The 42,250-nt window shown below is 40.3% G+C and carries 33 protein-coding genes and 1 tRNA gene; 20 read left to right on the top strand and 14 right to left on the bottom strand.

Annotated features, from left to right (window positions below; translation table 11 throughout):
* The 3 genes from V7L07_RS24140 to V7L07_RS24150 form a co-directional block, all read left to right on the top strand.
* A partial coding sequence (locus tag V7L07_RS24140; protein WP_335061370.1) for an AAA domain-containing protein occupies positions 1–3,371 on the top strand: 3,371 nt, incomplete at its 5' end.
* 57 nt (positions 3,372–3,428) lie between these two features.
* Complete coding sequence (locus tag V7L07_RS24145; protein ID WP_335061371.1) at positions 3,429–5,330, top strand: trypsin-like peptidase domain-containing protein; 1,902 nt, start codon at positions 3,429–3,431, stop codon at positions 5,328–5,330.
* Positions 5,331–5,350: 20 nt separating this feature from the next.
* Positions 5,351–6,451 (top strand): hypothetical protein, encoded by a 1,101-nt coding sequence (locus tag V7L07_RS24150; RefSeq protein WP_335061372.1) that lies wholly within the window; start codon positions 5,351–5,353, stop codon positions 6,449–6,451.
* A gap of 128 nt (positions 6,452–6,579) precedes the next feature.
* Here V7L07_RS24150 and cysH read toward each other — a convergent pair whose 3' ends face one another.
* Together cysH and V7L07_RS24160 are read right to left on the bottom strand one after the other, a co-directional pair.
* The gene (cysH, locus tag V7L07_RS24155; protein ID WP_335061373.1) at positions 6,580–7,305 is read right to left on the bottom strand and encodes a phosphoadenosine phosphosulfate reductase; all 726 of its coding nucleotides are present in this window, start codon (positions 7,303–7,305) and stop codon (positions 6,580–6,582) included.
* A gap of 637 nt (positions 7,306–7,942) precedes the next feature.
* The gene (locus V7L07_RS24160) at positions 7,943–9,532 is read right to left on the bottom strand and encodes a DHA2 family efflux MFS transporter permease subunit (RefSeq protein ID WP_335061374.1); all 1,590 of its coding nucleotides are present in this window, start codon (positions 9,530–9,532) and stop codon (positions 7,943–7,945) included.
* Between the two features lie 298 nt (positions 9,533–9,830).
* Here V7L07_RS24160 and V7L07_RS24165 point away from each other — a divergent pair, with 298 nt between their 5' ends.
* Positions 9,831–10,463 (top strand): TetR/AcrR family transcriptional regulator, encoded by a 633-nt coding sequence (locus tag V7L07_RS24165; protein WP_335061375.1) that lies wholly within the window; start codon positions 9,831–9,833, stop codon positions 10,461–10,463.
* 110 nt (positions 10,464–10,573) lie between these two features.
* On the opposite strand, the gene patD is transcribed toward V7L07_RS24165, so the two are convergent.
* Entirely contained in the window at positions 10,574–10,927 is a 354-nt protein-coding gene (gene patD, locus V7L07_RS24170) for a heterocyst frequency control protein PatD (protein ID WP_335061376.1), read from the bottom strand.
* A gap of 299 nt (positions 10,928–11,226) precedes the next feature.
* On the opposite strand from patD, the gene V7L07_RS24175 reads away from it, so the two are divergent.
* On the top strand, positions 11,227–13,494 hold the full coding sequence (locus V7L07_RS24175; RefSeq protein ID WP_335061377.1) for a RelA/SpoT family protein: 2,268 nt from the start codon (positions 11,227–11,229) through the stop codon (positions 13,492–13,494).
* A 225-nt stretch (positions 13,495–13,719) separates the two neighbouring features.
* Here the strand turns inward: V7L07_RS24175 and V7L07_RS24180 are convergent, their stop codons facing one another.
* Entirely contained in the window at positions 13,720–14,103 is a 384-nt protein-coding gene (locus V7L07_RS24180) for a nuclear transport factor 2 family protein (RefSeq protein WP_335061378.1), read from the bottom strand.
* Positions 14,104–14,391: 288 nt separating this feature from the next.
* On the opposite strand from V7L07_RS24180, the gene V7L07_RS24185 reads away from it, so the two are divergent.
* From V7L07_RS24185 to V7L07_RS24200, 4 genes are all read left to right on the top strand, one after another.
* Positions 14,392–15,108 (top strand): class I SAM-dependent methyltransferase, encoded by a 717-nt coding sequence (locus V7L07_RS24185; protein WP_335061379.1) that lies wholly within the window; start codon positions 14,392–14,394, stop codon positions 15,106–15,108.
* A gap of 594 nt (positions 15,109–15,702) precedes the next feature.
* On the top strand, positions 15,703–16,782 hold the full coding sequence (locus V7L07_RS24190; RefSeq protein ID WP_335061380.1) for a M4 family metallopeptidase: 1,080 nt from the start codon (positions 15,703–15,705) through the stop codon (positions 16,780–16,782).
* A 153-nt stretch (positions 16,783–16,935) separates the two neighbouring features.
* Entirely contained in the window at positions 16,936–17,235 is a 300-nt protein-coding gene (locus V7L07_RS24195) for a protealysin inhibitor emfourin (protein WP_335061381.1), read from the top strand.
* Positions 17,236–17,313: 78 nt separating this feature from the next.
* Positions 17,314–18,222, top strand: a complete 909-nt coding sequence (locus V7L07_RS24200) for a DUF4437 domain-containing protein (RefSeq protein ID WP_335061382.1) — start codon at positions 17,314–17,316, stop codon at positions 18,220–18,222.
* Between the two features lie 263 nt (positions 18,223–18,485).
* Here the strand turns inward: V7L07_RS24200 and V7L07_RS24205 are convergent, their stop codons facing one another.
* Positions 18,486–19,970 (bottom strand): amidohydrolase family protein, encoded by a 1,485-nt coding sequence (locus V7L07_RS24205; protein ID WP_335061383.1) that lies wholly within the window; start codon positions 19,968–19,970, stop codon positions 18,486–18,488.
* A gap of 116 nt (positions 19,971–20,086) precedes the next feature.
* On the opposite strand from V7L07_RS24205, the gene V7L07_RS24210 reads away from it, so the two are divergent.
* From V7L07_RS24210 to V7L07_RS24220, 3 genes are all read left to right on the top strand, one after another.
* The gene (locus V7L07_RS24210; RefSeq protein ID WP_335061400.1) at positions 20,087–20,881 is read left to right on the top strand and encodes an aspartyl/asparaginyl beta-hydroxylase domain-containing protein; all 795 of its coding nucleotides are present in this window, start codon (positions 20,087–20,089) and stop codon (positions 20,879–20,881) included.
* Positions 20,882–20,995: 114 nt separating this feature from the next.
* Positions 20,996–22,003, top strand: a complete 1,008-nt coding sequence (locus V7L07_RS24215) for a zinc-binding dehydrogenase (RefSeq protein ID WP_335061384.1) — start codon at positions 20,996–20,998, stop codon at positions 22,001–22,003.
* 38 nt (positions 22,004–22,041) lie between these two features.
* Positions 22,042–22,440: a nuclear transport factor 2 family protein gene (locus V7L07_RS24220; protein WP_334731730.1), complete on the top strand. Its 399-nt coding sequence runs from the start codon at positions 22,042–22,044 to the stop codon at positions 22,438–22,440.
* Between the two features lie 219 nt (positions 22,441–22,659).
* Here V7L07_RS24220 and V7L07_RS24225 read toward each other — a convergent pair whose 3' ends face one another.
* The 6 genes from V7L07_RS24225 to V7L07_RS24250 form a co-directional block, all read right to left on the bottom strand.
* Positions 22,660–23,136: a hypothetical protein gene (locus V7L07_RS24225; RefSeq protein WP_335061385.1), complete on the bottom strand. Its 477-nt coding sequence runs from the start codon at positions 23,134–23,136 to the stop codon at positions 22,660–22,662.
* A 147-nt stretch (positions 23,137–23,283) separates the two neighbouring features.
* Positions 23,284–25,680 (bottom strand): response regulator, encoded by a 2,397-nt coding sequence (locus tag V7L07_RS24230; RefSeq protein WP_335061386.1) that lies wholly within the window; start codon positions 25,678–25,680, stop codon positions 23,284–23,286.
* A gap of 471 nt (positions 25,681–26,151) precedes the next feature.
* Positions 26,152–26,733 (bottom strand): hormogonium polysaccharide biosynthesis acetyltransferase HpsU, encoded by a 582-nt coding sequence (hpsU, locus tag V7L07_RS24235; RefSeq protein ID WP_335061387.1) that lies wholly within the window; start codon positions 26,731–26,733, stop codon positions 26,152–26,154.
* An 88-nt stretch (positions 26,734–26,821) separates the two neighbouring features.
* Positions 26,822–27,778, bottom strand: a complete 957-nt coding sequence (locus tag V7L07_RS24240) for a glycosyltransferase family 2 protein (protein ID WP_335061388.1) — start codon at positions 27,776–27,778, stop codon at positions 26,822–26,824.
* A gap of 23 nt (positions 27,779–27,801) precedes the next feature.
* Positions 27,802–28,734, bottom strand: a complete 933-nt coding sequence (locus V7L07_RS24245) for a glycosyltransferase (protein ID WP_335061389.1) — start codon at positions 28,732–28,734, stop codon at positions 27,802–27,804.
* Positions 28,735–28,868: 134 nt separating this feature from the next.
* Entirely contained in the window at positions 28,869–29,696 is an 828-nt protein-coding gene (locus V7L07_RS24250) for a hypothetical protein (RefSeq protein ID WP_335061390.1), read from the bottom strand.
* A 221-nt stretch (positions 29,697–29,917) separates the two neighbouring features.
* Here V7L07_RS24250 and cobU point away from each other — a divergent pair, with 221 nt between their 5' ends.
* The 6 genes from cobU to V7L07_RS24280 all read left to right on the top strand — a co-directional run bounded on the left by cobU (position 29,918) and on the right by V7L07_RS24280 (position 36,982).
* Positions 29,918–30,493, top strand: coding sequence for a bifunctional adenosylcobinamide kinase/adenosylcobinamide-phosphate guanylyltransferase (gene cobU, locus V7L07_RS24255; protein WP_335061391.1), 576 nt, complete (start codon positions 29,918–29,920; stop codon positions 30,491–30,493).
* A 45-nt stretch (positions 30,494–30,538) separates the two neighbouring features.
* Entirely contained in the window at positions 30,539–30,958 is a 420-nt protein-coding gene (locus tag V7L07_RS24260; RefSeq protein ID WP_335061392.1) for a hypothetical protein, read from the top strand.
* A gap of 267 nt (positions 30,959–31,225) precedes the next feature.
* On the top strand, positions 31,226–32,185 hold the full coding sequence (locus tag V7L07_RS24265; protein WP_335061393.1) for a ribonuclease Z: 960 nt from the start codon (positions 31,226–31,228) through the stop codon (positions 32,183–32,185).
* Positions 32,186–32,746: 561 nt separating this feature from the next.
* Positions 32,747–32,914: a hypothetical protein gene (locus V7L07_RS24270; protein WP_335061394.1), complete on the top strand. Its 168-nt coding sequence runs from the start codon at positions 32,747–32,749 to the stop codon at positions 32,912–32,914.
* A 310-nt stretch (positions 32,915–33,224) separates the two neighbouring features.
* Entirely contained in the window at positions 33,225–35,438 is a 2,214-nt protein-coding gene (locus tag V7L07_RS24275; RefSeq protein WP_335061395.1) for a GumC family protein, read from the top strand.
* A gap of 398 nt (positions 35,439–35,836) precedes the next feature.
* Complete coding sequence (locus tag V7L07_RS24280) at positions 35,837–36,982, top strand: SpoIID/LytB domain-containing protein (protein WP_335061396.1); 1,146 nt, start codon at positions 35,837–35,839, stop codon at positions 36,980–36,982.
* Positions 36,983–37,077: 95 nt separating this feature from the next.
* Here V7L07_RS24280 and V7L07_RS24285 read toward each other — a convergent pair whose 3' ends face one another.
* On the bottom strand, positions 37,078–38,376 hold the full coding sequence (locus V7L07_RS24285) for a hypothetical protein (RefSeq protein WP_335061397.1): 1,299 nt from the start codon (positions 38,374–38,376) through the stop codon (positions 37,078–37,080).
* 211 nt (positions 38,377–38,587) lie between these two features.
* Between V7L07_RS24285 and V7L07_RS24290 the strand changes: the two genes are divergently transcribed.
* Complete coding sequence (locus tag V7L07_RS24290; RefSeq protein ID WP_179064185.1) at positions 38,588–39,067, top strand: hypothetical protein; 480 nt, start codon at positions 38,588–38,590, stop codon at positions 39,065–39,067.
* Between the two features lie 90 nt (positions 39,068–39,157).
* Here V7L07_RS24290 and V7L07_RS24295 read toward each other — a convergent pair.
* A tRNA-Gln gene (locus tag V7L07_RS24295) sits at positions 39,158–39,229 on the bottom strand.
* Between the two features lie 349 nt (positions 39,230–39,578).
* Here V7L07_RS24295 and V7L07_RS24300 point away from each other — a divergent pair.
* On the top strand, positions 39,579–40,217 hold the full coding sequence (locus tag V7L07_RS24300; RefSeq protein WP_335061398.1) for a histidine phosphatase family protein: 639 nt from the start codon (positions 39,579–39,581) through the stop codon (positions 40,215–40,217).
* Positions 40,218–40,343: 126 nt separating this feature from the next.
* Here the strand turns inward: V7L07_RS24300 and V7L07_RS24305 are convergent, their stop codons facing one another.
* Positions 40,344–41,729 carry a hypothetical protein gene (locus tag V7L07_RS24305; RefSeq protein ID WP_335061399.1) on the bottom strand — a complete coding sequence of 462 codons (1,386 nt, stop codon included), beginning with the start codon at positions 41,727–41,729 and terminating at the stop codon, positions 40,344–40,346.
* Positions 41,730–42,250: the final 521 nt, after the last annotated feature.

The raw sequence follows: 42,250 nt of genomic DNA on the forward strand, positions 1-42,250 counted from the left end.
TCGATTCATCGGTTAAAACTGCTGAAATGCTTGCTATGTATACATTTTATCAGTTTTACGCTCCGGTTTTTTCTGAGTTTGTGAGAAATCCGGGTAAAACTATCACAGATAAAGAACTGGATACAATCAATCCTGAATTGATATATCAGATATGTAATGCTGATTCTAGCCAGCAAGTAGTAATTGAAGCTGCAAAAGCAGGGCTTAGTTTTGTAGTCCAGGGGCCTCCAGGGACAGGAAAAAGCCAAACGATTGCCAATATAATTACTGAACTGATAGGCAAAAACAAAACAGTTCTGCTAGTCGCAGAAAAGGAGACTGCCTTAGATGCTGTATACAAGACACTACGAGATTCTGAGCCTAGCCTTGAAGACTTATGTTTAAAACTACACCATAAAGGTACAACTACCAAGGATTTGGTAAAAGAATTAAATCAAACTAAAAGTCATTTGTCACAAATAAATGAAAGTGAGTCACAACAGGGAAAGCGAGATATATTTTTTCAACAATTGCGTGATTGTCGGCAAAGCCTCAATAGCTACACTGCAAGTTTACATTATAAACACCAGCCAATAAACAAATCTATTTTTGAACTTTATGGTGAATTACTCAAACTGGAAAGAGAGTTAGATACAACACTTGAATTTAATACTTATAATCTTGAAGATTGGTCAGAACAAAGATTATTATTGCAAGCTAAAAATTTACTGAATGACCTCGGACAATTTGAGCCATTTTTTCGAGGAATACAGAAAACTGTATGGTCAAGTAGTCCCATAAGGAGATGGAATTCTGATGTTAGTAGGGACTTACGTCAGAATATTGACAACTTGCAACAAGGAATTAAACTTGCCACAATAACTACTACTCGTTTGCGGCAGTTATTAAATATAGAACCTGCTAACACTTTATTAGCTTTAGACAAGCTTCAGCCAGCGATAGCTTATCTTATTGAAGTACCTCCACGTTTTCCAAAGAATTGGTTGCGAGGAACAATATTAAATACTTTGCAAGGAAATTTTGATGAACTTAAAGATGATATTGGTCAACTTCAACGTATAGGCTCAGATTTTAGTAATAAATACATCAATGAGTTTTTAAGCTGGAATTTACCAGAACTGAGGAAATTTAAGCAACGCTTTCAGAATTATAGAGGATTTTTTCGTCGGCTAAGATGTGGTTACTGGCATACTCGTAGAAGCCTTGTTAGCCTCCAAAAAGTAAAAAATCGAGTCACTGACCAAGAATTAATTAAAGATATTGATAATGCAATTCAGCAACGTGAAGTTTGGAATAAATTGAAAGACATAACACATCAATATCATCGAGCGTTTGGTTCATTCTTTGAAGCACAAATGCCAGACTTAGATGCTATTGAGCAAGCATTAAATTGGTTGAAAGGTCTACAAAGTTATTCACTGCCTTCAAAGGAAGTTGCAGTAGTTATTTCTTCATCCGAAAATTTGCAAGAAATTAGGACTTTATTAACAAATTTAGAGACTTCACGAAACTTGATAACGGAAGGCTTTAAATTCCTCAAACAACATTTTCACCAGGAACCAATGACAAAACCTGATGAATTGGAAAGAAAATCTTTATATGAAGTAGAAAATTTCCTTAATAAAGCCCAACAAGAGCTAGTTTTGTTTCAACAATGCTTAGACTGCAAACAGCTAGTAGAGAAACTAGAAGATATTGGAGCTAAAGATTTTTTGTTAAAACTAAGAGAGTCTAATATTCAACCAGATTTTTGGTTTTTAATTTTGCAAAAAGGCATTTATAAGGAATGGTTGCGATATATCTTAGATAATACTGAATTGCGGAATTTTAACCAAAAAAGGCATGAGCAGAAATTAGAGGAATTTTCTCAGCTTGATAATGAACAGTATCAAGTAGCAATACAGCGTTTGAGACAACTCCATGCTGAATGCTGGAAAATGTGGTCTGTACAACCAGAAGCCAGGAACCAAATACAATTACTCGAACAACAAAACACATTAAAAAAAGGGCATAAAAAAATCCGTCAATTCATCAAAGAGGCTTCTAAACTTGTGACTACCTTAAAACCTTTTTGGCTAATGAGTCCACTTGCTGTTAGTCAATACATAGAACCGGAAGCTGTAGAGTTCGATGTAGTAATTTTCGATGAAGCTTCCCAAGTTTGTACTGAAGATGCAGTACCTTCCATTATGCGAGCAAAGCAGGTAATAGTCGTTGGTGACAGTAAGCAACTACCGCCAACTTATTTCTTTAAAAGTAATGCTTCAGGTGGTGAAGATGAGGAGCAAGAAATATATGACAGCTTGCTCGATGAATCTTCAATATTCCTAGATAAAATTTGGCTGAAGTGGCACTATCGCAGTAAACACGAGAGTTTAATTGCCTTCTCAAATCAAAATTTTTATGATTCAGAACTTTTGACTTTTCCAAATCCAGCAAAAAATCCTAATCTAGGCGTTCATTTTGAGTACGTTCCAGATGGAATCTACACCCCCGGTGATAGTGGACAATATAATATCCGCGAAGCACAAACAGTAGTAGAACTGACAATACAGCATTGTCTGGAACATTGTCGCGAACATCAGGATCTTTCTGAACTTTCTTTAGGAATTATTACGTTAAATGAATCTCAAGCAGAAACGATTCGAGACAAACTACAGCAACTCAGTTCAAAATATTCAGACATACAAGAATTTTGTCAAGAAGATTCGCGTAATTTCTTTATCAAACCATTAGAAAGAGTTCAAGGAGACCAGCGAGAAGTAATTATTTTTAGCTTTGGGTTTGGGTTTTATGAAAATAAAGACGATCTAAATCACAACTTTGGGCCTCTAAGTAAATCAGGAGGAAGGCGGCGGCTAAATGTGGCAATAACTCGCGCTAAAACTAAGTTTGTGTTAGTAGCTTCCATTAAAGCAGAAGATTTTAAGCCTAAAAAACCAAACGAAGAGATAACACTGTTGAAAAAGTATTTTGCCTATGCCGAAAATGGTGGTGAAAAATTAGAAACGCACTTTGATAATAATTTTTCTGAATCTGATTTTCTTTTTGAAGAGGATGTATATCAAGCTCTAACACAGCAAGGATACAGGGTGAAAAAACGGGTAGGTCGTTCAGCCTATCCCATAGACCTAGCAATAATAGATGATCGACGGCAAGAAACAGAAGAGTTTTTGTTGGGTATTGTTTGTGATGGGACTATTTATCATAAATATCCTACCGCACGGGAGCGCGATCGCCTCCGCCACGAAATTCTGAAAAGCTTGGGTTGGAACATTTACAGAATTTGGTCTAGTGAGTGGTATAGGGATAGAAACACTCAGATCAAGCTACTAGTAGAACACATAAAAAATTTGCTGAATCAGGAATAGACAAAGGTGCTAGTGTAGTCTTTCAAGATGACATTGGCAGCATCCTGTAATTTTTGTATGCAATTAACAGAACTTGAAGAATTATTAACAAATATTCAAAAACTGCAATCGATAATGATTGCAGTTGCTACTAATTCCCAAGAGTATCGAATTCAGGATAAAGAAGACGAGTACACTGAACTTTATCAAGAAATAACATCACAAATAGAAGACCTTCAATACCAAGGATTTTCTATACAAAATCCAAACAATTTTCACTCACTATGGGACTGGTATAGGCACTGGAAATCTAAGTTAAGTAAATCTGCTTTTCGGGGAGGTTATATTCATAACCTTTATCAAAATTTCTGCAATCAAATTGATATTGCTTTATGCAAAAATTATGTCAAATTTACCTCACAAGAAGTCTTAAATAATGAGTTAGAACCAATACAAATTGAGGAATTAAAAGCCAAAATAGAAAAACTACAAGAAATCATGATAGAGGTAGCTACTGAAAGTAATACTATTTCTTTAATTCAGTATAATGATGAAAATTACAGAAAGCTATATCAAGAAGTTTGGTTTAAAATAGAGATTTTTAGAGAAACAGGAATATCAGTCTCAAACACCAATCAGTTTCGCTCACTTTGGCAATGGTACAGTTTCTATTCAGAGCAGATAGAGAATACAAAGACTGCACGACGTGAATATATTTATAATCTTTATGTAAATGTTGTCAAACCGATAGAAAAAGCATTAAGACAATACCGATCTAACCCAAGTTATTCTATACAAGAATTTATTCAACTTTTGAAGGATAGATTTCATCAGTCCACTTATATCCAGGTTAATACAGATTCTATAATCCTAACCCCAATTTTAAGCAAAAACGTGCAAACATCTAATCTAAAATTAGATGAGAGATTTCAGCAACAAACATCAGAACCTATAGCTGATTCATTTTCTGTCCCAGCTACTCAATCTTTTGAAAATTCGTTATTTACAACTGAAAACTATAGTTTAATTCTGACAAATGAGAACGTCATGAAGCCGGAAATATTTTTAGAGCAAAATGATGTTGTATGTTTAGAGTATAGTCTAGAAAAATTCTTTGCTACGAAGTTTGATAATGTAAGTAGTTGGAGAAGCGTATTTAGCTCATCAGGTGTTGAAGATTCGTTTATTAGACCTCTAATTTTTATTAACAATCCTGTAGAATTCAGCAACAGAGTAGTAGCAAAATTTAAAGATTATAAAGTCTCTAATCAGCGAATAGATCATCACCCAATGGTGAAATTGTTACAGTATCTACTAAATCGAAAAGAAAGTTATGAGTTTGAAGACCAAGATATAGAATTATTCACTAAATTAGCTGAACGAGGTCAGGAAAATCTCAACGCTTTAAAGGCTTGTAACACTGTTTGCAGAATCGAATCACCCAAAGGAGTGGGTATTGGGACAGGAGTATTGATAGGTAAAAATTTATTACTAACCTGCAATCACATTTTTAGCAAAACTCAAGTTAGACAAGCTTGGGTACGTTTTAACTACAATGCTGACAGCCGTAAGTTAGAAAATGATTTATTTGAACTAGATATGGCTTTTATCAGCTATCATAATCGCCCTGACTACGCTTTAGTCAAAATCAAAAATAATCCTCAACAACAAAAAGCTATTTTTATTAATGAAACATCTATATTAGATAGCGGTCAAGATGTTCGTATTATCCATCATCCACAAGGAAACCCGGTGATAATTTCCGACTTTGGACAAATTACACAAGTAGGAGAAGATTACATTGACCATAATGTGAAAACTGATGATGGTTCCTCTGGCGCACCAATTTTTAATCGCCAATGGGAATTGATTGCAATTCATCAAGGAAATCCCGGTATAGGACGTTTTGTGACTCCAGGTTCAACGGGAGGTATTCCCATTCGTGCTATTTGGAATCAGATTTCACCGCATTTAGGCTGATGTAGCAGAGGAATAATTTCATGAGCTTTTTCCAGAGTTTATCTGAAACTTTCAGCCGTGAGGCTCCAAAATATAAAACACTTTCTCTACCGAAGCATCGAGTTGATGTAGACTATGATGAAAAACCCATTATTGCAGGTGAAGCCTATTGTCGTATCTGGCTAGTGGAGATGCGCTTGGCTAAAGATGTAGAATGGTTCAAGCAAAGATATCCGGTAGTTCATGCTGCTGTCCGCTTCAATCACGGTGGGAAATCCGTAATAATTCCTTATCTAGCTGCACCTGGGCAATTAGAAAAATCAATAGCAGATAATTTGGATAAAGTCATTCAATGTAACTATCCTCTCACATCTTTATTTCCCTTCAATGATGGATTAGTCGAGTTACAAGCAGGCTTATTTAGCATAGCTAATAATGACTCTATCGGTAAATTTATTAAGACGATGGGCAGATTTTCTGAATTGCTACCTGTGCCGGAACTTTCAAGTGTTATAAAGCTAGCAGAACCAATATATCGGGGTATTGAAGATTTACTCGATATTGGTGAGCGTCGCTTAGAACTAGGCTACCAGCAAACATTTTCTGAAGCTAATGGAGGTGGTAGCAATTCCTTGAAAGCAGGTTATTTTGCCGCAATTTTGGCGCAGGATAACAAGATAAACAGCGATAACCTTTGTATTGTCAATGATAGTCTTTGTTTTGGTTCACCTGGTACAACGAAAACTTTTAAACATGATGGCAAACCCCTAGAAGGCTACAGCTATATGCTGTTTCGTATAGAAAAGCGCAAACAGCAAGATTGGGAGTCATTAGAAACTATAAAAGAGCTAGTTACTCAAGCTCAAAATGCTATTTATTCAGGAGAATATGACAAAGTAAAGAAATTTATTTTACCTGCTATTGAAATAGCTATTCTTCAAAGTCCTGATGTAGCTAAAGCTGACCGACGCAATATGATCTTAAAAATTGGACAGGAATTGAAGGAACTTGGTTTGCAATCTACAAAAGTGCAAAAGCGATCGCTTTATTCAATTATGCAGCGACCTTTGCCACATATTGATGCAGTGAGAGAAGCTGAATTAGCTTCTCTAGAGCAACTTTTCCAGCAAAATGGTCAATAGACTAGCCTCTAAATTTGTTGTGTAACACTGTTATCTAACCGCAGAGGCGCAGAGTAAGCAGAGAAGGGGAGAGTTGGGGGAAATATCTTCTTTTCTTATATTCCCCACTCCCTAATCCCCACTCATGTTTAAATATGGATTCCGCATTCTGTTTTATCACTTCCGCGCCAGCGTCCGGCGCGTTCGTCTTCGCCTTCGCCTACTTTGGTGGTAATGGGTTGGTCGCCGATGCTGGGATAACCTTGGTCGTGGAGGGGGTTATAGATTACTCCATGTTCAGCCACATAAACCCAACTATCTTGACGTGTCCAGGTAGCGATAGGATTTACTTTCAGCCGACCTTTACCGTCGAATTCAAATATGGGCATATTCGCACGGGTTACTGCTTGGTCGCGGCGGCGTCCGGTAATCCAAGCGACGCTGTTGAGTTCGTCTAGACCCCGTAGTAGTGGTTCAATTTTTGTAATGTGGTGGAATTTGGCAATATCCTTGTCCCAGAGTTTGTCGCCGTATTTGGCTTCAAAGGCTTCGCGGGTGTCTACATCTGGAGTTTTGAAAGTTTGCAAATCCAGGTTGTAGATTTGTATGGCTTTGTCTACCAATTCTAGGCTTTCAGGGAAGTGGTGCAAGGTGTCGAGAAAGATTACAGGAACGGGATGTTTCAGTTCACTGTAAAGAATATGGGTAATTATCATGTCATCCACGTTAAAGGCGCTTGTTTGCACCAGTCCCGTTGGGATATTTTCTATAGACCATGCCAGTATTTCTTTAGGTGTGGCAGTTTCAAATTGCTCGTTTAATTTGTCTAAGTCAAAAGCGATCGCTTGGTTTCTAGATGCCGTGGATGCTGTCATGATAATCTTCTATTCAAATATTTCTACCTTGATTAAGATCGATCTTACCCCATTAAGACGCGTATTCCGCTCGGATATAAGGTAATTATTTTGTGTGGAAATTACTACATTTTGAGAATGGGGAATAAAGCAGAAGAACTATCAGTCTGTCAATAAATAGATAAATTCCTTGTAGAGACGGCGATTTATCGCGTCTATCTAACTATTGATTTTTGCCCAATGCCCAGTAAAAATTATTACATAAGCATAAATGAAATATTTACTAAGAAACGTTAAGGTAATTTAAGTTTTACAATGCTTTTATAGATATTTATACTGATTTTGATATGGTTAAGGAACTATTAATAAAAGGGATTTTACTTAAATGAACAACGCAAAATTCAGCAATCCATTAGGCCAGTCTATAATTATGGGCGCTTTAATGATGTTAACCAGCGTTGGGGTTATTACAATCATGAACTTTTTCTAAGAACAAGATTTCTCATTTTAGAAATAAGACTTTACATAGTCCCGCTCAAAACTGAGGGGGACTTTTACTTTTTTCATCCAGATCAATCCATGTGTATTAACTTTCTGCTCTGACTTTCAGCGTTTTTACGTAGTTTTGCAATCAAAGAATTTCCAATAGGGATGCGGCTTAGTGACCAACTGGCGCTTTCACTCCTGCACCGCCTTTACCCAGGAATAACAATAGGGGTAATGAGCAAAGGAATCCTATGCCTACGACTCGAAAGCAATCTGCGTAAGACAAAACAGCAGCTTGAGTATCTACCGTTTGACTTAATAAAGCGAGTGCTTGTTGTTGCGCTGTTGCCGCATCTATGCCTTGGCCTTGAAGTGCCCCATTGAGCAAGTCGAGACGTTGACTGGTTTCTGGGTCATAAGGGCTAAGTTTTCCTAACAGGATATCTCGATGAAAAGACTGTCTGCGGTCAAGCAGAGTAGTAAGTAGAGCAATGCCGATACTGCCACCTAATTGTCGAGTCAGGTTGTAGAAACCAGAACCAGCAGAAATATCTTTTTTGGGTAGCGGGCCTAAAACTGCCAAACTCAAAGGGAGAAACATAAATACGGTAAAAGCTCCGCGCCATACCAATGGCCAAAATAAATCGTCTGTCCCGCTTTGTGGGGTAATTGCTGCCAACTGAAACATGACTCCAGATGAGCCGACAGCGCCGATCGCAATTAAAAATCGGGCATCAACGATACTAGTCAGTTTGCCTAATAAAACCATACCGATCGCAGATGCTAAAGCTCCAGGTGCTAACAATAGTCCTGTTTGTGTTGCCGTAAATTGCAGCACGCTTTGAGCAAATATCGGTACAGCAAAGAGTGCGCCATAAAGCCCCATACCTACCACTGCCGAGAGAACGCTTCCCGCAGCTAAAGAACGGTGACGTAAAACTCTCAAATCCACAGCCGGGTGATCTGTTTTCAGTTCTCGCCAAATAAACAACCCCAAGCCGATAATAGCGAGAATAGTCAGAGAGACGATGAAACTAGAGGAAAACCAGTCGTCTGTTTCCCCTTCTTCTAATACAGTTTGTATGCTACCCACAGCCACGATTAAAAACCCAATTCCCCACCAATCAACAGCTTGGTTTTGGGTATCGTTCTTGTCTTTATTCTTTGGCAAAAACGCCAAAGACATCAGGACTGCAACGATCCCAAAGGGAATGTTAACAAAGAAAATCCAGCGCCAGCCTAAACCATCTACTAAAAATCCTCCTAAGGTTGGGCCAATTGCTGGGCCAGCAATCACACCCACGCCAAAAACAGCTTGAGCCAAACCTTGTTCAGCTGGGGGAAAAGTCTCGAATAAAATCGCCTGGGCTTTCGCGAGCAATCCACCACCGCATAAACCTTGGAGAATTCGAGCCGCGATCAACATTGGTAGATTGAAGGACAACCCACATAAAATAGAGGAAATCGTAAAACCAATCAGCGAGAAGATAAAGTAGGTTTTACGCCCAAAGTAATCTCCCAACCATGCAGATAAGGGAATTAAGACGACGTTAGCGATCCCATATCCACTAACTACCCAACCCACTTCACTGACAGTTGCACCCAAAGTTGCTTGGATATCAGTTAGAGCTACGTTGACAATACTAGTATCAATTACTTCTAGTATTGCACCAAGAGAAGCCGTAAATGCGATCGCCCACTTCAATGGCCCGTGGACATAACCAAATTGGTCAATACTAGAACCTTTAATGTTGGTAGCCATTATTTAGCACAAATAATATTTGGGAAATGTCAAACCATGCCTTGGTTAGCCTACGCTGACACCAAAGCTAAAATTAAATTTTGTATACATACGCTACGGTAGCGTATCATATAAAAATGGTCAAGGGAGTTCTTCCTGAAAAGCGGCAGAAATACCTATGCTAAAGATGGATGGTCATTGCTGCTGTTTTCGTGCATAACAATTGGGTTATCAGGCTTATTTGTTTCCCAGAAGCTATGTTCTATGCCCAACAGTGGAGTAAGTGGCCAAAAAGATATTGCTTGGGGATGATATTTTTATGAGTAAGCAAATTAATAGCACCTCTGGACGCCCACGCAGCATCCACGCTGATCAGGCTATTCTGCAAGCGACCTTAGACTTGCTTGCAGAGGTAGGGTATGAAAGTATGAGTATAGAAGCGATCGCTTCTCGTGCTGGAGTTGGTAAAACAACCATCTATCGGCGTTACACTTCCAAAGAAGAATTAGTTGCAGACGCGATCGAAAGTCTCAGAGATGATGTAGCGATCCCCGATACTGGCAGCTTTTGGGGAGACATGGATATCTTGATTAATAATGCCGCCAAAAAAATAGATAGTCCCCTTGGTCGTCAGACACTTGCACTAATTGTTAGTACAGCGTCTAGCAATCCTCAATTTGCCGAGGTCTATTGGACAAAATATACAAAACTTCGACGTGAAGCCTTTTCTGAAATACTTGAGCGTGCCAAGTCTAGAGGCGAAATTCACAAGAATGCAGACGTAGACTTAATTATTGATCTTGTAAGCGGTTCACTATATTATGCACTGATATTCAAACCCACAACCGAGCCAGTAGAAGCATACATGCGCCGCACTATGAATCTTCTTATAAAGGGAGTAGGCAAACATGAGGGAGGAAGGGGAGATGAGGAAGCAGGGAAAGAATTCTAAATCTCAGTACCCAATCCCCAGTCCCTAGTCCCATCTTGTTAGCAAAATAACTTTCCACTATAGGTCATAAATGAGATGATGGAAAAATTAGAGAAAAAGGTAAACAATTGTTATTTTTCTCCTTCCGCTTCTGGTTGCAGAATAGCATCACAGTATTGAATGAGGGTTGTCAAGCGATCGCTAATCGTTTGAAGTCTCGTTTGTGCAGTCGATGCTTGCCGCGCTCCTTGCAAAAACATCACATCTATTGCCAACAGGCGCAATTGCTTGCTCATCTCCGTTTGATAAGACTGCACTCGCCAGTTTTCATCAGCCAAAGGCACAATTTGTTCCCCAAAAAACTGCTGCAACGAGGCTATACGCTGCCGCAGTTCTGGCGCAACGATTTGGGTATTTGTGGCATCAGAGCGTAATTGCTCTAACAAAGTTACGAGTGCCAGATATTTCTCACGGTTTAAAGACATCCAGTGCTAGTTAAGATAGTATTAATGTCAAGTAATTTTTCTTCTACAATAAACTTCTCTTTTAGACTTATCACCATTAAAAGCCTCAAATCATGGTTTGAGGCTTTGTTTGCCATCAATAGCTGTTCTTTTTTTTACGATCCATGAAACTGAAATTGGATGACTACCATAAGCAATTGGAAAATCATCCTGACACTGCTTTTTCTACCCTTCTCTGGGTGACAGCATCTTCTTAAGGTAGACGCTGCCAGTTTTATTTATTTTTCACTTATCTACCGATCCACTCTAAACCCTATTTTATGAGCAGTCTAGCTATTAATTCATCAGTTGATTTAGCCATTCCGGAATGGTTGAAAAAATGTTTGAAGGAGTCATCGACAAGTAGCGGCGCAGTTGAAGATGACCGAAGGCATAGTGATGCAGCTTTAATTGGTCGCGCATTTGAATTTGCTTACCAGCTGCATCAAGGTCAATACCGCAAATCGGGAGAACCATATATTGCTCATCCCATTGCTGTAGCTGACTTGCTGCGTGACTTGGGGGGTAGTGCTGCTATGATAGCAGCTGGATTTCTCCATGATGTTGTCGAAGATACAGAAGTCACAAGTCAAGAAATAGAAGAACGCTTTGGCCCAGAAGTGCGGCAATTGGTGGAAGGTGTCACCAAGCTTTCTAAAATCAATTTCACCAGCAAAACCGAAAGCCAAGCCGAAAACTTCCGGCGGATGTTTTTGGCAATGGCGCAAGATATTCGGGTAATTGTGGTGAAATTGGCAGATCGTTTGCATAATATGCGAACTTTACAATATATGTCAGAAGCCAGCCGCCGCCGCAGTGCCCAAGAAACGCGAGATATTTTCGCGCCTTTAGCCAATCGCCTGGGGATCTGGCGGATAAAATGGGAACTGGAAGATTTGGCTTTTAAGTATTTGGAACCGGAAGCCTTTCGCCAAATGCAAGAGTATGTTTCCGAAAAACGGACGGCGCGAGAAGAGAAACTGGCCAAAGCTACAGACATTTTGCGAGAACGTTTGCAGCAAACCGGCATCCACTTTCAAGATATCAGCGGTCGTCCCAAGCATCTTTATAGCATTTATCAAAAAATGCACCGCCAGCAAAAGGAATTTCATGAAATTTACGATTTGGCTGCACTGCGGATAATTGTTCAAACTAATGAAGAATGCTATCGGGCGTTGGCGGTGGTTCATGATGCTTTTCGCCCAATTCCTGGAAGATTTAAGGACTACATTGGACTACCAAAGCCTAACCGTTACCAGTCATTACACACTGGGGTGATTGGATTAACTGGCCGTCCTTTAGAGGTGCAAATTCGGACAATTGAAATGCATCACATCGCCGAGTACGGGATTGCCGCTCATTGGAAGTATAAAGAAACAGGTGGTTCTAGTATTAGCCATTTGACAGGGACAGATGACAAGTTTACTTGGCTGCGGCAACTGCTAGAATGGCAAACCGATCTCAAGGATGCACAAGAATATCTTGATAGCGTCAAAGATAATTTATTTGAAGATGATGTCTATGTCTTCACCCCTAAGGGGGATGTTGTTCCTTTAAGTCCTGGTGCTACAACTGTAGATTTTGCTTATCGCATTCATACAGAAGTCGGAAACCACTGTTCAGGGGCGCGGGTGAATGGGCGAATGGTTCCACTGTCAACGCGGCTGCAAAATGGCGATATTGTCGAGGTTCTAACCCAAAAGAACTGCCATCCGAGTTTGGATTGGTTGAACTTTGTCAGAACTTCGGCGGCGAAATATCGGATAAAACAATGGTACAAGCGATCGCGCCGAGAAGAAAATATTGCCCGTGGACGGGAGTTGTTAGAAAAAGAACTTGGTAAAACTGGTTTTGATAGTTTACTGAAGTCGGATGCGATGCAGATTGTCGCCGAAAAGTGTAATTACCATAGCGTGGACGATTTACTCGCTGGTTTAGGTTACGGAGAAATTACGTTGAACCTAGTGCTAAATCGCTGGCGAGAAGTTGCGAAGGGACAACAACCAGTTGCCACTGTGTCGCCATTTATCCCCAAAGAACCAAGTTCAAAAGCTTTGCGAGATGCGCCTCCAAGTACTTCTCGCTCCACAGATTCGCCAATTGTTGGGGTGGAAGGGTTGATGTATTATTTAGCTGGGTGTTGTACCCCGATTCCTGGCGAACCGATTATTGGTGTGGTGACGCGAGGTAGGGGGATTTCAATTCATCGCCAAGGCTGCAATAATCTGGAGTGTGTGGAGTATGAACGCCTAGTACCAGTTAGATGGAACCCAGCCGCCGAAAATAGTGGTCGTCCGCACACGTACCCAGTGGATGTACAAATTGAAGCTCTGGATCGTGTAGGGGTACTAAAGGATATTTTGTCACGCTTAAGTGACCAAGGGATTAACGTCCGCCATGCCCAGGTGAAAACCTCTATTGGTCAACCTGCATTGATGGACTTAGGAATAGATATACGCGATCGCTCTCAACTAGAGCAAGTGTTCGTCCAAATTAAAAAAATGAGCGACATTTTGAATATCCGCCGCGTTGGTCAAATAGACGAGTAAGTGTATTAATTAGTAGGGTGCGTTAACGCAGTGTAGCGCACCAATTTAGGAGTCTAACCGCAGAAGCACAGAGGATACAGAGCAAGAGAGCAGGGAATAAATGCACCGTGTTATTGTTTAGATAAGTGTATTTTATTTGATAATTTAAAATCAACGACAGTATATTTTACATCCTTACTAGGCGCTATCTGTTATCACCTTTGTTAAGACATACTTTGCGCGTGATTAGGTTTTTGGGGTGGACGATGGAAGTGGACAGACTTCCATAGCTTGAATCAAGCCGTGTTCAAGGGTGAATCGATGACCCACATGCTCATCGGCAAGAACTGATCCGGCCAAGTCACGCACGACCTGATGCACATCGACCAAAATGCGCCCGGCCTCCTCCGAGTCAAAGGAAACCGGCTCGACGTGCGGATTGATCTCGCTCCATTGCTCCGTCCAGTAAGCGCGAACTTCTTCAGACCCACGGACAAAACCGCCTTTGAACGCTTTCGGCCAAGCCACGTCCGCAGTCATGAGGGCAAGGGCAGCGTCAATGTCTCGCGCGTTGAAGGCTGCATACGCCGCACGGAGCAGTTCGATTTCTGGTGCAGGTTGATCTGACATTTATTGGTATGGTGAAGGAGATGCAGTATGCATTTTAGATCAATACAAAGAAAAGAAACCTAAAGACCCGATAATTGCTGAAAAATTCAATACATATTGCTTTGCAGATTACAAAGAACAGGTAATAGATTTACTACAAAGAGTCTGCACCGTCAGCGTCGAAACAATGCAGATTATTCAACAGATTTAGGTGTAATCGTTTAATACTAAAAGTTCCTCGCACCGATGTAGAATATACCTCGGTAATGATGAATGATTAATTTAGTGTACTTCTGAGTTCCAATCCCCATGCAACAGTTATTTCCCGGAGAAGTATTTGCCAACACTGCGGATTTTGACACTGGTATTCGCCAACTGTTACCGCGATACGATGAGATGCTAGAAGTAATTAGCCGTTGTTTACCTTCGACAAGTCGGCGTATTTTAGAATTAGGCTGTGGCACAGGTGAACTTAGTCTCAAGATACTCAATCGCTTTCCAGATGCCCAAGTAATTGCCCTAGATTACTCACCTCGAATGCTGCAATTTGCCCAATATAAAATCACCGCAGCGGGATATCAACAACGCTGGACTGGTATACAAGCAGATTTTGGTGACTGGGCAAATAATCCAGAGAAATTGGATATTGGTAGCGAATTTGATGTTTGTGTCTCATCTTTAGCAATTCACCATCTCCAAGATGAGATGAAATTGAAGTTATTTGAGCGAATTGCTGCTAGCCTTACTCAAGACGGCTGTTTTTGGAATGCAGACCCCACTTTACCAGAATCATCAGCCTTAGCAGAAGTTTACAAAGCGGCACGAGAGGAATGGTCACTTCAACAAGGAACCAGTTTGACGGAGATTCGCGCGAAGCTTGGCACAAGTAGCACCCAAGGTTACTCCAGTCAAGACCAGCTAGCTAGCTTAGATGCTCATTTACAAATGTTGAGCAAAGCTGGATTTAAGACAGTTGCAGTACCTTGGAAATATTATGGTCTGGCGGTGTTTGGTGGCTGGCTGTGAGCAATTACGGTTTTGAATGCCTAGATTTGAGATTCGCCTATCTCCAATCAGCATTTATTAGGATTAATAGCTTGATAGTAACAAAACAGCAATAAATAACATTATTTTTCTTGATAAGAACTAATATTTGAAGAAGAATTCAGAAGTCAGAATGGGCTACGCCCTGCTGCGCTAACAGGGGCGGAGGCTGAGACGTTTCCGTTAGCTCCGGTCAGAATCAAGACGCTTGAATACTCGCTATCGCTGCGCTATCCGCCAGTTAAACAGAATTAATTCTGACTCCTGACTCCTGAATTCTGTTTGATAAACGCATTAGGTCTGTAAAGGAGGTCTTACCAACTCACACAAGGGTTTCGCCTGAAACTTGCGCTAATTAAGCCTGCTTTGTGTTTTTATGCAATATTTCCCCATCAGAAGTACCAGATGAGGGTATTATCAATCATCGACAGATTTATCTGAAAATACAAAGTAGAACAGTTACTTCAGATAAAGAAACCAGGGGCACACAATTGGGATTCGTTTTTCTGTTCCTTTCTCCAGTGGAGTTAAAACCGCTGTTTGCCATCACTTAGTTTTAAAAGGAGAATATCTTGGATGGCTCGAAATAAAAAGAAATCAGCCCGATTCAAGGATGAGCATTCACTTGACTCTAGATGTCCTATTTGTTGTATTGTCCCGCCCCATATACTAAAAAATGTCGTGGTGAATGGCAATCCCCAGCAGCGTACTTGGGCTTTTCATACATTAAATATTTCGGCGCAATTTTTGGGACGAAGAAATGTCGTAGGTAATATCTCGTTTGCGCCTTCTCCGGGTGAGAAGCGCCGCACCATCTACGACGCCAAAAATGGACAGCAACTTCCTGGTACGCTAGTGCGTGGTGAGGGAGACCCCCCCAGCAGCGACCCATCAGTGAATGAAGCTTATGATGCGGCTGGTGCTACCTATGACTTGTTTCATGAGATATTCGATCGCAATTCCGTTGATGACAAAGGACTGCGTTTAGACTCCACCGTGCATTATGGCGTTAAATATGACAATGCCTTTTGGAACGGCGACCAAATGGTTTATGGTGATGGCGATGAAGAATTGTTTCAACGCTTCACCAAGTCAATTGATGTGATTGGGCATGAGCTAACTCATGGTGTAACTCAGTATGAAGCTGGTTTACAGTATTATGGCGAACCAGGGGCACTGAATGAGTCGTTTTCTGATGTCTTTGGCTCGTTGGTGAAACAAAAGATCAAAAATCATACAGCAAAAGAGGCAGACTGGCTGATTGGTGAAGGTCTTTTGGTACCGACTATCAAAGGTGTTGCCCTCCGCTCGATGAAAGCACCAGGAACAGCTTATGATGATCCAGTATTGGGTAAAGATCCCCAACCAGCCCATGTGAAAGATCAGTATACTGGTACTGATGATAACGGCGGGGTACATATCAACTCAGGAATCCCTAACTATGCCTTTTATCTAGCTGCGGTTGAGATTGATGGCTATGCTTGGGAAAAAGCTGGTAAAATCTGGTATGTAGCTTTACGCGATCGCTTAAATGCCAAAGCAGATTTTAAAAAAGCTGCCAACGTCACTATTCAGGTTGCTGGCGAACTCTACGGTAGTGGCAGTGATGAGCAAAAAGCTGTGCAAAATGCTTGGCAAAAGGTTGGAGTTATTTAGAGTTAGGAGAGACGCGATTAATCGCATCTGTAAATAGTCAGTACTCAGGACTGATTAATCTGTTGTTTGCTGTTGCTAAAGTGGGAGGTGAGAACTATCATCTCCCAATTTTTGTATTTATCTCAACGAAATAACACAACGGAGAGCAAAAAAATGCGAGTATCATTTGAACGCACCGGCGGCTTTGCCGGCATCAGCAAGAAGACAATCGTTGATACAGAAACTCTCCCGCCAAATGAAGCGGCGACACTCCCCCGACTGGTGGAAGTTGCTGATTTATTTAGGCTACCTGAACTAATTACCTCACCAAATCAAGAGAGCGATCGCTTTCAGTATAAGTTAACAGTAGAAGATAACGGTAAGCAGCATACGGTGACTGTCAGCGAGTCAGCATTGCCAGGAACCTTAAGACCTCTAATTGAATGGTTCCAAACTGTAGCACAGAAAAGGTAATTTGCTGAATTAGCAATTGAATTTTTAGAAGAAAATCCAGTTAACACAATCTAAAATTCAACAGGAGAAAGTGAAGTTGTGGGTGAAGAGAATATAAATTTTAATTCTGTAGAAGAAAATCAAACTGATGATTTTTTACATCTAGAATCTGTAAAAGAGGATTGGGGTGGAGACGGAAGAGGGCGCATGAACCTATCAGGAAGGTATACAGCAATCTCTGAAAAGTATCTACCTCGTCAATACCAATTTTTTGATACAAATATCTTACCAGTAGAACAGGGTTGGCGAGTGACTGGAATGCCAGATAATGTACCATTTGGTAGTAGGCGATCGCTAACATGGCATAATTGTGGTGCATCTACTTCAAAAGTAATTTTACCGCCTCATTTTGAAGCACCTTCTGGCCTTTTTACTGCCGATTTAGAGATTTTTGTACTCAGGGGTGCAATTCAATTTGGTGAATGGCAATTAAACAAGCATAGCTACTCCTTTATTCCCGCAGGAGTGAAAGTAGGCCCTTGGAAAGTGCTAGGCAATGAAGAAGTTGAAATACTCTGGATGGAAAACGGCTCGATTCCATTAAAATATCAAAATGCAATAAATGACCATCCAGATACTAAATTGGGTGAATTCATCCCTGCATTGGATAGTAAATTACTACCGTGGACTAAGGCAGATACAGTTCAATTTGAAGTATCTAAAAAAAAGTACCTAAGAAAAGATAGTAACGGTGGTGGAGTATGGTTGCTTGCTGTCTTGCCACATTATGATGGCAGGCATTCAATGATTCAATCTTATAATGAAGAATCATATTGCTTGGCTGGATACTGTGATGTAGGGGATTTTCGGTTTGTAAAAGATTGGTTTGGGTATGCTTCTAGTTTTTCTATTGTTCCTTGGCACAGAACAGATGATGGTTGCTTATTCTTTGTCCGAGTCGATAGGGATTTGTCAAAAATTGGAACAGTATTGTCATATCCACACTAATAAATAACAATTTATAAACCAATACAGTTCAGAATGAGCAACAAAACACTTGTAGAGACGGCGATTTATCGCGTCTCAAAAACCAAAATTGTTGCCACTAGCCCTTAACTGATATTATGTCCAGTTGAATGCTTGTCATTGCGTTCGCTCTTAGCGTTCCCTGCGGGAACGTTCCACTACGTTGCACTCGCAATGACATATCACAAGTAATTTACCGGACATGATATGAACCGTATTTATTGTGTTTATAAACAGCAAGGTCTCTATGTGGACATTCTAGAAGGTCTTTTTAAATAGCGGCCAATAGGTGAACCTAGAACCTCTCCATTGTTGTAAATCAAATTTCCCCGCAAAAAGGTGCTTTTTACCCTTCCAGTTAACTCCATTCCTTCAAAAGGTGTATAACCTTGTTGTGATTCTGACTCAGCCGCACATACCACAAAGCTTTCATTGGGGTCTACTAATACCAAATCAGCATCATAGCCAATAGCAATATCACCTTTTTCTAACAAACCAAAGCGCCGCGATGGGTTCCAAGATAACAACTTAGCGATATGGTTGTAAGACATTCCTCGCTTACTACCTTCACTAAATACACCAGAAAGTAAATATTCTGTACCACCAAAACCAGACTTTGCTAACCAAATATTATTCGGGTCTTTAGCACTTCTTTTTTGTTCAGCAGAACAGCAAGCATGGTCGCTAACTATCCAATCTACTTGATTATTGAGTACTGCTTGCCATAAGTATTCTACATCGTTACGAGGACGGATTGGAGGGTTGACTTTTGCCCAAATTGTATTCGGGGTATCGATATCTAATAACAAATGTCCGACAGTAACTTCTCGCCGAAAATTGATATGAGGAAAAGCACTTTGCATAGTCAAAGCTGCTTCCATTGCCTTACGCGAACTTAAGTGCAACAAATTGATATTTGCACAGTTAGTCTCATTTGCTAGATAAGAAGCAATACAAATTGCTAAACCTTCAGAATGAGGTGGACGCGCTGCGCTGTAAGCGTGTAATCCACTAAGACTAGAATCATTTTCAACTATTTTGGTATAGGCGTTGAGAATTTCTGCAACTTCGCAGTGCAAACTCAAACTAATAGTATCTCGCGCTTCTGGATGTTCTGCCATCAAGCGAGTTAGACCACGCATAATAAATTCAAAATGGGCGAAATCGTACCGTTCCTCTTTATTAATCATCAAAAAGAGGTTTTGCTGGTCTGACAAACCATGTAACCCATAGCCGCCATAAAACATGAAGATTTTAAACGAAGAGACACCATGTTCCTCAAACAATAGAGGTATTTCATCGATATGCTGGCTAGCTATAGGTGCGATGTGATAGCCATAATCTACAAAAAAATTACCTGCGGATAAAGCCAACACCTCTGGAAAAAAATCGCGGTAGGAGCCGCCTTTGTTAAGATAATACTGCCCTGTACGGATGTAATTTAAGCTAGTAGTGACGCCTCCCATTGCAGCTGCTTTGGTTTCAGTCACAGCATCTTTGTCGAGGGGTTGATAAATACCGATGTGCATGTGGGCATCCACAACCCCAGGAAAGCCCAACAAGTTTTTGCCATCAAATACCTTTTTGCCTGTGTCTGGGCTAATATTAGGGGCAATCTGAGCAAATTTTCCATCCTGAATGCCTAAATCAAGTAGTTCGATTAAATCCTGATGGGGACGAACTACCCGCACATTTTTGATAATTTGATCTAATACGGGAGTTTCAGACACAGTATACCTCACACTAAAATGAGTTAGTCAGGAATTCCAACATCGAATCGGGACGAAGACCAAATCCCACTATTATATAAAGGTTTTTTATGAAATCAGCTTCAGGAGAAAAGACAATGGAAAGTTTTAATGAGTATCATATAGACCCAAAAGAATTTACTTTTCTCAAAAGTTTTCAAGATAACTGGCAAGCGATTAGAGACGAGTTTACACACTTTATTAAACAGGCATCTAATGAGGATTTAAAAGTAGCTTACGATATTCTTGGCCCTAAAAGTAAAACGATTCAAACTAAGGGTGATGCCAAATACAGTGCTTTTGGGATTTTATTTCAAGGTATGTTTATCGAAAAATATATTCAAGTACATCAAATAAAATATCCTGATTGTGAGTCCGAAGAAGCATCACAAAAAGCACTTGCCTTAAGAGAGAAATATTTTCCAAGTTTGGCTAAATTAATAGAAAAAGTCAACTTTAATAATGATGAAATCATCAGAAATGTCTATTTTGGGACATTCCACCCAGGCTTGGATATAAAGCTACATGTGAACTACAACCCTCATACAAATCGTGGCTATTTAGGATTGATTGTACCAGAGGGAGATGTCGCTATGAAAATCTGCCATGAGCAGCTTTATTGGCATGAAGGCAAATTCCTAGTTTTAGATCATAGCTATCCACACTGTCCGCATAATTACACTAATTATGATAGAACTGTTTTGGTTGTAGACTTTTTTAAGCCGGACAAACCAAGAGAAGAAGTTATCCAATTTGAGAACGAGCAAGTCACCCAACGTATGCAAGAGAATCCTTACAGCTTAGGTGTTTTTGGTAAAAGCGATAAAGCGAAAGTAGAAGATTTTATCAAGTACGGTTTAACTCATCAATTAGAGTGGGATAAAGCTTTATAAGGGACTTCCAAATAAAAAAATAATCAATCGCTTTGGAGAGACTTTGGAGAGATATTGCTACCTTGTCTCCCTTGTCTATAACTTCAAATAATTTGTGTCTAATTGCTTCTACCAATGAATTTAAAAACTTACAAAAAGTTAAGAGCGAAACAACTGAATCCAGATTTTAAATCTGCTGTTGAAATTGTCGAAATTCCTATTTCCAAACCTGCTGCTAATGAAATTTTAATTCAAAACAAATTTGCTGGCATTAACGGTGGCTTTGACACTTTACTTTGTCGTGGTGATGTTCCATATATTAACTTAATTCCTCCCTTCGATTTAGGTGTAGAAGCTGTGGGGGAAGTTGTCGCTATCGGTGAAAATGTCAAAGATTTTCAAATAGGTGATGCTGTGGTAACTACAGCGCGTGGTGGCGGCTATCGAGAATTTCAGGTTATTGATGCAAACTTAGGGGTGAAGGTGCGGGAAGCAACGCCAGAGTTGCTAACACTAATGCCTACAGGTGTATCAGCTTTGGTGGCACTGGAAAAAGTGGGGGAGATGAAAAGTAATGAAGTGGTTTTAGTGACAGCAGCAGCAGGGGGAACTGGTCATATTGCGGTGCAATTGGCAAAGCTAGCTGGGAATCATGTCATTGGTACTTGTAGTTCTGAGGCGAAGGCAAAATTACTGAGAGAATTAGGGTGCGATCGCATTATCAACTATCGCACAGAAAATCTCAATCAAATCCTCAAGCAAGAATACCCCAATAGGGTTAATTTGATTTTTGAGTCTGTAGGTAAAGCAGTATTTGATACTTGTGTTGAAAACTTGGCAGTGCGGGGACGTTTAGTAGCAGTTGGTTTTATCTCCGAATACGCAAATAATGTTGAACAAATTACACAACCACGCATCTATCACCAGCTAGCTTGGAAAGCAGCTTCCGTGAGAGGCTTTCTCATGGCTCATTATAAAGAATATATGCCAGAGGCAAGCGATCGCCTTTTAAACCTGTATTACACAGACAAACTTAAAGTTGCCGTTGACCCAACCCAGTTTCAAGGTATAGAATCCATACCCGATGCTATACAATATCTCCTCAGTGGTCAAAATTGTGGCAAAGTGGTTGTGAGATTTTAAGTAACACAGTATTAGCTTATATCTAGTTGGGAGTGAGAATGACACAAGATTCAGAAAATACTTTAAAAGTTGCTCGACAGGCATTTGATAATCTTACACACGGAATGGCAACTGGAGAGTGGGAAGCTTTATTAGATATGCTCACAGAAGATTTTACCCTTTGGTTTCCAATGGGTAAATTTCACGGTTTAAATGTGGGAAAAGAGCGAGCTAGAGAGTTTTTCGAGTACGTTTTTGAATCCTTTAGTCCTGGGTTGAAGCTGACTGGTCTAGACCGTGTTACAAGTAATGAAACGACTGCTGTCTTTGAGTTTCGGGACGAGGGCCCTTTATTCGGACAGCCCTACAAAAATCGGGTAGCAGTCTCTTTTGATGTGCGCGGAGACAAAATTTGTGGCTATAGAGAATACTTTGGCAGCGATGGTAAATCATATTAAATAATTCGTAATTATGAATTATTTAACAAACAGAATTCAGGAGTCAGGAGCCAGAATTCAGAATTGAATTCTGTGGGAATGGCGGATGAATCAACAGGTTTAAGTCCCCCACTAAATCAGAGATTTAGTGGTCTTTAATGAGTCGGGGATTCAGACCCACCACTCATTAATTCTGACTCCTGAATTCAGAAGTCAGAATTCTTCTTCAATTTAGTTTTATTAGTTTCTTTCAGGGTTGAGTTCGTTGATTTCTTTGCACTTGGCCTCTGCGGCTTGATATGCCGTCAAATAGTCTTGACCACCTAACATTACATCACCATAATATTCATAAGGTGGATCGCCATAAATTGGCAATGGGTCATCTTCTGGATAATCTTCTTTTGATTCTTCAATGATGGCTTTCAGTTTTTTAATAGTCAGACTATGTGCGGCAAAATACCAGAGTTCTTGGGGATCTTTGTTCAGATACGGTAATGTAGGATCGACAATACGGACATCAGAGGCGTCACCTAGCTCAATCCAACTGTGTTCAATCGGTCTGTATGGCTTTCCAGCAAAAGCTAAAAATCCCTGAATATATCTTGCTCCCTCAGTGGACAATGCAGCTTTGTAAGCATTATCAAACGGAGTACTAGCCCTGCTGTTTATCAGTTCAGCAATTTTGATTGACAGCGTTTCATCCAATAGTTTGTTCATCAATAGCAAGGATTAGAGCAGCCATGAAAATATATTACCACTGCTCTTGCTTGAGGAGGCAGGGAGCAGAGGGAGAAGAGTTTTCCCCTCCGCTCCCCGCACCCCGCCCCTCTGCCTCTTTTCAATCCCCAATCCCCAGTCCCCAATCTACTTTGTACTAATCACCATCTGTAAATTTATTAACAAGTCGTTTGAAGTGTAGGGCTTAGACAAAAGGGTTTTGACACTATTACCAAGGTTTTTAATCATTTCATGATTGAAGGCTAATCCACTAACACCAATAACTTTGATGTCTGGATTAATTTTTTTTAAAACATTGATAGTTGTTGGCCCATCCATATATGGCATCATCATATCAACCAACACCACACTAATTTCTTGTTGATGTTCTGCGTATAGTGCGATCGCATCAATACCATCATTAGCTACTAAAACTCTATAGGCATTTTTTTCTAACCAGGTTTTAGTCACCTCTCGAATTGAATCTTCATCATCAACAACAAGAATCAATTCTCCATGCCCTGATGGTAATTCCTGATTTCCAGCCAATTTCTCATCTGTATCGATTGTCTGCGTTATGGGTAAGCAAACTTGAAACTCAGTACCTTTGCCTACTTCAGTAACTACATTCACAAAACCGCTATGGCTTTTTATGATGCCAAGCACTGTTGAAAGACCAAGCCCTGTACCTTTACCCAGTTCCTTTGTTGTGAAAAATGGCTCAAAAATTCTATCTACTATTTCTCTGGCCATTCCTGTACCTGTATCACAGATACCAATCATCACGTAAGAACCGACCTTAGCATCAATATTCATTCGGGCATAGTAGCTATCAATCCAGAAATTCTTCGCATAAATCTTTAGGATACCGCCATGAGGCATAGCATCACGAGCATTAATACAGAGATTCATTAGTACTTGATGTAGCTGAGTAGCATCGCCAAAGATATTCCACAGGTTTTGCTCAGGAACCTCGATGCGGATTTCAATAGCTCTGGAAAATGTTTGCTTAACAATATTTTCAATTTCTGAAATTATATTCTCTACCTGTAAGGGTTTAAAGTTACCTACAGAGCCGCGTGAAAACCACAGTACTTGTTTAACTAAATCTGCTGCACGTTTAACATTTGTTTCCATTATTGTCAGCCATTGCTGACTTTTTTCATCGGGGAGCTTTGCCTCTAAAAGTTGTACTGTCATCATTATGGGAGTCAGTGCATTGTTGAGATCGTGGGCAATACCACTTGCTAGAGTGCCAAGACTCTCCATTCGCTGGGCCCGGAGAAACTGCGCTTCGAGTTGTTTCTTCTCTGTAATATCGGAATTGACAATCAGGATGGATTTAGCTTGTCCCTCATCATCATTTACTAACGTCCAGCGACTAGCAACAATTATCTCTTTACTTTGTTTTGTGACTTGATGTAACTCACCTTGCCATGAACCACTCTCAGCTAATATTTTTTGGATATTTTTCAGTTCGCAAAGACTTTGCTTTCGATACAAAAGCTGATTGGCATTCTTGCCTATTGCCTCTTCTGTCATCCAACCGTAGAGATGTTCAGCCCCTTTATTCCAAAATTGAATTTGGTTAACCAAATTTTGGACGATAATTGCGTCTGTTGTAATATCAAGCAAAGCTGCTTGCTCACGGATTTTTTGTTCCGCTTCTTTTCGTTCACGCAGCGCAGCTTGTTGTTCTGTAATATCAATTATAAAGCCTGCCATTCGAGCAACTTTCTCGGTAGAGTCTAAAAAGATATACCCGTTGTCCTCAACTATGATGTAAGTGCCATTTTTTCGACATACCCGAAATTCAAGATGGAATCGTTCTTTTGTAGTTAAAACGCGTTTAACTTCTTCGTTAAATAAGTTTCTATCATCAGGATGAATCAACTCTAGCCAACGATTCAAACCTCCTAACATCTCAGGTATAGAGTAACCTAATATTCCCTCTACATTACCACCGTATTGAATATCGTTGGTATGCATATGCCAGTCATAGAGAATCTGACCACTCGCTTGAATTAGTGCTTGATATCTATTGTTCCATTCGTCTAAGGCATCTGAATGACATCGCAGTTTTTCTTCTACCTGCTGCCGCTCCAAGATTTCCATCTCTAAACGTTTATTTTGCTCTGTAAGTGTTTTTGTCAGGTTTCGTAAACGTAAATGCGTATTTATCCTAGCTAAAACCTCTTCATGTTCTAGAGGTTTAGTGATGTAATCTACTGCACCAAGATTCAAACCTTTGACTTTATCCACCTTGTCATTCATGGCAGTGATAAATATTACGGGGATGTCTTGAGTAGCTGAATTTGATTTCAAAAGTCTACAGGTTTCAAAACCATCGATTACTGGCATTAATATATCTAATAAAATTAGATCGGGTAAGGCATATTCCACCATGCCAACGGCATTTATCCCATTTTCAGCTACTAAAACTTTAAAGCCGTAATACTCTAATAAATCGATCAATAACTGTAAGTTAATCGGGTTGTCATCAACTATTAAAATTACGTCTTTTTCATTGTTATTTAAATTCATAATCGCCTCTTATAAAATTTATTTTAAAACTTCTCGAACTTGTTTGCCTTTAAAATAAAATATTTGGCGCTATAAAATAGAGCTTATAGCTTGGAAACATAAGCACCTGCTATGTGCGTAAAAAATACATAGCCTCTGGGTTATAGCAGTGCAAATTGTAAGTAGTACAGGATACAATACTTGTCGGGTTTTGGGGAAAAGGGGAAGGTGGGGCCCCCTCTGGGGATAAGGGGCGGGGGAAAGGGGAAAGAAAAAACCTTTAACCTTAACCCTTTAACCTTTTCCCAAAATCCAATTCCGAGTTAAAAATGCAAAACCCGAGTAGTATTGGTGCAGGATATGCTTATGCTACTTGCAATTTTAGCTATAAGATTGTGGCGATCGCGCTTTCCTTTTCCAAAAGCAAATAAATAAATATATAAGTAGGGGCATACAGCTAGCTGCATGCCCCTACAATGTTTATCTATAAAATTACGAGTTTATAGAAGGATCAAGCTTTATCCTCACCGTCTTGGGACAACAGGGGCTTCCCCAACAAACCTGCCCAGAGGGCATATTAGTAAAAACACTACTACGAGCGCCAATTACGGCATTAGCCCCGATTTGCACTCCTGGCCCAACAAAACAATCTGCTGCTACCCATACACCATTGTTAATGGTGATACTTGCTGTTTTTAACCCAAAGGCAGGATCTCGCAGATCGTGACTACCAGTACATAGGTAACTTTTTTGGGAAATTACGCAATGTTCACCGATGTGGATCTGCTCTAGGCTGTATAAAACTACGTTATCTCCAATCCAACTGTAGTCACCAATCGTAACTTTCCAAGGATATGTAAAGCGGGCGGTCGGTCGAATTAATACACCTTTGCCGATCCGAGCGCCAAATAGTCTTAGCAGAGCGCAACGCAGAATATTTAAAGGTTGAGGAGTCAGGGAAAAAGCGATCGCTTGTACAAACCACCAGAATAAAACATACCAACCTGGACGCCCCCGGTCAAACCAAGATTGGTCATATTTGCGTAAATCTACAAAAGGTTGATCGTTAGTCATTTAATTTTAGATTTTAGATTTTAGATTTTAGATTTTAAATTTTTCCTTCAATCCAAAATTCAAAATTCAAAATCTAAAATTGGTACATTTAGGAATCAATGGTCAAGAGCTTTCCTTCAGCTTCTCTGTTCCCCTGCTCCCCTGCTTCTTCCTTCGGGATAGTTGCAGTATTTAAGTGACCACCACAGTTACGTAATTCGTAAAGTTTAACGCCAATTTGATATTCATATTGACTTAGCAAGCGTGCATAAATATATCCGGCTTTGCCATCTAAAAAACCGCGTTGAATAATATAAAACAAAACAAACCGCAAAATTGGTTTAAATGGCAGGTGTACCCACACTTTTTTCAAAAAGCGCTTGCGTTGCACGGCATCACCAAATAGATTTGCGCCAATAGTACCGCTATCGTCTTTACCTGTGAGAATATTAAAATAAACACTGGCTTCCCAGTTAGAATAACGGTTATGGCGTTCTAACCAGTGGTAAAGGTCGCGGAAGTCTTCGTGGAGCATATCATTTTTGAGATACCCAACTTTCCCCTGTAAAATCACGTGTTCGTGAACTTCATTATCACCAGTATTCGGAATATCTTCTGTATTTAGATTTTCGTAGCGACCTTTTTTATGTTGAAATAAACGTAGATTCCAATCGGGATATTTACCACCATAGCGAATCCATTTTCCTAAGAAAAATACGCGGCGGTTGAGATAATAACCTGTATATTCCTGGTTTTGAATTGCTTGATCAATTTCTTCCCATAGTTCGGGGGTAATGCGCTCATCGCAATCTACAATTAGTACCCATTCGTTCCGAAAAGGTAGATTATCTAAAGACCAATTTTTCTTTTTGGGCCATCGCCCATTGAAGTTGAATTGCACGACATTTACACCGTGATTTTTAGCAATTTCAATACTGTTATCGCTACTTTGAGAATCTACTACAAATATTTCATCTGCTCTGCTAAGGCTAGCAAGGCACGCAGGCAAGTTTACTTGTTCATTTTTTGCTGGAATTAGTACTGAAACTGGTATTTTAGATGGCATAGGAGTATAAATTATGTTGTTGGCTATTTCTTATTTGATGTAGATAAAAGACCCTGAATAGCAGCATTTAAGTAACCAATCTGGCCATAAGCATAAACAAGTTTGTCAAACCGTTCTGCTGGATCAGAGAAATATTGCAATGCCTTATACAAGCCGCGTATAAACCGTTCGCTACCCCGCTGCAATTGAGCGAACCCAGCTTTACCAGCGAGTTGTTCTCGATAGCATTCGCTGATACCTTGCCACCAACCTCGATTTAAAAACCAGGAGCGTTGGAGGCGTTCTGGGGCTACATTGTGAGCGACTAAGGCTTCGGGAAGATAAGCAACTTGCCAACCACGCTGTAGAGCAAATTCGGTCATTTGCAGTTCTTCATTAGATAATAGATTTTTCCCCACTCGACCGAGATGAGGATCAAAACCGCCAATTTCTTCTAGGAAACTGCGGCGGATAGAGTAATTTAAGCCTCTGGGTGTTGAGCCAGGTTGCTCAATGTAGATGTTACTGTCACCTAAGTCGTATGCACCCAGGTTTGCAGCTAGCCCTGGAGATAGCCACCGTGGTTGTTGGATTCCTGGAGGCCACAGGAGAGTGACTTTGCCACCCGCGATCGCTAGTTTAGAATTATTGTAATAGGCAAAATATAAAACCTTTAGCCAGCCCTGACTGGCAACGGCATCGTCATCTAAATAAGCAAGAATATCACCACTGGCTACTTTTGCACCCGTGTTACGGGCGACAGATAAACCAATGGTGGGTTCAAAAACATACTTCAGTCGGGGATTGTGGGCCCTTTGTTCTACAACCTCACGAGTGCGATCGCTAGATCCATTATCAACTACTACAATTTCAAAGTCAGTAGCAAAATCTTGTGCTAAAAGGCTATCAATTGCAGCCCCTAAATAGGTATCTCGATTGTGAGTACAGATAATGGCAGAGATTTGGGTGTCTGGCATAGATTTAATTTTGGATTTGAGATTTGGGATTTTAGATTAAAATCTTAAATCCAATGCACAACTGCTGAGAGCTAATCTAAACCAAAAGTTACTGACTCACCAACCGAGTTTCTTCGGAAATAATCTTTAAAACTTCACGTTTGTTGAATATGACTGTGTAAAACTACAAGAGTTTGGGCTAGTTGACTCAGACGGGTTTCCAAGGATTGCTTGCGCCCTAACAGTTGACGTAACTTTTGGTAACGAGCGATCGCCATGCTAACATTGGGAACCTGGTCTGCTGGACATGGGCGCGACCAGACTTTACCAGTATCGTCTACACCACAGAGGCGATAGCCAGTAATAGATGATTGATAAGATACTTTGCCACCACTAGCGCAAATTTCTTCTACGTAGTTCATTAAGCGGTCAACTTCCGCATGGCGCAGTGTTGCAGTTCCTCCCGGTTCTGGTTCTTGGGGATTAGATTCTAACCAGCCATTGACAATTGGCCCTTCTAAGTAAATATCCTGAATTTGCTTCAAAATATTTTGTAATTCTATTTGCCAACCAGCGACAGTTTCCTGAATTTCTTGTAATAGATTCATCGCCAATGCTGGATTAGCACCGTGACGATGGTTACTAAAGCTCGGAGTTTTCAACTTTGGCAGGCTGGGTGTTCTGTTACCATTCTCTTCTGCTTGAAAGGTCTGCACAGATTCATGGTGAGGAAAGAAATTTTGTTCAGAAGAATAATCACTCTCCGTATCTACACCCCAGTCAACAGTTTGTCCTTGTGATTTTACTTCCCCATGCTGAGAAGATTGAGTTGGTGTACTTTCTGTGGGTTCGTTGGCTCCCACACTGATTCTAAAGGAGAAAGGCCGTTTTGTTGTCGAATCAACTGTTTCAGCGGCAGAGGCAGTACCGCGATTCCCTAAATCGTGTAGAGTTGCTTCAATGCGTTTTAAGCCTGCGTTCATAAAAATATCCTAAAGTTTGCTGTCCCCACGTGGTATTGAATAATTAAAAATGGGGTTGTTGGGATTTTTGGCTTTTGCCAGTTGTAGCATCAATGATGCTGGTGCTAATTTTATCCCTTAAAAGTTATTTGAAACCAAAAATCTCACCGATGAAGTAAAAAACTGTGGTGATAAATTAATTGCAACCGTAGATATATTGTTAAAATTCTCAGTAAAAAACTTTGGGTAAAATCATCTTAGTAACAGGGCCAGCACGATCTGGTAAAAGTGAATGGGCGGAAACTCTGGCCATGCAGTCAGGAAAAGCTGTTGTTTACGTAGCAACAGCCACCGATAACCCAGACGATCAAGAATGGCATCAACGCATTTTAGAACATCAAAAACGTCGTCCCCAAGACTGGGTAACTTTATCTGTACCTGTGGAACTGTCTACAACTCTCGCCGATGCCAAACCCTATACCTGCCTTTTAGTTGATTCTTTAGGAACTTGGGTTGCTAACCTCCTAGAACAGGAGGAATCTAGCTGGGAAAACATTCTTGCAGAGTTATTAGAGACGGTGGAACTGGTTGCTGCTGATATGCTATTTGTAGCAGAAGAGGTGGGTTGGGGTGTGATCCCAGCTTATCCCCTGGGGAGGAAGTTCCGCGATCGCCTTGGTTCTTTAGTGCGTCAGCTAAGTACACTCAGCGAAACTGTTTATTTAGTGACTGGTGGTCATGTCCTCAATCTCAGCATCCTTGGTTCGCCGTTGCCAAATAGAGTTGATGCTGGAACATTCAGAAGTCAAGATTCTTAACCCTTGATTCAGATTAATCCAAAATCTAAAATCTAAAATTATCTTATGGCAACCAAACAAGAAGTTAGAGAATATCTTGCCTACTGGTTTCAGTTGGGTAAGAAAGTGATTACGGGCAACGGTGAGGCAAGCATTTTGCCGCTATCGGTGCTAGATGGCGATCGCTATAGTGAAGAATTTGAAGAGTGCTGGCAAAAAATTATCTCACCCGATTCTGGTGACTGTTACCTAGAAGGTACTCATGAAACCATTGCTGAACTGCTGACACCAGTATGGGATATGCTGCCTTGTGGTCGTTGCAGTATGCCAGTAGCCGCGCGAAACGTCGGTATGCCGGCGTTGTTATGTCCCTGCAATGATTTACCTAACTGGCCAAATACTGAATTGCCAGCACCGCGAGAGCCAATTAAGACTCAAGACCAACTCAAAAAAATTCGCGATCGGCTCATAGATAATATTGCATAAGTAAACAACCAGTTTGTAAATCTAACAACTCTTTTCTAATGATTTGATTATTTTCATTTCCCCTGTAGTGCCCTTGAGTCCCACCACAGAATTTTTGTTTGTCTGTACTAACTAGGGGAAAAATAACTATTGGCTATTAACTATGCCCAATCCCTAATCCCCAATCCCCAGTACCCAATCCCCAAAATCCTAAGTATTTTACTCATTAACCGTGCCACTATAGAAAATAGAGCTGCAAATTGAGCAATAGGAAGACTAAAGAACACTGTGCAGATAACATTCTTAGGGACGAGTTCCGGTGTACCCACGCGATCGCGCAATGTTTCCAGCGTCGCCCTGAGATTACCCCAAAGGGCAGAACTGTGGTTATTCGACTGTGGCGAAGGTACTCAGCATCAAATTATACGGAGTGAACTGAAAATCAGTCAACTCTCCCGAATTTTTATCACCCACATGCACGGCGACCACATCTTTGGCTTGATGGGACTTCTTGCTACTTGCGGCTTGGCTGGCAATGTGGAACGAATTGATATCTATGGGCCACCTGGATTAAATGATTACATTCAATCCGCCTCACGCTACTCTTACACACACTTTTCTTATCCGATCAAAGTTCACGCTATCCGTCCAGGGGTAATTTATGAAGACGAGGACTTTACCGTTAGTTGTGGTAATTTACATCATCGCATTACAGCTTTTGGCTACCGCGTAGCCGAAAAAGACCGCACAGGACGCTTTGATGTCGAAAAAGCCAAGGAGTTGCAAATTCCTCCTGGTCGGATTTATGGTCAACTCAAGCGCGGTGAAACTGTTACCCTTGCTGACGGACGGGTAATTGATGGCGCTCAATTGTGCGGCCCTACAGAAATTGGTCGAAAGATTGCCTATTGTACAGACACAATTTATTGTGATGGTGCAGTCGAATTAGCTCATGATGCTGATGTATTAATTCACGAAGCAACCTTTGCCCATCAAGATGCAGACATGGCTTTTCAGCGATTGCACTCCACAACCACAATGGCAGCGCAAACAGCTTTAGCTGCTGGGGCACATCGGCTGATTATGAGTCATTTTAGTCCCCGCTATGCTCCCGGAAATACCTTGGAATTGAAGGATCTCCTCAAAGAAGCCCGTGCTATTTTTCCCCGTACTGACATGGCTTACGATTTTATGATTCATGAAGTACCCAGACGACGGGAAGTAGAGTTAACTAAGGTAGGCGTTTAGATTTTAGATTTTAGATTTTGGATTTTCGATTGAACTCTTCTAATCTAAAATCTAAAACTAACTAGGCTCTATCTTGGAGTTGAGTAGCCAAATTTAGGGACTTCCAAATAAAAAAATAATCAATCGCTTTGGGGAGACAAGGCAGAGATATTGCTACCTTGTCCCCCTACTCCTATTTGGATGCAAAAATTGAGTAATTTAACGTGAGTTCGACAAGTCTTATTTGACCTCTCCCCCAGCCCCTCTCCGTGTCGGAGAGGGGAGCAAAAAGCTTAATTTTTCGTTGCTCCTTCCGTTTCGGAGAGGGAGGATGGGAGGGAGAGGTTCATCGAACTCACGTTAATTTAATTTTTGGATGTCCCTTATAGCATCCAGCAGATAGATAGCAGTTTAGTTTTACTAAGATAAGTCAACTAGTTAACCAACAATTTAGGTTAACTAAGTGTATCAATAATATATAAGTAATATGGTTGAAATATTTCTCTTAATGTGTTTTTTAGATTACAAGTTATCAAAATAACTTTAATATATATAGGAATATATAGGACTTATATTTGATTTTTGAACAAAACTCAGTACACCTTTATTCCTTCTTCCCAGTCCCCATTACCCCTTATCCCCAGTCCCTTACCTGTACAAGTGATTCAGCAATCAAAGACGCTCGATAGCGCAGCGTTAGCGACGCAGGAGCGTCTGACTCGCTACCGCTTCGCTATCGGATTGCTATAGTAGTGTTGTAAATTAGATAATTTTCTACTTAAATACTTAGGAAAAACAATTAATTTTTCGTCAAGATTTTTCTTCCTTAAATAAAATATTTATTAAAAATTTATTCTTCCAACACTGATTAAGAGTTTATATGCGCGAATTGATGAACATGAAAGCCCCAGTTGGCATAAGATTGTGCCAAGTGAGCTTGTCATCTTTGGAAGAAGAATTTAAGTATGCTATTGCAGCTATTAGGTGTAAAAAAATCATTTCACATTTCTCATAAATCTTCCAAATAAATATATTGTTTCGATATTAGAGGAGTTTGATAGTGGCTAAGACTAGTCTGAATCCAGAGCAACAGGTTACTACTTCAGCACAAGGCGCATTTGACATCAGACAATTATCTACTATTTTGCTTCGCCGACGCTTTCTGATCTTGGGCGTTTCCTGTGTAGTTATGTCAGCTGCTAGTCTTTTGGCTATCATTACCAAACCGACTTACCAGAGCAATATGCAGATATTGGTGAATTCCAATTTATCTGAAGGGGCACAGGCAAATAATATCCCAGCAGAGGAAAATACTCAGGTTACTGATTCCAATTTTCAAGTTGTTGATTCCAGTACTCAGATGAAACTCATGCTGAGTTCTAAGTTACTTCAGAAAGCCGTCGATTTACTTCATTCTGATTATCCTAAGATTACCTTACAAGATATAAATGGTCAAAAAGAACATAACAAAAAATCACCTCTAGAAGTAACTCCAGAAGAGGGAGGTATAGCAGCAAATAAAGTTTTTAATCAAGTATTTAAAGTTTCTTTCAATGATGATGATCCAGTCAAAGCCCAAAGAGTACTTCAAGCTCTACAAAAAGTCTATCAAGACTATAACAAACAACAACAAAAAGAACGTCTGAATCAGGGATTAGCTTTTGTAAATGCTCGCCTACCTGAGATAAAAAAAGAGGTGAGTAAAGCTGATAAAAATTTAGAACAGTTTCGCAAGAAACATCAATTGCTTGATCCTGAAATCCAAAGTAAAATACTGCTAGAGTCTCTAGCCGATGTTCAACAACAGCTACAAACTACTCGTGCCAACCTTCAAGATGTAAATGCCCGCTACGATAATCTAGAGCAACAAATAGCATCTTCATCCCAGCAAAATACACTAATTTCTTCTCGTTTAAATCAGTCAAGCCGTTACCAAACACTATTGAGTGAAATTCAAAAGACTGAATTAACTTTAGCTAAAGAGAGGCTCCGCTATACAGACGATTATCCATCGGTACAAAAACTAAAGCAGCAACGGCAAAGTCAACTCTCGCTATTACGAGAAGAAGTGAAAGCTATTACTACTAGCAGTAAGGGAGAACCGTTCTTAAAAGGGCAAATTTTGGGGGTTGATCCAAGGCTAGTAGATGAGTTTATGCTGGTACAGACAACTGTTTTAGGGCTAACTGCCAATGAAAAGAATTTAGCCGAGTCAGAACAGCGACTTCGATCTGAGCTAAATAAGTATCCAAGCATAATAGCAGAGTATAACCGTCTGCTACCAAAGGTACAAAGTAGTCACAAAACCCTTGAACAACTACTTCAAGCACAACAGTCTTTGGGACTTAAAATTGCTCAGGAAGGATATAACTGGCAAGTTTTAGCAGAACCTTCTCCGGGTACTTATATGGGGAGCGGTAGATTATTTCTTTTGGTTGGGGGAGCAGTAATTGGACCGATTTTAGGTATTTTAGCAGCCCTAATTTTGGAAAAGTTTAATGACGCTATTTATTGTGTGGGAGATTTAAAGAAACTGACGAATCTACGTGTATTGGGGTCAGTACCAAAGCTACCGTCCTGTGGTATCAAAAAGCGGCGGCTGGGACTATCTTGGAATGGGCGGCGAAGTTCAGAGTCTTCTGCAATAGAAGCTACTACTAAATTGCCCGTTCATGAAACCCTGGACATGATCTACCAAAATATTCAAATATTAAAATATCCCTTACCTTTCAAGTCGCTGATGTTTACTTCAGCACTACCAAGGGAAGGGAAGACAACCTTAGTATTAGGGCTTGTAGCTAGCGCTATACGAATGCATCGACGGGTATTAGTTATTGATGCTAATTTGCAGAATCCTAGCCTGCACAAAATATTAGAACTATCCAATGACTGGGGATTATCTCTGTTATTAGTTGATGAGACAACTACAGATTTTCAAGATTATATCCAGCCCATTCACCCCTCCATTGATATTTTGACTGCTGGACCGGAACCAGAAGACACGGTGAAGTTGCTCAGTTCTCAACGGATGAAAGAACTAATAGAGTTATTTGAGCAAAATTATGACTTAGTATTGATAGATGCTCCACCTATTTTAGGGACGGTTGATGCCAGAATTGTAGCATCTTTTTGCAATGGGATTGTCATGGTAGAGCGCATGGGGAAAGTGACTCGAACTGAACTGACTCAAGCAATAGAAATTTTAAGTAAATTGAATTTAATTGGAATTATTGCTAATGAAGTGAGCAATTCTCAAAAGGTATTGGCATCGTAGATTGGTAGGGGCATTGGGGATTGGGCATTGGGGATTGGAAAGAGGTAGAGAAGAACTATTCTTTTCCTGCCTTCCTCACCTGATTTCTACTGGGAGCAAAGCGATTTTGTGAGCAGGGGAGGCAAGGGGAGACAAAGAAATAAGTGTATTCAGGGGTATCGCGGTAGTAAAAAAATACAAAAATTGTCTCTTCACTCCCCCTGCTGCCCCTGCCTCCCCTGCTCTTTTCACAATGACCTCACTTTTTCGCGTTGCTCCCTTTCTACCTTATAGCTAAAGCAAAATGCATAATTAGTAGGAGGTGGCAACTTCCGGCGTTGGAAAAGTGTCCCATCTTAAAGTGGTAGACACCATAATCCAGAGCGTCAATTAGATACTAGTGTGATTAGATGATCGGTATGAAATTCCAACTTTACTTAGGCTCTTTATTTTCCCAGATTAAAGTACGTCATTGGTGGGTAAGTATCCTTTTGTGGATAGTTTTGGTTGCCCCAGCCCAAGCGTCTGTAATCTTGCGCGTGGCAATTGAAAGGGGCGTTAATCAGGTAAAAGTGGGTAGTTCCACCACTGGGATCGTCAAGGATAGTACTGGCAGGACTCTGGGACAGTTGCCAGCGATGAGTGCATATTATGCCCAAGCTGTTCCTGGCGGAGTGGCTTTAGATAAGTGGCAGTCTGGCTTATTTTGGATTGAGCCAACTGGTAAAGGATTTGTTTATATTGGCGATCGCTGGTATCGAGGCAGAACTCTAGTTGTACCCACAGAAAAAGGCTTAACGGCTGTTAATTGGGTTGATGACCAAGAATATCTCTACAGCGTTCTCGGTGGCGAAATGGATGCTAGCTGGCCGCAAGAGGCGCTGAAAGCCCAGGCGATCGCAGCCCGTACCTATGCCCTCTACGAACGAGAAAAACAACGGAATAATCCCGTTTACGATTTAGGCAATACTCCCGATCGCTGGCAAATTTATAAGGGTGTCATCAGTGAATCTCCCGCTACTTACGCCGCAGTTGATTCCACACTAGGGCAAGTACTAACTTACAAAAACCGGATTATTCTCTCAGTCTTCCACGCTTGTTCTGGGGGACACACCGAAAACGTAGAAGATGTTTGGGGCAGTAAGGAGCCTTATCTACGTGCTGTTGAAGACTACGATCAAAATATCCGTGAGTGTAATTGGGTGAAAACCTTCTCAACCAGTGAAATTAGCGCTAAATTTCCTGAGGTGGGCAGTGTGACAGCGATGATTCCAGAGACATACTCACCTTTTCGCAGTGTTAAAGTTTTAAAAATTGTTGGCAACAAGGGCACAAAATTTCTACAGGGCGAAGAAGTCCGAACAGCCCTCAAGTTAAAAAGTACCCGTTTTACTGTCACCAAAGGAGGTAATGGTAGTTTTGTACTACAAGGTCTTGGCTACGGTCATGCTTTAGGTATGAGTCAATGGGGAGCGTACAATCTGGCTCGGCAAGGAGTGAACCACCTGCAAATTTTGGGACATTATTATCAAGGTGTAGCCCTAACGCCAATTCAGGCGAAGTAATTGCCTTAGGGTATGGGGTATGGGGCATTGAGAAGAGGCAGAGGGGCAGGGGGAAGGGTGCAGAGGAGAGGAATTTTCCCCCTGCTCCCTGCTCCCTATTCCCCACTCCCTCTTTCCAAGCGTTTCTGCCATTCAGCATCAATTTTTGCAGAACGCTCAACTTCTTGGTCGAGTAAGTCAGTTTCGCTGGAATACACTAAATCTTCGTTGCCAATGACTTTTTCTGCGGCAAATTGTTGGGCATAGTTGATTTTTTGTTGCAAAGGTGCGTCAGGACTTGTCAATAAGCTTGCTCTGGAAAGGCGATCGCGGTTGCGATCGCCTATTTTGCGATTACGCCACCCAATCCAGAAATAACGCAGCAAGGGTATGCCTAAAAAACCTGCTCCGTAAGCCAATAGTAGCCAATAAATTCCTTGCACAAAAGCTACTAGTCCACCTAATTGGGCCGCAACAATGCCACCTTTTAACAAATTTCCCAGTACTAAAGCACCAACAAAATTTAGTACACCCAATCCAGCACTTAGCATAATTTGCCCAGAACTTGCGGCACTAAAACGCCAGGGAAATTCCTCTAAGTGATCTGATATTGCATAACGGCGCTTTTTAACTGCACTCACCTGCAACTCTGGAAAGTAATAAACAATTTGCCCTTCTGGACTTACGCCCGGTTGCCCATTAAATCGCGTTAGAACGGGCAGCATATAATCTTCGTACTCTCTTGTGTATCCCTCGCCAATATCATCTAAATATGGGGCAATTTGTTCTGCTACCACTGCGCCACGATTAATCCGAATCACCGTTGCAATTTCTTGCCAGCGACGTTCTTCTAAGTTGATATTAGGATTACCATCGCCAAACAAAAACGAAAATACAGCTTCAAAGAAATTTAGATTGCTTTCTTCTCGGCTTTCAGGTCGCCGTTCCTGGTAGTGGGTGTCATAATTTGGGCTAAGATACCAAAATAAATTTGGAAAATAGAAAAATCCCCCACCACCAGAATTACTGCCCCGATTGTCGCCGTTACGGTCTGAATTAGCAGCAGTAATGATAATGAAGATGGTGATAGTTATCAGGGCGATGGAAACAGTTAAGAAAATTCCAAAAGAAATGCGAATCAGGTAAAACAGCACACTCCAGACCTTTTTCCACCATTCTTGCAATCGTAGTCGGAGGTATTTATTACGTAAAATTGCTCGAAAATTTCGTGGAAAAAGGTAAACTATATCGCCTGAATCTGCTACCTGTAAATGTCCGCCAGCATCAGATGCCAGGGCTAACAAGCTTTGATTAGCTTCAGCGACATTCAATCCTGCCTGAGTTGCCACATCACCAACAGTGACACGGTAGCCCAGTTGTTCCACAGCCTGCATGATGGTGGGACTGGGAGCCATTGCTCTCCCCTCCTATTGAAAATATTCCCTTTTCTTAAGTATAAAGTTTTATTTTGAGGGACTTGGTAAAGGTAAAAATAAAGAAGGAAATCTGATTTCCATATATTTGGCAAACCGATACTAAAGTCGATGAACCGGCAAATAACCTGAGACGCAATATGTTATAATTATTTGCCTCAGCTTGGTTAACCAGCAAACTTTCTGCTCAAATATGGTTCAATATACTCTCGCGCAAAGCCCAGAAATTATCCTTACTGTTTCTGGAAAAGATTCAGCCAAAGCCCGTGATAAAGCAATGGATCAACTGATGGAACTGATGGATGCAGGTAAGCTACCCACAGAACTGGAAGAAGGATTTGGCCCTCAACAATTGATTGAGGTTAAGGAGTCAACTATTGATACTGCTAGTGGTGAGGATACCATTACACAAGCTGTCCAGGTTTTGAGTAACCTAGCCACGCTCAAGTTGAAAGTTCAAGAGTCACGAGCTGAAGCGTTGGAAATTCGCAAAGCTGTAGATATTCTGTTCAGCGATGAGTTAGTGACTGAAGAGGAAATTACTCGACTCAAGGAAGGTTTTAAAGTTCTCAAAAATTTTGCTCAAGCTAATGTGCGTTACCAGGAAGCACGATCTAAAGCAGAACTAGCTCGGCAGACTCTAGATCAAGCTCTCAAATCTCCTGACAAATAACTTTTACAGAACTAGATGCCTTGAGACTTATCTTAAAAATTTGATTAAATACTCCAAAAGACAAGCTCTGAAGCCTGTCTTTTAGAGTTACTGGGGCGCTAGGATTCGAACCTAGGGATGGCGGGACCAAAACCCGCTGCCTTACCACTTGGCTACGCCCCAACAACATTACTCTAGTTAATATAGCAGTAACTCCTGGGTTAATGTCAAGTACTTTAATAGTTGATTTCAGATAATGGGTTTTGATGGCAGGATATTGACTGGTCAGAATGCTTACACATCAGGCTGTTTCATCACTTTGGTTGAACGATTGAATTTTTATTGGCTCACCTGCTACGCCGCTTGATTGGATGAGATACCGTCTCTAAATAAATGTCAAGAGAGCAAAGTCAGGCGATCTGAAGATGATTCCAAATATCGTGAAATTGTAGTAACATAGCACGGGCATTAACTATCTTCAGCTACATCTGATTGTTAGCGCTGTTAAATTTACCATTGATGAGAATATACCGTGAGCCTAACTCTTTATTTCCTCCGTCACGGACAGACCGAATGCAGTCGCAATAATTCCTTTTGCGGTTCCATAGACTCAGAACTTACCCCAGAAGGCTTGGAGATGGCAAAGGCTTTTGCATCTGCATATAGTTCTACGGATTGGACAGCAATATTTTGTAGTCCAATGCGGCGAACTGTATTGACAGCAAAACCCTTATCTGATGCAATCGGGATAGAGCCACAATTTAGAGATGGTCTGAAGGAAATCAACTATGGCTTGTGGGAAGGAAAAACCCCAGAAGTAATTAGCCGTGAATATCACGATGATTATATTCGCTGGTCAGCAGATCCAGCTTGGAATGGGCCAACTGGTGGAGAAATGGCGGTGACAATTGCTTCTCGCGCCATACAGGTAATTGAAGAAATCAAGCGTCTTTACAGCAGTGGCAATGTGTTAGTGGTTTCTCACAAGGCAACTATTAGAATTATTTTGTCTAGTTTACTAGGGATTGATGTGGGACGCTTCCGTTTTCGTTTGGGATGCCCTGTTGCTTCGGTCAGTATTGTAGAATTTACCTCACATGGGCCACTGTTAAAGGTTTTGGCAGACCGTAGTCATTTAGATGAGCGTTTACGAAATTTGCCAGGGACATGAGGGAGGAAAGAGTTAGGAGTTAGGAGTTATTATTTTTCCCTTACCCCCTCTCACTTGCTGGCTCAGTATATTTACAGAAAATATTTATTCTAAGATTAAACTTAGAATCAGCAATGCTCTGAATTCTTACACCAATTTTTTTTGAGCTTGGATATCACGCGCAAACCAAAATAGAATTGCTGCTAAGGCTGGTAAAACCGTTACACCCACACCCGCTGTTGGAATAAGAGAAAATAGGATGGTAGTAATCACGAATCTTTTTGAATGTATGTTTAAAGCTACAACTCCTAGCAGCACAGAAGAATACCAAGAACAATACCAAGGAGCAGCAAAGATAAATAATATTAAGGTAATCCATCCTATATTTATACTAAGATCCGTTTCCGAATAATTTTTTTTAAGATATGGTTTTACGAGAATAATCAAATAAGAAACTAGAAATATAGAAAACATTATAGGTTTAAATATTGAGTATAGATTCTCTTGCAAACTTAGAGAAAAGTTGAGAGGTTTCAAATTTATTATTTTTTTAAACAAAGCATATAATGAGCCGAATGTTTGTCCTTCAACTCCAGGATTTGAAAGGCTTTTCCAAGCATCTACTGTAGGTAAAGCTATAAAATAAGCTGCCAAAATTATAGCTAGAGAGATACAAATAGCATTGAATAAAGTTTTCCAACGTTTTTGTTTAATTAAGTAAACAAAAATTAGAGGCAACCAAATAACTGGTAAAGTCTTAATTAGAAAACCAATCCAAGCTGTAACGATCGCAGCTATATAATCACGATTTTTGAGGCAGATTATTAAAATAATTAAAACTGTAGAAATAAAGACATCAACATGTGCATTGATAACCTGCTCATAGAGCAGAAATGGGTTAACTAAATATGCAATTGTTATATTAACTTTATGAGGAGAGCTTTTTAAATGCCGCCATATTAAGTAAGCATTTAATATATGAAATAAAAGACATATTAATTTAAATACATAAATTCCCAAGCTGGGAGTAATTGCAACGAAAATAGCGGAAAATGTAAAAAATATTTGAGATATAGGTCCATAAGTTGAAGTCTGTTTCCAGTCAAGAAATGAAGACAACTTAGAAGTGAATGTGCTTGCAGGATTAATAAAAGGGTTAATTCCATTTAAATTCATTAACCCATAATGCACATATAAATTAATATCGGTAGTTGTTGGATAACTTATGAAGGCAATTAACAAGAAGAATAAACTATTTCTGAGTATTTTTATAAACTTTATATCTGGCTTTTGATTTTTATTTATTATTAACCACAGGATATATATAATATTTAAACAAAAGTATTCTATAACTGTTCTTCGTTTGTCAAGATGGTTAGAAAAATCAGGGATATATTCACCTGTGGAATTAGCTAAAGCATGAAGATTATAAGAATAAGCTCTAAGTGCTAATTCTCCACATAATATTAATGACAAAACTATGGCAAGACCTAACAATATTTGGTTTTTTTTTATGTTATGAGAATTATTCATATTTCCCCTAAGCTAGGTTGGCAGAAAAATTTATAATTGTGTTTTGCGTCTACGCTCTATTAACGATGCTAGATACTCCTTATTTACGAGGAATGGAACCCTTATTTTTGTAGATTTGGGATTTTTTTATTAACCTACCATATTTATAGGACTTATGTACTGTATAAATCAATCATAATTTTTGCAGATTTGGGATTTTTTTGCAAACCTACTTATAACTAGGGACATCCAAAAATTAAATTACTCAATTTTTGCATCCAATAGGAGTAGGGGGACAAGGTAGCAATATCTCTGCCTTGTCTCCCCAAAGCGATTGATTATTTTTTTATTTGGAAGTCCCGTAGTGCAGCACGGCAGCAATAAACATACCATTTCAAATGGCGCAAGAGCTTGGAATACAATTATGCGTGACTTTTGACTTGCGGTACTAGTGGTCTGTCAAAACTAAATCTGTGAGTTTATGGAAAAATGGAGAGGCTATTCGCTATCAACCGCTCCATTGGTTTGAGGAACTTCCCATG

This window comes from Nostoc sp., assembly GCF_036916985.1.
Lineage (GTDB): Bacteria > Cyanobacteriota > Cyanobacteriia > Cyanobacteriales > Nostocaceae > Nostoc.

Coding starts and splice junctions, on each gene's coding strand:
- V7L07_RS24185 (WP_335061379.1), top strand. CDS start 14,392: ATGCAACAGTTATTTCCCGGAGAAGTATTTGCCAACACTGCGGATTTT.
- V7L07_RS24230 (WP_335061386.1), bottom strand. CDS start 25,680: ATGAATTTAAATAACAATGAAAAAGACGTAATTTTAATAGTTGATGAC.
- V7L07_RS24245 (WP_335061389.1), bottom strand. CDS start 28,734: ATGCCAGACACCCAAATCTCTGCCATTATCTGTACTCACAATCGAGAT.
- V7L07_RS24160 (WP_335061374.1), bottom strand. CDS start 9,532: ATGGCTACCAACATTAAAGGTTCTAGTATTGACCAATTTGGTTATGTC.
- V7L07_RS24195 (WP_335061381.1), top strand. CDS start 16,936: ATGCGAGTATCATTTGAACGCACCGGCGGCTTTGCCGGCATCAGCAAG.
- V7L07_RS24285 (WP_335061397.1), bottom strand. CDS start 38,376: ATGGCTCCCAGTCCCACCATCATGCAGGCTGTGGAACAACTGGGCTAC.
- V7L07_RS24210 (WP_335061400.1), top strand. CDS start 20,087: ATGGAAAGTTTTAATGAGTATCATATAGACCCAAAAGAATTTACTTTT.
- V7L07_RS24165 (WP_335061375.1), top strand. CDS start 9,831: ATGAGTAAGCAAATTAATAGCACCTCTGGACGCCCACGCAGCATCCAC.
- V7L07_RS24260 (WP_335061392.1), top strand. CDS start 30,539: ATGGCAACCAAACAAGAAGTTAGAGAATATCTTGCCTACTGGTTTCAG.
- V7L07_RS24240 (WP_335061388.1), bottom strand. CDS start 27,778: ATGCCATCTAAAATACCAGTTTCAGTACTAATTCCAGCAAAAAATGAA.
- V7L07_RS24290 (WP_179064185.1), top strand. CDS start 38,588: ATGGTTCAATATACTCTCGCGCAAAGCCCAGAAATTATCCTTACTGTT.
- V7L07_RS24215 (WP_335061384.1), top strand. CDS start 20,996: ATGAATTTAAAAACTTACAAAAAGTTAAGAGCGAAACAACTGAATCCA.
- V7L07_RS24250 (WP_335061390.1), bottom strand. CDS start 29,696: ATGAACGCAGGCTTAAAACGCATTGAAGCAACTCTACACGATTTAGGG.
- V7L07_RS24305 (WP_335061399.1), bottom strand. CDS start 41,729: ATGAATAATTCTCATAACATAAAAAAAAACCAAATATTGTTAGGTCTT.
- hpsU (WP_335061387.1), bottom strand. CDS start 26,733: ATGACTAACGATCAACCTTTTGTAGATTTACGCAAATATGACCAATCT.
- V7L07_RS24225 (WP_335061385.1), bottom strand. CDS start 23,136: ATGAACAAACTATTGGATGAAACGCTGTCAATCAAAATTGCTGAACTG.
- V7L07_RS24280 (WP_335061396.1), top strand. CDS start 35,837: ATGAAATTCCAACTTTACTTAGGCTCTTTATTTTCCCAGATTAAAGTA.
- V7L07_RS24145 (WP_335061371.1), top strand. CDS start 3,429: ATGCAATTAACAGAACTTGAAGAATTATTAACAAATATTCAAAAACTG.
- V7L07_RS24175 (WP_335061377.1), top strand. CDS start 11,227: ATGAGCAGTCTAGCTATTAATTCATCAGTTGATTTAGCCATTCCGGAA.
- cysH (WP_335061373.1), bottom strand. CDS start 7,305: ATGACAGCATCCACGGCATCTAGAAACCAAGCGATCGCTTTTGACTTA.
- V7L07_RS24190 (WP_335061380.1), top strand. CDS start 15,703: ATGGCTCGAAATAAAAAGAAATCAGCCCGATTCAAGGATGAGCATTCA.
- V7L07_RS24150 (WP_335061372.1), top strand. CDS start 5,351: ATGAGCTTTTTCCAGAGTTTATCTGAAACTTTCAGCCGTGAGGCTCCA.
- V7L07_RS24220 (WP_334731730.1), top strand. CDS start 22,042: ATGACACAAGATTCAGAAAATACTTTAAAAGTTGCTCGACAGGCATTT.
- V7L07_RS24180 (WP_335061378.1), bottom strand. CDS start 14,103: ATGTCAGATCAACCTGCACCAGAAATCGAACTGCTCCGTGCGGCGTAT.
- patD (WP_335061376.1), bottom strand. CDS start 10,927: ATGTCTTTAAACCGTGAGAAATATCTGGCACTCGTAACTTTGTTAGAG.